Annotated in this window: 60 protein-coding genes and 2 pseudogenes (1 of these 62 only partly in view); 19 read left to right on the top strand and 43 right to left on the bottom strand. The window is 46.2% G+C overall.

What is annotated here, in order from left to right; all coding sequences use genetic code 11:
- Positions 1-59: 59 nt before the first annotated feature.
- From P404_RS0116175 to P404_RS0116155, 5 genes are all read right to left on the bottom strand, one after another.
- Positions 60-614 carry a nucleotidyltransferase family protein gene (locus tag P404_RS0116175; protein WP_026831350.1) on the bottom strand — a complete coding sequence of 185 codons (555 nt, stop codon included), beginning with the start codon at positions 612-614 and terminating at the stop codon, positions 60-62.
- 33 nt (positions 615-647) lie between these two features.
- Positions 648-1,124: a hypothetical protein gene (locus P404_RS0116170; RefSeq protein WP_026831349.1), complete on the bottom strand. Its 477-nt coding sequence runs from the start codon at positions 1,122-1,124 to the stop codon at positions 648-650.
- A 131-nt stretch (positions 1,125-1,255) separates the two neighbouring features.
- Entirely contained in the window at positions 1,256-2,218 is a 963-nt protein-coding gene (locus P404_RS0116165; protein ID WP_081809613.1) for a DMT family transporter, read from the bottom strand.
- A gap of 106 nt (positions 2,219-2,324) precedes the next feature.
- Positions 2,325-2,774: a hypothetical protein gene (locus P404_RS0116160; RefSeq protein ID WP_026831347.1), complete on the bottom strand. Its 450-nt coding sequence runs from the start codon at positions 2,772-2,774 to the stop codon at positions 2,325-2,327.
- A 61-nt stretch (positions 2,775-2,835) separates the two neighbouring features.
- Positions 2,836-3,138, bottom strand: a complete 303-nt coding sequence (locus P404_RS0116155) for a putative quinol monooxygenase (RefSeq protein ID WP_081809612.1) — start codon at positions 3,136-3,138, stop codon at positions 2,836-2,838.
- 119 nt (positions 3,139-3,257) lie between these two features.
- Here P404_RS0116155 and P404_RS0116150 point away from each other — a divergent pair, with 119 nt between their 5' ends.
- Positions 3,258-3,605 carry a hypothetical protein gene (locus P404_RS0116150; RefSeq protein WP_026831345.1) on the top strand — a complete coding sequence of 116 codons (348 nt, stop codon included), beginning with the start codon at positions 3,258-3,260 and terminating at the stop codon, positions 3,603-3,605.
- 10 nt (positions 3,606-3,615) lie between these two features.
- On the opposite strand, the gene P404_RS0116145 is transcribed toward P404_RS0116150, so the two are convergent.
- Positions 3,616-3,936 carry a hypothetical protein gene (locus P404_RS0116145; protein WP_026828365.1) on the bottom strand — a complete coding sequence of 107 codons (321 nt, stop codon included), beginning with the start codon at positions 3,934-3,936 and terminating at the stop codon, positions 3,616-3,618.
- 319 nt (positions 3,937-4,255) lie between these two features.
- On the opposite strand from P404_RS0116145, the gene P404_RS19155 reads away from it, so the two are divergent.
- Positions 4,256-4,765, top strand: coding sequence for a helix-turn-helix domain-containing protein (locus P404_RS19155; RefSeq protein ID WP_051590468.1), 510 nt, complete (start codon positions 4,256-4,258; stop codon positions 4,763-4,765).
- On the top strand, positions 4,708-5,604 hold the full coding sequence (locus P404_RS18325) for an IS3 family transposase (RefSeq protein WP_420864599.1): 897 nt from the start codon (positions 4,708-4,710) through the stop codon (positions 5,602-5,604). The genes P404_RS19155 and P404_RS18325 overlap by 58 nt, the downstream gene beginning before the upstream one ends.
- Before the next feature lie 67 nt (positions 5,605-5,671).
- On the opposite strand, the gene P404_RS0116130 is transcribed toward P404_RS18325, so the two are convergent.
- Both P404_RS0116130 and P404_RS0116125 read right to left on the bottom strand, forming a co-directional pair.
- Complete coding sequence (locus P404_RS0116130; protein ID WP_026831344.1) at positions 5,672-6,445, bottom strand: ABC transporter permease; 774 nt, start codon at positions 6,443-6,445, stop codon at positions 5,672-5,674.
- Positions 6,442-7,146, bottom strand: a complete 705-nt coding sequence (locus tag P404_RS0116125; RefSeq protein WP_026831343.1) for an ABC transporter ATP-binding protein — start codon at positions 7,144-7,146, stop codon at positions 6,442-6,444. The genes P404_RS0116130 and P404_RS0116125 overlap by 4 nt, the downstream gene beginning before the upstream one ends.
- Before the next feature lie 119 nt (positions 7,147-7,265).
- On the opposite strand from P404_RS0116125, the gene P404_RS0116120 reads away from it, so the two are divergent.
- Positions 7,266-8,699 (top strand): hypothetical protein, encoded by a 1,434-nt coding sequence (locus P404_RS0116120; RefSeq protein ID WP_026831342.1) that lies wholly within the window; start codon positions 7,266-7,268, stop codon positions 8,697-8,699.
- Between the two features lie 265 nt (positions 8,700-8,964).
- Here P404_RS0116120 and P404_RS0116115 read toward each other — a convergent pair whose 3' ends face one another.
- The 4 genes and pseudogenes from P404_RS0116115 to P404_RS0116100 all read right to left on the bottom strand — a co-directional run bounded on the left by P404_RS0116115 (position 8,965) and on the right by P404_RS0116100 (position 10,503).
- The gene (locus P404_RS0116115; RefSeq protein WP_026831341.1) at positions 8,965-9,339 is read right to left on the bottom strand and encodes a YciI family protein; all 375 of its coding nucleotides are present in this window, start codon (positions 9,337-9,339) and stop codon (positions 8,965-8,967) included.
- Between the two features lie 247 nt (positions 9,340-9,586).
- A pseudogene (locus P404_RS18875) lies at positions 9,587-9,742 on the bottom strand (N-acetyltransferase); the annotation flags it as partial.
- A gap of 15 nt (positions 9,743-9,757) precedes the next feature.
- Complete coding sequence (locus tag P404_RS18870) at positions 9,758-10,051, bottom strand: hypothetical protein (protein ID WP_236624440.1); 294 nt, start codon at positions 10,049-10,051, stop codon at positions 9,758-9,760.
- A 14-nt stretch (positions 10,052-10,065) separates the two neighbouring features.
- Entirely contained in the window at positions 10,066-10,503 is a 438-nt protein-coding gene (locus P404_RS0116100) for an NUDIX domain-containing protein (RefSeq protein ID WP_034774719.1), read from the bottom strand.
- 53 nt (positions 10,504-10,556) lie between these two features.
- Between P404_RS0116100 and P404_RS17830 the strand changes: the two genes are divergently transcribed.
- Together P404_RS17830 and P404_RS0116090 are read left to right on the top strand one after the other, a co-directional pair.
- On the top strand, positions 10,557-11,618 hold the full coding sequence (locus tag P404_RS17830; RefSeq protein WP_051590540.1) for an ISL3 family transposase: 1,062 nt from the start codon (positions 10,557-10,559) through the stop codon (positions 11,616-11,618).
- Positions 11,619-11,993: 375 nt separating this feature from the next.
- Positions 11,994-13,886 (top strand): DUF4084 domain-containing protein, encoded by a 1,893-nt coding sequence (locus P404_RS0116090; RefSeq protein WP_026831339.1) that lies wholly within the window; start codon positions 11,994-11,996, stop codon positions 13,884-13,886.
- 43 nt (positions 13,887-13,929) lie between these two features.
- Here the strand turns inward: P404_RS0116090 and P404_RS0116085 are convergent, their stop codons facing one another.
- Positions 13,930-14,616 (bottom strand): hypothetical protein, encoded by a 687-nt coding sequence (locus tag P404_RS0116085; RefSeq protein ID WP_026831338.1) that lies wholly within the window; start codon positions 14,614-14,616, stop codon positions 13,930-13,932.
- On the bottom strand, positions 14,597-15,007 hold the full coding sequence (locus tag P404_RS17825) for a MarR family winged helix-turn-helix transcriptional regulator (protein WP_034774717.1): 411 nt from the start codon (positions 15,005-15,007) through the stop codon (positions 14,597-14,599). Before P404_RS17825 ends, P404_RS0116085 begins: the two co-directional genes overlap by 20 nt.
- Before the next feature lie 86 nt (positions 15,008-15,093).
- On the opposite strand from P404_RS17825, the gene P404_RS0116075 reads away from it, so the two are divergent.
- Both P404_RS0116075 and P404_RS0116070 read left to right on the top strand, forming a co-directional pair.
- Positions 15,094-15,462 carry a hypothetical protein gene (locus P404_RS0116075; protein WP_026831337.1) on the top strand — a complete coding sequence of 123 codons (369 nt, stop codon included), beginning with the start codon at positions 15,094-15,096 and terminating at the stop codon, positions 15,460-15,462.
- Positions 15,463-15,591: 129 nt separating this feature from the next.
- Positions 15,592-16,239: a homing endonuclease associated repeat-containing protein gene (locus P404_RS0116070; RefSeq protein ID WP_026831336.1), complete on the top strand. Its 648-nt coding sequence runs from the start codon at positions 15,592-15,594 to the stop codon at positions 16,237-16,239.
- A 43-nt stretch (positions 16,240-16,282) separates the two neighbouring features.
- On the opposite strand, the gene P404_RS0116065 is transcribed toward P404_RS0116070, so the two are convergent.
- From P404_RS0116065 to P404_RS0116050, 4 genes are all read right to left on the bottom strand, one after another.
- The gene (locus tag P404_RS0116065; protein WP_026831335.1) at positions 16,283-16,720 is read right to left on the bottom strand and encodes a DUF4362 domain-containing protein; all 438 of its coding nucleotides are present in this window, start codon (positions 16,718-16,720) and stop codon (positions 16,283-16,285) included.
- A gap of 13 nt (positions 16,721-16,733) precedes the next feature.
- Positions 16,734-18,026, bottom strand: a complete 1,293-nt coding sequence (locus P404_RS0116060; protein ID WP_026831334.1) for a globin-coupled sensor protein — start codon at positions 18,024-18,026, stop codon at positions 16,734-16,736.
- A gap of 172 nt (positions 18,027-18,198) precedes the next feature.
- Positions 18,199-18,714, bottom strand: a complete 516-nt coding sequence (locus P404_RS0116055; RefSeq protein ID WP_034774715.1) for an SRPBCC domain-containing protein — start codon at positions 18,712-18,714, stop codon at positions 18,199-18,201.
- 6 nt (positions 18,715-18,720) lie between these two features.
- On the bottom strand, positions 18,721-19,059 hold the full coding sequence (locus P404_RS0116050; protein ID WP_026831332.1) for an ArsR/SmtB family transcription factor: 339 nt from the start codon (positions 19,057-19,059) through the stop codon (positions 18,721-18,723).
- 142 nt (positions 19,060-19,201) lie between these two features.
- Between P404_RS0116050 and P404_RS0116045 the strand changes: the two genes are divergently transcribed.
- Positions 19,202-20,068, top strand: coding sequence for a LysR family transcriptional regulator (locus P404_RS0116045; protein ID WP_026831331.1), 867 nt, complete (start codon positions 19,202-19,204; stop codon positions 20,066-20,068).
- Here P404_RS0116045 and P404_RS0116040 read toward each other — a convergent pair.
- Positions 20,050-20,682, bottom strand: coding sequence for a hypothetical protein (locus tag P404_RS0116040; RefSeq protein ID WP_026831330.1), 633 nt, complete (start codon positions 20,680-20,682; stop codon positions 20,050-20,052). The two genes, P404_RS0116045 and P404_RS0116040, sit on opposite strands and share 19 nt — an antisense overlap.
- Before the next feature lie 120 nt (positions 20,683-20,802).
- On the opposite strand from P404_RS0116040, the gene P404_RS0116035 reads away from it, so the two are divergent.
- Positions 20,803-21,570: an SDR family NAD(P)-dependent oxidoreductase gene (locus P404_RS0116035; protein WP_026831329.1), complete on the top strand. Its 768-nt coding sequence runs from the start codon at positions 20,803-20,805 to the stop codon at positions 21,568-21,570.
- Here P404_RS0116035 and P404_RS17820 read toward each other — a convergent pair.
- Both P404_RS17820 and P404_RS0116025 read right to left on the bottom strand, forming a co-directional pair.
- Complete coding sequence (locus P404_RS17820) at positions 21,557-22,585, bottom strand: hypothetical protein (protein WP_201770349.1); 1,029 nt, start codon at positions 22,583-22,585, stop codon at positions 21,557-21,559. The genes P404_RS0116035 and P404_RS17820 overlap by 14 nt on opposite strands.
- Positions 22,586-22,711: 126 nt before the next feature.
- On the bottom strand, positions 22,712-23,956 hold the full coding sequence (locus P404_RS0116025; RefSeq protein WP_026831328.1) for a polysaccharide deacetylase family protein: 1,245 nt from the start codon (positions 23,954-23,956) through the stop codon (positions 22,712-22,714).
- 194 nt (positions 23,957-24,150) lie between these two features.
- On the opposite strand from P404_RS0116025, the gene P404_RS0116020 reads away from it, so the two are divergent.
- Entirely contained in the window at positions 24,151-25,566 is a 1,416-nt protein-coding gene (locus tag P404_RS0116020; protein ID WP_026831327.1) for an NAD-dependent succinate-semialdehyde dehydrogenase, read from the top strand.
- Positions 25,567-25,872: 306 nt separating this feature from the next.
- Here the strand turns inward: P404_RS0116020 and P404_RS17815 are convergent, their stop codons facing one another.
- The 5 genes from P404_RS17815 to P404_RS0115990 form a co-directional block, all read right to left on the bottom strand.
- The gene (locus P404_RS17815) at positions 25,873-26,775 is read right to left on the bottom strand and encodes an ATP-binding protein (RefSeq protein WP_051590538.1); all 903 of its coding nucleotides are present in this window, start codon (positions 26,773-26,775) and stop codon (positions 25,873-25,875) included.
- A gap of 419 nt (positions 26,776-27,194) precedes the next feature.
- Positions 27,195-28,070 (bottom strand): PhzF family phenazine biosynthesis protein, encoded by an 876-nt coding sequence (locus P404_RS0116010; RefSeq protein WP_026831326.1) that lies wholly within the window; start codon positions 28,068-28,070, stop codon positions 27,195-27,197.
- Positions 28,071-29,344: 1,274 nt separating this feature from the next.
- The gene (locus P404_RS0116000; protein ID WP_026831324.1) at positions 29,345-30,619 is read right to left on the bottom strand and encodes an ATP-grasp domain-containing protein; all 1,275 of its coding nucleotides are present in this window, start codon (positions 30,617-30,619) and stop codon (positions 29,345-29,347) included.
- Between the two features lie 24 nt (positions 30,620-30,643).
- Positions 30,644-32,308, bottom strand: a complete 1,665-nt coding sequence (locus tag P404_RS0115995) for an FAD-binding protein (RefSeq protein WP_026831323.1) — start codon at positions 32,306-32,308, stop codon at positions 30,644-30,646.
- 105 nt (positions 32,309-32,413) lie between these two features.
- Positions 32,414-33,568, bottom strand: coding sequence for an ISL3 family transposase (locus P404_RS0115990; RefSeq protein WP_034774026.1), 1,155 nt, complete (start codon positions 33,566-33,568; stop codon positions 32,414-32,416).
- Between the two features lie 248 nt (positions 33,569-33,816).
- On the opposite strand from P404_RS0115990, the gene P404_RS0115985 reads away from it, so the two are divergent.
- Both P404_RS0115985 and P404_RS19150 read left to right on the top strand, forming a co-directional pair.
- Positions 33,817-35,028, top strand: a complete 1,212-nt coding sequence (locus P404_RS0115985; protein ID WP_081809611.1) for an MFS transporter — start codon at positions 33,817-33,819, stop codon at positions 35,026-35,028.
- A 1,167-nt stretch (positions 35,029-36,195) separates the two neighbouring features.
- Positions 36,196-36,567, top strand: a complete 372-nt coding sequence (locus P404_RS19150) for an MFS transporter (protein ID WP_420864601.1) — start codon at positions 36,196-36,198, stop codon at positions 36,565-36,567.
- Here P404_RS19150 and P404_RS0115980 read toward each other — a convergent pair.
- From P404_RS0115980 to P404_RS0115950, 6 genes and pseudogenes are all read right to left on the bottom strand, one after another.
- The gene (locus P404_RS0115980) at positions 36,471-37,409 is read right to left on the bottom strand and encodes an IS30 family transposase (protein WP_026830694.1); all 939 of its coding nucleotides are present in this window, start codon (positions 37,407-37,409) and stop codon (positions 36,471-36,473) included. The genes P404_RS19150 and P404_RS0115980 overlap by 97 nt on opposite strands.
- A gap of 244 nt (positions 37,410-37,653) precedes the next feature.
- A pseudogene (locus P404_RS0115975) lies at positions 37,654-38,175 on the bottom strand (ParA family protein); the annotation flags it as partial.
- 37 nt (positions 38,176-38,212) lie between these two features.
- Positions 38,213-38,905, bottom strand: a complete 693-nt coding sequence (locus tag P404_RS0115970; RefSeq protein ID WP_026831320.1) for a DUF3102 domain-containing protein — start codon at positions 38,903-38,905, stop codon at positions 38,213-38,215.
- 76 nt (positions 38,906-38,981) lie between these two features.
- Positions 38,982-39,389 carry a ParA family protein gene (locus P404_RS0115965; RefSeq protein WP_236624439.1) on the bottom strand — a complete coding sequence of 136 codons (408 nt, stop codon included), beginning with the start codon at positions 39,387-39,389 and terminating at the stop codon, positions 38,982-38,984.
- 226 nt (positions 39,390-39,615) lie between these two features.
- Positions 39,616-41,628, bottom strand: a complete 2,013-nt coding sequence (locus tag P404_RS0115955) for a Na+/H+ antiporter (RefSeq protein WP_026831318.1) — start codon at positions 41,626-41,628, stop codon at positions 39,616-39,618.
- Positions 41,629-41,709: 81 nt separating this feature from the next.
- Positions 41,710-42,597 (bottom strand): helix-turn-helix transcriptional regulator, encoded by an 888-nt coding sequence (locus P404_RS0115950; protein ID WP_026831317.1) that lies wholly within the window; start codon positions 42,595-42,597, stop codon positions 41,710-41,712.
- 83 nt (positions 42,598-42,680) lie between these two features.
- On the opposite strand from P404_RS0115950, the gene P404_RS0115945 reads away from it, so the two are divergent.
- Positions 42,681-43,202, top strand: a complete 522-nt coding sequence (locus tag P404_RS0115945) for a dihydrofolate reductase family protein (protein WP_026831316.1) — start codon at positions 42,681-42,683, stop codon at positions 43,200-43,202.
- Between the two features lie 92 nt (positions 43,203-43,294).
- Here P404_RS0115945 and P404_RS0115940 read toward each other — a convergent pair whose 3' ends face one another.
- From P404_RS0115940 to P404_RS0115925, 4 genes are all read right to left on the bottom strand, one after another.
- On the bottom strand, positions 43,295-44,218 hold the full coding sequence (locus P404_RS0115940; protein WP_026831315.1) for an NAD(P)-dependent alcohol dehydrogenase: 924 nt from the start codon (positions 44,216-44,218) through the stop codon (positions 43,295-43,297).
- Positions 44,219-44,331: 113 nt separating this feature from the next.
- The gene (locus tag P404_RS0115935) at positions 44,332-45,552 is read right to left on the bottom strand and encodes a cation:proton antiporter (protein WP_026831314.1); all 1,221 of its coding nucleotides are present in this window, start codon (positions 45,550-45,552) and stop codon (positions 44,332-44,334) included.
- A 3-nt stretch (positions 45,553-45,555) separates the two neighbouring features.
- Positions 45,556-46,056: a cation:proton antiporter regulatory subunit gene (locus P404_RS0115930; protein WP_026831313.1), complete on the bottom strand. Its 501-nt coding sequence runs from the start codon at positions 46,054-46,056 to the stop codon at positions 45,556-45,558.
- A 36-nt stretch (positions 46,057-46,092) separates the two neighbouring features.
- Entirely contained in the window at positions 46,093-46,311 is a 219-nt protein-coding gene (locus P404_RS0115925; protein ID WP_026831312.1) for an AbrB/MazE/SpoVT family DNA-binding domain-containing protein, read from the bottom strand.
- A 203-nt stretch (positions 46,312-46,514) separates the two neighbouring features.
- On the opposite strand from P404_RS0115925, the gene P404_RS0115920 reads away from it, so the two are divergent.
- The 3 genes from P404_RS0115920 to P404_RS0115910 all read left to right on the top strand — a co-directional run bounded on the left by P404_RS0115920 (position 46,515) and on the right by P404_RS0115910 (position 48,976).
- Positions 46,515-46,985 (top strand): DUF2975 domain-containing protein, encoded by a 471-nt coding sequence (locus tag P404_RS0115920; RefSeq protein WP_026831311.1) that lies wholly within the window; start codon positions 46,515-46,517, stop codon positions 46,983-46,985.
- Positions 46,986-47,069: 84 nt separating this feature from the next.
- Positions 47,070-48,281, top strand: coding sequence for an MFS transporter (locus P404_RS0115915; protein WP_236624438.1), 1,212 nt, complete (start codon positions 47,070-47,072; stop codon positions 48,279-48,281).
- 32 nt (positions 48,282-48,313) lie between these two features.
- Positions 48,314-48,976 carry a hypothetical protein gene (locus P404_RS0115910; RefSeq protein WP_026831309.1) on the top strand — a complete coding sequence of 221 codons (663 nt, stop codon included), beginning with the start codon at positions 48,314-48,316 and terminating at the stop codon, positions 48,974-48,976.
- A gap of 42 nt (positions 48,977-49,018) precedes the next feature.
- Here P404_RS0115910 and P404_RS0115905 read toward each other — a convergent pair whose 3' ends face one another.
- Complete coding sequence (locus P404_RS0115905) at positions 49,019-49,624, bottom strand: GNAT family N-acetyltransferase (RefSeq protein ID WP_026831308.1); 606 nt, start codon at positions 49,622-49,624, stop codon at positions 49,019-49,021.
- A gap of 52 nt (positions 49,625-49,676) precedes the next feature.
- Positions 49,677-50,831, bottom strand: a complete 1,155-nt coding sequence (locus P404_RS0115900; protein WP_034774026.1) for an ISL3 family transposase — start codon at positions 50,829-50,831, stop codon at positions 49,677-49,679.
- Between the two features lie 199 nt (positions 50,832-51,030).
- On the opposite strand from P404_RS0115900, the gene P404_RS0115895 reads away from it, so the two are divergent.
- Positions 51,031-51,501 (top strand): GNAT family N-acetyltransferase, encoded by a 471-nt coding sequence (locus P404_RS0115895; protein ID WP_026831307.1) that lies wholly within the window; start codon positions 51,031-51,033, stop codon positions 51,499-51,501.
- Positions 51,502-51,540: 39 nt separating this feature from the next.
- Here P404_RS0115895 and P404_RS0115890 read toward each other — a convergent pair whose 3' ends face one another.
- The 5 genes from P404_RS0115890 to P404_RS0115870 all read right to left on the bottom strand — a co-directional run bounded on the left by P404_RS0115890 (position 51,541) and on the right by P404_RS0115870 (position 56,838).
- On the bottom strand, positions 51,541-52,035 hold the full coding sequence (locus P404_RS0115890) for a hypothetical protein (RefSeq protein ID WP_209548486.1): 495 nt from the start codon (positions 52,033-52,035) through the stop codon (positions 51,541-51,543).
- Positions 52,036-52,086: 51 nt separating this feature from the next.
- Positions 52,087-52,797: a 5'-methylthioadenosine/S-adenosylhomocysteine nucleosidase family protein gene (locus P404_RS0115885; RefSeq protein ID WP_236624437.1), complete on the bottom strand. Its 711-nt coding sequence runs from the start codon at positions 52,795-52,797 to the stop codon at positions 52,087-52,089.
- A complete protein-coding gene (locus P404_RS0115880) occupies positions 52,788-53,285 on the bottom strand; it encodes a hypothetical protein (protein WP_026831304.1) in 498 nt (165 codons plus the stop codon). The genes P404_RS0115885 and P404_RS0115880 overlap by 10 nt, the downstream gene beginning before the upstream one ends.
- A 167-nt stretch (positions 53,286-53,452) precedes the next feature.
- Positions 53,453-54,913: a 6-phospho-beta-glucosidase BglA gene (bglA, locus tag P404_RS0115875; RefSeq protein ID WP_026831303.1), complete on the bottom strand. Its 1,461-nt coding sequence runs from the start codon at positions 54,911-54,913 to the stop codon at positions 53,453-53,455.
- Between the two features lie 26 nt (positions 54,914-54,939).
- Positions 54,940-56,838 (bottom strand): beta-glucoside-specific PTS transporter subunit IIABC, encoded by a 1,899-nt coding sequence (locus tag P404_RS0115870; protein WP_026831302.1) that lies wholly within the window; start codon positions 56,836-56,838, stop codon positions 54,940-54,942.
- A gap of 168 nt (positions 56,839-57,006) precedes the next feature.
- Between P404_RS0115870 and P404_RS0115865 the strand changes: the two genes are divergently transcribed.
- Positions 57,007-57,265: the 5' end (the start) of a GntR family transcriptional regulator gene (locus P404_RS0115865; RefSeq protein ID WP_026831301.1), read on the top strand. It continues 452 nt past the right edge of the window; 259 of the gene's 711 nt are visible here — the first part of the coding sequence; it begins with the start codon at positions 57,007-57,009; its stop codon lies off the right edge, out of view.

Genomic DNA, 57,265 nt, shown 5'->3' with positions numbered 1-57,265 from the left:
CTATCCTTTACCCGGACATACCGGCCATCCTGCTTCTGATAGACACTTTCTTGCAGTGCTCAGCTGTTCGTTTCGAACTGGTAGGCAATCCGTAAATCACGCCGCTTATCCCAATCTTTATCAATCACCCGTTTTTGAAAGATGGCATGTTTCGGTTTTCCTTTTGAAAACAGCGGTGTCGGGCGGATCGTCCGGGTATGTAAATCTTCTGCGCCGTATGCCAAATACAACTGAAACTGTCCGTCCGTTAACTTCGCCGCAATCGCCGTCACCGTTTCCGGGAAATGGGCGATGGCGTCACACGTCGACCGGTACGGCGGCAAGTTATTTTTATGATGCATCCGGGCCTGATTTTTGACCGACCATGGCAACGGTTGCCACGATTTCAACTTCTCCTCATACTGTTTTTCGGTTGCTTCGGATGTGTCCGTTGCATCGTAATACACGACATCAATGTCCTGTTTATCTGTCAATGCCAGTCCCCAAATCAACGACCGGATATAGCCGGCGCAAATCCAGGCGTCGGGTAATCCAAGCCGATCAAGGAGTGCGAGATGTTCCATCAACGTTTCGTTTTCTTGTAACAGCTGTTCGATTTCGATGGTTCTATGCATTCCTGCTCCCCCTTGTTCAACATGATGGTTTTTTTATGCTTTCAACTTTTTCCACGTCTTCGGATACGTCCGTAACTCTTTTTTCGTCGGATACTCGGGGTCGAGTTTCTTCCCCCGCCGTTCGAGGACTGAATCCGTCATCAATAATCCGACGGCGAGCACAAGATAAATGCTGATGCTCGTGAAAAATGGCAGACTCAGATTCAATACGACCGGCAGGAACAGACTGACCAAGACGATGAAACAATAATCAATCACGTACTGGACTTGAATGATCCGCTTCATTGTCGGGTTCGGCGTCAGTGCCATATCCCGGTTGACTTCTTGTGAGTGCACCCGGGCGATCAGCACCCGGGCAACGACTAAGACAGCAAATGGCCAATAGGCGCCTCGGTTGGCAACAATCAAGATAATGCTTGTCCCGTATAATAACGTGCTCACCATCCGTTGCTTCATCAATTGCCGTTTTGCTTCTTGGATGAACTGGGTGCGTTCTTGTTTATTTTTCACGTTCTCCGCTCTTCCCTCTTCCATTATACAATTTATAGGAGATAATGAATCGTTGTATGAAAAAAATGGGGTGCTTCAAACTGAAAACGTCTCCTTTTAGGATTGATTAAATCCAAAAAGAAGACGTTTCATTACAAGCGAATCAATACGATTCCAACAATCATCAGAGCAAGACTGACCAGTTGAACACCCGTGACCGGTGTCTTCGCCGCCCCAAACAATCCGAAGCGGTCAATCAACAGACTGCCGGTCAAAAGACCGATTGTCACGATGACGACAGCAACGCCTGTTCCAACAAGCGGCACGATGACGGCGTTACCAGCAATGAACAACGCCCCGATCAAACCGCCGATCCAGATCCACCATGGTGTTGGAAGCGACCGGTCGAACTGCCACTTCGTCCGGACGATCACGTTTACAAGCAACAAGGTCACCGTGCCGACGATAAAGGAAATCAATGCTGCTTTAATGGCGGAATCGAGCACCACACCAAGATGTCCGTTGATCGCGGCTTGGGCAGCACTCATCATCCCCATGACGACACCGAGAACCCGCCAGCCATAAATCGTTGTGTCGACCGGCTTGGCCTGTTCCGGATGGCGACGTTTTGCTAACCAATCGCCCAGGGCGACCGTTCCGATGACACCGAGCAGAACAAATCCCGCGCCGAGTAGACGCGTCGACGACAGCGGTGTGACAGCGTTTGAAAACCAACCGAAGTTGTCAATCAGCAACCCCATCAGCACCTGCCCGAAAATCGGCATAATAACCGTCTGGACACCGCCGATTCGCGGGAAGAGCAGAATGTTTCCAGTTAAAAAGATGACACCGAGCACGCCGCCGATCCAAATCCAGCCCGGTTCCGACCAGACGCCCGGATTCAGACTGAAATTGCGTTCGACGAAAAGTGTCAGCAAGATCAAAAAAACCGTCCCGATGCTGAACGACAGCAGAGAGGCAAGGAACGGCGAGCCGACAATGCCGCGTAAGCGTGTGTTGACACTCGTTTGAACGGGAACGAGGATCCCGATGATTAATCCGATGATAATGGCAAGAATAAGAAGCCCTCCTTTTATACGAGTCGTTCCTATCATATGCCAGAGGCGGACAGGAAAGCGATTTGCCTGCTTATACCGTCAGTTGAACACAAGAAAAAGCATCCGGATTTCGCGGATGCTTTTTTGCAACAGATGAATTTCATTACCGGTATTCATTGCTCATCGGCTGTTCCGGGTCGGCTTGTCTAACGCGGTGATCGAAGTTAGTTTCGACGACGACTGTCATTATGATTATTACCGAACTAGCCAAATACCAATAGAACATGTGCGAATCAGAAACATCAGCCACATGAGGGATCACGAAAAGAGTCATCGCTATACTTATAAGGACAAGACTAGCAACGTAACGCAGTTGAATCCACCGTTTGGCTTGTTTCATGTTTGTTATCCGACAGATTTCGAGACACTCTTTTCCTGAAGATATACCGAAAAGAATCAAAGCGAAAACGATCAGAAAAATCGACCATATAGGCTGATCGGTTAAAAATAGGATTAGGAATCCAATCGCCGCAAAACAGGCAGATACCATTCGTACTGGTTTTATCCGCTTGCGAATGGTCTGAATGATTTGGATCCGTTCTTGTTTGTTCATTTTCTCACCTCTTGACGTTAATACGTGCTCTGACTAGAGAGGTTCCCTCTTTTTGGAAAAATCATGTTAACCCTTTACCACCGCACGGCTGATCTTCAAGCACTCGTTCGACATGCAACAGAATCGGTCGTGCCTGTTCAATCAATTGCCGTGTCGCCGGCAGTTGTAAGGATGCTAGATGAGCCGCTTGATCTGTCCAAATCTCCCGGACCATTACGGTATCAGCTTCTTCGGTCGTGCTGACGATATACTGCTTACAATCCGAGACATCCTGTAAGGACGTTGCTGCTTCTAACAGTACCTGCACCAATCGTTGTCCCTCACCTGCTTGTGTTGTAAACTTTGTCCATAATCCGTAATGCATCTTCATTTCCCCTTTCATGACAGGATGCTTGCTTGTTTAAGTAAAGAATTCTGGGAACACTTGGGTAAAACGGACGTATATGAAGTAATAACTTACATAAGAATAAGGAGGATCCTCTCTTGAAAAAACGTCTGATTTTAACGACCGGTTTGTATCTCCTCGTCATGGTGATGACGATTTATGCCATCTTTTTCGAACAATCCGATTCGACTTTCCTGCTGATCATCCAACTTGGACTGTTGATCCACTTCTACTTCCAGTACCGGATGGCATACATGGTACCGGATCAGGATGTACCTGCTGCACGACTCGGCTCAAATCTGCTTCGGACTATGTTCATTTTGGCGGCTCTCGTGACGTTCTTCGCATGGAATACGGTCCCGATCCCGCTCGCAACGGCTGTCGCATTGGTACTCGCTGTCCCGACGCTTGTCTCCTACTTCCGTCTACGGACGCAGGAAAACTGACACGCACGACTTATTCACGTTCCGGCAACGAGCGGGTCCGCCCGATGAAGACGACCTGTTGTTTTGCCAGTCGAAAGACCTGATACTCGCCGCGCGGATCGGTTTTTAATTGAACGGCGACCTGATGCCTTGCCTCTTTCGAAGAAGCCGTCTTGTCATAAGCGGACCGGACCGCAATGATTGTCTCTTTGCCATATTGCTCGGCGACGTGTTTCGTCACCCGGGCCCGTACGATTTGTTCAAACGTTTCATCCTGTTCCTGCTCAAGAAAAAACCAACCGATGCCGCCGATCATTCCTAATAAGAGTAGTGCCAGTACCGTCTTTCGCATTTCGAACGCCCCGTTTCCGTTTTGTTCTCTGTAGACAGAATTCGCCGTTCATTAAAGATTTCCTGCTTTTTTGCATAAAGACCGAGATGGACAGGAATCCTTTTAAACAAGCCTTGCATCCATTCCCTTTTCGGAAATCGGATGCAAGGCTTGTTCGTTACTGCTTTAATTCTTCGGCTAAATTCTCCTGTTGGCGTCTTATCGCCAATCAGAAAAATCCGGTAATCCGGTATATACAAATCCAACAAAACAGCCCGCTGAACGTGAACTGCCCCATAAAAGTTGGACATAAAAATCCAACTTTTATGGGGTGTTTTTTATGGTCAAATATACGAAGGCGTTTAAGATCAAGGTTGCTGAACATTACCTGACGGGACGAGACGGATACCAGATTATGGCGGAGGAATTCGGGATAGCACGTGAACGAATCCGTGAGTGGTCGCGTCTCTATGAGCGATGGGGAGAGACGATCTTCGATCCTTCCTATACAACACACTCGCCGGCATTTAAACTGGAGGTATTAAACGACATGGCGACCAATGAGCTGTCCTACATAGAGGCGGCCATAAAATACAGAATCTCCTCCCCAGGGATGATCTCGAACTGGCGAGCGACGTATGAACGGAAAGGGACCGCAGGTCTGGTCGCCAGACCGAAAGGACGTGCCCCGATGGCGAGACGCAAGAAGAAGGATTTTGAAGAAATGACAGAAGTCGAGAAGCTCAAGGAGCGGGTCGAGTATCTCGAGATGGAGAACGCTGCGTTAAAAAAATTGAGAGCCTTGGTTCAAGAAGAGAATGCGCGACGAACCGGATCAAGGCGCAAGTAATCGACGAGTTGCGGGCGGTCTATCCCGTCCTAGGACTCCTCCGCGTGCTCGGTATGGCCCGGAGCGTCTACTACTATTGGCGGACGCGCCTGACGGGCGAAGACAAGTATGCGGAGGTGAAGGCTGCCATCCATACCCTCTTCCACGAACACGAGGGTCGATGTGGCTATCGTCGCATCCACGCACTTCTCGAACGCCAAGGCTTCCGGCACGATCCGAAGACCGTGCGCCGTCTCATGGACGAGCTCGGGCTCAAGTGTCTCGTTCGCATGAAGCGATATCGCTCTTACAAGGGACGGATCGGAGAAATCGCACCGAATCTTCTCCAACGTGACTTCAAGGCCTCCGGCCTGAACCAGAAATGGGTGACTGACGTCACTGAGTTTCACCTCTTCGGGGAGAAGCTCTACCTCTCGCCGATGATGGACTTGGGAAACCGTGAGATCATTGCCTATACGATGTCGGACCGCCCTACATACCGATTCGTCGGCGAAATGTTGGACCAGGCAATCGGGAAGCTCGACGGGAAGGAACGGCCAATCCTCCATTCCGATCAAGGTTGGCATTATCAGTACCGAGCGTTCATCGGTAAACTCCACGAGCACGGCATCACGCAAAGTATGTCCCGTAAGGGCAACTGTCTCGACAACGCAGCCATCGAAAGCTTCTTCGCCGTGCTCAAGTCAGAGCTCCTGTATCTCAAGGAGTTCGATGACATGGACCACTTCAAATGTGAGCTCAAGCGTTATATCGAGTACTATAACCATCGTCGTATCAAGAGACGCCTAAAAAACCTGAGCCCGGTCGAATACCGGACTCAGGTCCTCAAGGTCGCCTGACAAATTATTTATTGTCTAACTTTTTTGGTTCAGTTCAAACGTCTCAGGGGCTGTTTCAGGATTCAGATTAGTTCCGTTTGTCTTTCCGATACGTCAAACCGATGAACTGTGACTTTTGATTAAATAATTTCCGGTACGATAGGTAACCAACAAGGACAGCCGACGTCGCTGCCGTCGTCAGCAACAGGAACAGAATCAACAATTGATAGAGGACCGCTTCCATCGGATTGGCTCCGCCGATGATCAGCCCGCTCATCATGCCGGGCAGTTGAACCAAGCCCATTGTCTTCTGCGCTTCAATCGTCGGAATCATACTCGTCCGGATCGCACTTTTGAGACTGGTGTCAATCGCCGTTTTCGTATCCCCGCCGAGTGACAAAATCAATTCGATCACTTCGTCACTTCGTTCGACCTCGTCTTTAAACTTGTTCAAGAACAACAGCGACAGAATCATACAGTTTCCGATGACCATCCCGCTGATCGGAATGACTTGCTGGGCTTCAAACGGAATGATGTTCAGACCGAGCATCAGCCCCATCGTCAGGACTTCGACCGAGACCAACGTCGCAAGGACAATCCACTGGATCCCGGGAATCCCGTCGCCCTTGCGGATGACGTTGAGCGTCGCCGCGCCGATCATCAACAGAATCATCAGCAGGATATAAATCGGACTGTCGCTCTCAAAAACGAATGTCAGGATATACCCGATGATCAGCAACTGAATGATCGAACGAACAGTCGCGATCAAGATATCTTTTTCAAGACCAAGTTTCAGCGTAAAGGTAAGAATCAGCGGAATCGCGATGAAAATCAGCGACGTCGCCAGTTGTACGTAACTCATAACGATTCCCCCTTCAAGAACGCTTCGATGTCCGGGCGTGTTCCGTCCGGCTCAAGCAACGAGACGTCCCCGTGTTCGAGCAATTGTCCGTCTTTTAAGAACCAGACTTCTTCGCTGACGCGACGTGCCTGATCGAGATCATGCGTGATCCAGATGACGGTCACCCGGAGTTCGCGTTGCAGGCGCTGAATCAACTGTTCGATTTCCTTGACCATCCGAAAATCAAGACTGGCCGTGATTTCGTCGAGCAACAAAACATCCGGTCGATTAACGAGCGTCCGGGCAATCGCGAGACGGCTCCGTTCACCGCCTGACAGTTCTTTGACCGGCTGATTCAAATCGACATGAAGATCAACTTGTTCCAGCAGTCGTTTCGCTTCTTCCGGTGCCAAGGTCTCGTGGAAAATCGTTTTCGGCAAACTGAGATTATCCAGGACGGTCCCCGGCAGCATCGGCGCACTTTGAAACGCCATCCCGATCTGTTTTCGCAGTTCGACGAGGTTCATCTGTTCCAAGTCCTCACCGCGGTACCGAATCCGTCCGCTGTCCGGGGAAATCAGTCCGTTGATTTGTTTTGAGCACGTCGATTTGCCGGCACCGCTTGGTCCGACGAGCGTCGTGATTTTTCCTTCCGTAAACGCACCTGAGATGCCACGGAGTATGTGTTTGTACTGTACGTCTTCAAAGGTAATGATCGACACGTCTGCTTCACAGAATTTAAGGCCAGGAAGCCCACTGCTTCAGGGGTGGGAGGAATGGCTTGCTCTTTCTCGTAAAACGCGTTTCAATGGTCTTAGATCAAGCGAAAGGAGGAAGTCCATTGGCGCATTTCATCGTCCAATTCCCATTGAAGGCAGAAGTCTTCGAACAAGATGTATTGCATACGCGTTTCGAAGTCGGGCGAGGAGTCTTCAATAGCCTTGCCAATGTGACCCTCAAGCGATACAAGGAAATGATCAAGACGAAACGTTATCGGCAGGCCATCGTCCTGTACCGATCCAATAAAAAGGAAGCAGGCAAAATCCTCAAAGCATTATGCAAGGAATACCGTTTGTCGGAGTACGAATTTCATAAAGATGTGAAGCCGATGCAACACCACTTCAAACGACATATCGATTCCAACACTTCTCAAAAAATCGCCACCCAACTGTGGAAAGGATTCGACAAGTTGCTCTACGGCAACGGGAATCGAATCCACTTCAAGAAGTTCGGGGAGTTCAACTCATTTGAAGGCAAAACGAACCAGGCGGGAATCCGCTTCAAAGACGGTCGTTTGCTGTGGAATGGGTTATCCCTTCAGGTGTTGATCGACCCGAACAATGTTTATGAAGTGGAAGCCTTCACGAACGATATCGCGTATTGCCGGATCATCCGGAAGTGGGTGCGTCGGACCTACAAATTTTATGTCCAGATCGTATTCAAAGGATCACCGCCTTTAAAACGGAACAAGGAAACAGGTCAATTCAAACGAACCGCCGGTTGCGGTGATGTGGGTCTGGATATCGGTCCCAGCACGATTGCAATCGTCAGTGCTGAACTCGTAAAACTGGTAGTCTTGGCCGATCAGGTTCAGCGTATGGAAGAAGAGAAACGGCTATTACTCAGAAAGATGGACCGTTCCCGTCGGGCGATGAACCCGACCCACTTCCATGCGAACGGCACTCCCAATGCTGTTCCTCATAAAAAGTGGATCCACTCCAACCACTACGCGTCTTACCGAGGAAAGCTTCGGGAACTCCACCGCAAACAGGCTGCGGTGCGAAAGTACCAACACGAATGTCTGGCCAACGAAATCATGGCATTAGGCGACAACATCTATGTCGAGTCGATGCGTTTCTCCGGTCTGGCAAGGCGGGCAAAAGAAACAACCGTCAATGCGCGAACTGGAAGGTTCAACAAGAAGAAGCGGTTTGGTAAATCGATTGCCAACCGAGCCCCCGCCATGCTGCTGGACATCATCAATCGAAAATTAGCCTACAACGGAAACTCTTTGATCAAAATCAAGACCCATTTGGCGAAAGCTAGTCAGTATAACCATCTAGACAAGACCTTCAAAAAGAAGAAACTATCGGAACGTTGGAATGATCTCAACGGGATCAAAGTCCAGCGGGACTTATATTCTGCCTTCTTAATCATGAATATCAACGATGATTTAGAGACCTACGATGAAGAAAAATGTACCACCCGTTTTGACGCATTTCTAATAAAGCACCACATGGAAATCAACCGTTGCAAAAAACTCCGTTTGATATAGTGGAAGCGAAACAGGATGTTGACATGCGTCCTATGCCATCGCTAAACCCCACTGAGGGGTTTGATGGTGAAAGTCTAACGGAACAGGGTGAGTCTCCGTTGCTCTCGAGTAGCGTTGGAAGCCCTTGTACGCTAGAACCCGACTACTTTAGTGGTGGGAGTGTCAGCTGACTTTCTGGTTTCTTTTGATCAGCTATGAAACAGGTATACCCGAAAATCACAAAAACATACAACGCATCGATGCGCTGTATGTTCAAAAAAACCGTCTATTTTGCTTCTTTTGGATCAATCAACGGCCGTACTTCCATCCGCCAGCCGTACTGCTCAGCTTCCTCAATCTGAGTCGTCGGATGAAGCAACGCCAAGTCGACGGCCTGTTCCAAATCATCCGCTTCAAACACGATCAGACTGCCGATCTGTTCCGTTTTGTCCGGGTCCGGTCCGTCCTGATGCCGGATCTGACCGTCGAGGAGCCGTGCCCGTTTCGTTTCGGCTCCCGGATGCCATTCAGACAAAACGTTGAGCTTCGTAAAAAAGGTCGCGAGCGGTGGATTACATCGTTCCATGACGGCATCGAGCTCTTGTTGCGAGGACTGATTCATCTTTTCCGCGTCGTAATAACCGATGAATAAAAATAACATTTGATCCCTCCTGGTTTCAAGAATTTCCTGGCAAATCACTCTTATTTCATTACCCTGTTTTCAAGCGGGATAATACAAAACACCTTGTCTCCGTAGAGGAAACAAGGTGCCGCTTATTTATTGGCAATCTTGCGCAACAGATACAAGGCGTACACCATTGACGGAATCGCCATGACGAGCACTGCTATGCGCAGCAAACCAAAGATGAAATTCAAGTCTGTATAATCCATTCGTACTTCCCTCTTTCTTAATGTAACGATTTTGCGACGACTTGGCGCATCTTTTCAAAGCCAAGCCGTTCGTAGAAGACATCGACCCCGTCGTTGCTCATCCAGTAGTCGAGATCAATTTTATGTATGTCCTGTTCGAGTGCCCGGCGCTCGACTGCAAGCAACAACTGACGACCGAACCCTTGCTGCTATTTATCGTCGACGATACAGAGATGATGGACGCGGACTTTCGAATTGGCAAAATGAAAGGCACTTTCCGGACGCCGGAGATATTCGATCCAGACGTAGCCGATCGCTTCGCCGTCGAGTTCCGCCATCAAAAACTGATGGTTGCCGGTTCCGACGATTTCCGCAAAAAATGCCCGGACCGTCGCGAAGTCGTACGGTTTAAAGAAGTCCGGCTGTTGCGCGACGTGCGGCTCATGGACGTAGCGGTTCAGCCGGGCCAGTGTATCGAGATCCGTCGTTTCGATAATCTGCATGTGTATCCCTCCGCTCAGTGCGTAATTTGTCCGTTGAAGACGTACGGAACCGTCTGCTGCGTCGTGAGGATCTGTTCGTATTCTTTCGACAGATTCATGAACTGAACGGCATCGGCAATCGTGACCCACGAAATCTCCTCGATTTCATCCGGAAAAATCGTCCCAAGTTCGCCCTCGCGAATCTCCGACTGGAAAAAGAAGAACAGACAGTGTTCATCAACTTGCGGGAAAAAGGCTTCGCTGACGTGTAACAATTCCCCGACCGCAACGTCATAACCGGTCTCTTCCTTCGCTTCCCGGACAGCTGCTTCCGGTAACGTCTCCCCCGCTTCAACTGTTCCCCCAGGTAGCGTGTAGTACGAATAAGACGGTCCGATGTTTTTGACCATCAGGACCTGATCCCGTGTCTCGTTTAACAAGACGTTATAGACGATATTTTTTTGGCGTGTCATTCTCATTCCCCCTCAAATCAATAGATGGTATTTTTTAGGATCATCACCATAAGGTGTGGTTGACACATGAAATCCCTTGTCCGCTATGCGAAAAAAAGACCATCCTGCATTCAAAAAAGCGTCGTCGTTTTCGATACGGTCATGCGTGGGGAGTCGGTGCCTTGTGGATCGAACTGGATGTCCCACGTCAAAGACGCCTCTCTTGTGATTTGACGTTCGTATATGACTACGGTCTCGGACTCGTCCGTACTTCTACCGAAGTGTTCCGAAAAGGCATCACAGAACGGTGCCATGGCCGCACAATTTCAGATGTTGCGCATGAATATGAACTTCCGTATACGACTGTGGAACGGTGGTTTTATCAGTACGCTTCAGTGGATCCAGTGGGACATGCGACACACATCCTCGTCGATGAGTTCGCCACGAGAAAAGGACACCACTATGCGACGATCGTTCTTGATGCCAAGACTGGACGTCTTCTGTCTATCGTCCCGGGCCGGGACGTATCGGCGATTACGGCTGCTCTTCAAGGTGTACTGGGAGATGTTCGTTCTGTCGTCAGTGATTTTGCACCTGCGATGGCGAAGGCAACTACTCGTGTCTTCCCGAATGCAGCACATGTACTGGACCGTTTTCATCTCATCCAGTTCTTTACCGATGCTCTTCGCCGCCGGCGTCGTTTTTTGAACGAGGCAAGACGCCATCATCATGTTCGTGTGATCGATCGTGCTCTCGCTTGTCGAACGGAAGCATTGGCTCTTGAAGACCGAGAGGCCGCCCATTCTTGTATTCTAGAAGACTCGTTTACCCGGGATCTTTATCAAGGACTCCAACATATCCGATATGTGTTGAAAGCAACGTGCGACGGGCAGGCATGCCGAAGACTGAAAGACTGGCTGGAACGTTATCAGTTCCATCCGTGCGGACCTCTTGCGAAAATCGCGAAAGCGATTCGTGGCCGTGAAGAAACGATGCGTCACACCATTGTATCGACACTATCGAATGGGAAAATGGAAGGGACGAACAATAAGATTAAGCTCATTAAACGTCGTGGTTATGGCTATCGAAACCTCGAGCGATTCTTTTTGAGATTGCGCCTTGAGCTTGGTCGTTAAAATAGCAACCATGTGTTATGGTGATGAGCCTTATTATTATCTACTTCATCCCCTTTATCATCTGCAAAAAGAGTCTTTTTGGATGAATACAGTTACACTCTTATTTCAGTTCGCTGATTTAGGTATTTTTTTCTTTATGGATCTTCTTCCAGAACCTAAAATAGTTCCAGTATCTTAGGTCGTTATTAATTATCTTATTCTGAAAACGGACGAGCGAAATGGTCTCGTCCGTTTTATAAAGTCCAATATATATATTATGTTTTTGATTCTCGGCATGTTTTGCCTATCCATTTACCTAACAATAAAATCTTAATCAGAATTTCCCCTCAAGCCGTATATAATAGATGAATCATAAAAAAGGAGTTTAGAAGATGCATGATTAAACAAATCCGATTTCCCATTTTCATTTTATTTTTTTATCTTATATCCTATTATCTTTGGATTTTAGTATTTAAAGATATCCCATTTCTTCAAGCTCTTGGAGGGAATATTTTTTCAATGCTCGGAATCATCATTTCCTTGGCATGGTTATCTTCGACTGTCCAAAAATCTAATGGAACAGATAAAATATTCTGGCTGATTTTATGTTGTGCCACATTTTTTTATTTAATCGCAGAAATCATTTGGTTCGTTACGGAAAGTATTTTTATAAAAGAAGTACCTTATCCCGGATGGACAGATATTTTCTATCTCTTGCAAGTTATTTGTATTTTAAGCGCACTTATTTATAAAATCATTCACCAAACAAAGAAACAAGAACGTGTTCCCTTTCTTTTTGATATTTTAATCACCATAGTGGTCGCAACTACATTTTCTTGGCATTTTCTACTCGCACCAATTCTTTCATCAAATACTATTAGTATGATTGAGCTAATAGTTTCTCTAGCATACCCGATCGGCGATTTAGGTATGCTTTTAGCGACAGCCTTTCTTTTTTTCAGTGCAACAAAACAGAATCAAAATATTTCTATGCTGCTTGTATTTGTAGCATTTCTCACGCAAGCTGCAGCTGATTCACTCTACCTTTATTTACTGTCCATCAGCGCTTATTTTTCAGGTAGTTTGATTGATCCGTTGTTTATTGTTGTCATGATGCTACTTGGTTTGTCTGGATTTCTTCATACATCTTCCGAGCCATCACGAGAGTCTGAAACCATTGTCGCTCGTATGAATATTCTTCAATTGGTGACACCTTATGGAGGTGTACTGATTTTATTTTTCTTCATGGGCTTGCATTCAAATGAAACAGATTCCGTTACCATCGGTTCAGGACTATCGATTATGTTGGTGATCATTCGTCAAATACTTATGATTTTGGAAAATCAACGCTTGATCAAACAATATCATCGTAAAACCCAAGAACTAGAAATTAGTGAAGAACGGTATAAATCGTTATTTGAATATCACCCAGATCCAGTCTACTCAACTGATCTCACCGGACGGTTTGATAGTGCTAATAAATCCTGTAGCACCTTGCTCGGTGTAACGAATGCAAAATTGATTGGAAAAAACAGTTTGACGTATGTCGATCCACTTGATCGGGCACGCGTCACTTCTGAACTCCAACACGTGTTTGTTGGTCATCCTCGGAGTTACGAAACAGTAGTACACGGTCACCATGGAAAAAAATCATATATGTACATTACAAATATTCCTATTATCGTTCGGGACAAGCTAGTAGGTATATTCGGAATCGGTAAAGACATTACGCTAAACAAAGAAAATGAACAAAAAGTTAGTTACTTGGCCTATCATGATGCTTTAACGGGACTTTACAACCGGATTGCTTTCGAGGAAAAAATACATGATCTTATCAATAATCAAATCAATATCAGTTCGAGTCAAAATATCTCGCTATTTTTCATGGATTTAAATCAATTTAAACATGTGAACGATTCTTTAGGGCATGATGTAGGGGATCAACTTCTCATAGCTGTCGCTAGGCGTCTGCATAGCTTGTCAGAATCTTTTACGATGATTGCGAGACAAGGTGGAGATGAATTTACATTGATTGTGGAAAACATTGAATCTGAATCAAAATTACATGAGTTAGCGAACATGTTGGTGATTCGCCTTAGAGAGCCTTATACCATTTGCGGACAAGTCCTCCATTGTACTCCAAGCCTTGGTGTGTCATCTTTTCCGATGGATGCGAATTCATTTCGAGAATTGATGAAGCATGCAGACATTGCGATGTATGCTGCTAAGAAAAAATGTCCCAAAGGAGCTTATAGTCTATATACCTCTCTCCAGGAATTAGAGAAGTAAGTGATCTCCTAAAAACATCTTTCATGCATGTACACAAGCAAGCTTATTTAAAAAACAGATGAACGATTCCGCCAAATTCCAATCGCAGTTCGATGAGTTCATTTTCTCCTCCATTTGTTAGAACAAGGTATTCGTTACTCATATGTGGTAAAGCGAACGAAATCCGTTCGACATGCTTGATTAAGAAAAAAGGAAAACTGAGTTCGTTTTCAACCAAAAAATCGATTATTTGTTGATTAAGCGAATCTTGTGTGACTTCGAGCAATTCAAACGTCGTGTTGCTGCCTAAGCGTTTCAAGGGACGTAACACGTGGAAACGTGGAAACACCGGAACCAACAACACAAGTGTATACTGTTCGGCTAGCTTTTCTGGAATGATGGTGGATCTGTCAAAAGACACGATATTCAAGTCTTCAATGATTTGGTACGGTTGTTCGATTGTATGTAGATTTAATGAAAGTTCATATTCGTATCGGTCTTCGAAGGTATCGATGTCTGATTGTGTATAGATTCGCATGCGTGACTCTGTCTCCTGTTGTCTTTTATAGACGACTCGATAACAACGTAAGTTGCTGCTGGAGCATCCAAACAATCCACCAGCATGCTCCGGCACAGCATACGCTGAACAACAGTGATCCGCCCCACCATATGTCGGAGAGCGCCGGGCAATTTCCGTGACGAGACCGATGATGACGGCACTGGTCAGAATCTTAATCAGAAAAGCAGTCATCGGTCGCCTCCCGAAACAGCTGAAATGCCGTTTGAATCATGTGTTTTTCTGCAGGCGATAACTGCTCGAAGACACGTTTAATCCGACTGGCATCGAGTTCAGTATGCGTTTTGACAGCGGATAGCCCTTCTGCTGTCAAGAGGATCTGGACAACACGTTGATCCGTCCGCGAACGTTGTTTGACGATATACCCAAGCCCCTCTAATTTTTTCACGTGCTCTGATGCGGTATTCGGAGATAAATTAAATCGAATCGCAAGTTCTTTCACCGTCATAGAGCCGGTCATTTGAATCGTTTGCAAAATCCGGACACTTTGATGCGACAGATTTTCCGTCCATTTCGGGTGCAGATGATAGTACAACCGGGCAAAGTCTTCATGAATCGTCGACATTTTTTACAACCCCTTTTTATATCGTTAAAAACGATTATATCGTAAATTACGATATAAATAAACAGTCAGGAAAGCGAGGACAGACCATGAATAAACGAATCATTCTGATCGTCATGAGCAGTCTATTCTTTATGGCAGGATGTACCACTGAAACAACGACTTCGACGACGGATTCGATTGCGACGGAAGCTCGTCAAGATACATCGGCTGACTTGATTCGAGCAGACGACCGGGTGTATCGGCTCAACGGAAAAGACTCGTCGATCAAAAAAGAGGACGTGATTTCCTTTTCGACCGTCACGAAACAACTGACTTCGAAACAACCTTTGACGGACCGGACGGCGACACACTGGCAATCCGGCACGAAGTTATACCGGAATGAAGACGCGACCGGCGTACTGTATGTTTTCAAAGGAACGACCACTTACCGGTATACGGCCATTCCGGAAGGTTGATGGATGCAGGGTCCTTCTGTTCGAGAAGACTGTCCCTTTGAACCTTACGATTTTGTTAGTTAAATCTCTTGGAGGTTGATGGTACACTAATTTCATTACGTTCCAACGATTCACTAAGGGAGACTTCCTATGAAAGAGACCACGCACACACCCACTTCCACCTTGACGACGGATGAAAAAATCATCCGCTTGATTCAAGGTCTTCACCAGTTACATACAACACCGATGAAAGCAGCACATTATCAAAAACTAGCCATGCACCTGCCCTATCCCTCTTTACAGGAAATTGAACAACGGTTTGGCTCTTGGACCAAACTATTGGAACAAGCGGGCATCGTCAAACCGTTCGAATTGTCAATCGAGGACCATTTGATGCTGAACCGTGCAAAAACCGATACATCCAGCCAAAAACGCTGGAGTGTGAACGAAAGTATCGCTTTTTATATCAAGACGCGTGGCTCGCGCGTGACCATCCGTTCCTACTCGGGGTTACGGGAAAAACACCCGCAGATGGTGAGCGCGAACACAATCATCCGCCATTACGGGACATGGAAACAGGCACTGGCACATTTCCAGTTGTCATCAAACGGTTTTTATTCCGACGAAGATTGCCTGAACGCATTGCGCCAGGCATACAAAGAACTCGGTCCTGACTTAACGAGCCAAGAGTATGTCCGGTTTGCCCGTAAGCACCAAGCCCCTTCCTTGACCCTGTTGATCGAACGGTTCGCGAGTTGGCGGGAAGCCTTGCGGATTCTCGAAGAGACACTCGACTAAAAAACAGTTGATCCTCCGATTCACGCGAGGATCAACTGTTTTTTCATTTTTTAAGTTCATCAGGATTTGATTTGAAAATCTCATGATTCTGTCCTTCTTTGCAATCGGTCAGGGTGAAGCTATTCCCTTGATCAGTTGTTTGTTGCTCAAGGTTTTGACAGATTTCCTTGTCCCGGTCGTCTGTCTGCGAACCATATTCATCACGCGACGAATCGAGTGAATAAATAAACCGTTCCCCGTCATACGTCACATCTTCAAGAATGGCATCGCCTTCCGTCGTATACCCCGTAATCCGGATCGTATCCTGTTTCTGTTGCCCGACTCGCGTTAAAAACGTCTCGAACCGGTCGAGATTGTGCCGTTCCGGTGTCGTGACGATGTCACCGTTTTTGACGGCTTCCTCTGACGGGTAATCATGACTTGCACAACCGGCCAGCATCAGAATTCCAACTCCAAGCAACAGATGGATTCGTTTTCTCATCCCTATTCCCCTTTCAGAGTGTCGTCGCGACGGTCTGTAAATCGTCTGCCGTCTCCGCAATCGATTCCGCGATATGGCGCATCCCTTCAATCGTTCCGGCGACCTGTTCCGTATCCTGCGACAATGTAATGATTTGTTTCGAGACATCGACCGTTTGGCGGGAAATCGTCGTAAAGGCAGTGACGACACGGGTCAGTTCTTCCGTCGTTTGCACGACCGACTGTTCGGTCCCGCTCATCCGCTCCGAGACTTGTCCCATTTTCGAAGTGATTTCCTGGGCGATGCTTGATGCTTCTGACGCGGACCGTTTACTTTCTTCCGCCAGTTTCCGGATTTCCTGGGCGACGACGGTAAAGCCCCGTCCCATCTCCCCGGCCCGTGCGGCCTCGATCGAAGCATTGAGACTCAGCAGGTTCGTCTGATCGGAAATCGCCGTCACCATCCCGGCGATCCGTTCGATTTCGCGTGACAAAAAGGCGAGTTGCGTCATCTGTTCCGTCGTCAGCGTCATCTCTTCGACAACTTGCTCAAACCGTTTCGTTTCCGCCTCGACCAATTCGACACCGTCTGCCGCTTCTTTCGCGGCCTGGGTCAATTGTGTCGCAATCGCCCCGGTCGTCACGGACACCTGCTGGGCATGTCGCTCCATTTCCTGAAAACTGGCGGACGATTGTTGACTCATCGCGGCCAGTTCCTCTGTCGACTTTTGAACGGTCTGTCCGACACGCTGTTTCGCATCCGTGACTGTCTGCCGCTCGGCTTCGACCATCTCCTCATACATCGTCAGGACGATCTGTTGTTCGAGATTAAACAGTTTTCCGGCAGAACGGACAATCCGGACCTGTTCCGATTCAGGTAACGTACTGTCCTCGATTTGCCGGCTCAAGACGTTTAATACTTTTTGGAAAGCGGCGATGTACCACTTATTTTGCAGGCCGATCCGGACATGCCGATCGGCAATCCGTTTTCGGACGTTGATGTAGTCCGGTGTGACCTGTCCGTCAAACATCTGGAGGATATGCTGTGCAAGTGTTCCTTTTAAGCGTTCGAGTGTCGAGTGCCGTTCAATCAGTTGTTTCAGCTCCGGCACCCGGACCAGTTCCGCATAAAACGCATCGACCATCTGCGGCATCCACTCCGCTACATCATGACGGATCAAACGGACGATCTGTAAATCCTCGACCGTCAAATCAATCAACTGGAGTTGTTGCGCAAATGCCGCCCCCGCTTCCAGGCGAACGTGTTCGCGTTCTTGTTGCATCCGTTCTGAAAACGTCATCTCTTGTTGTTTCGTCCACCATTTCACACTATCGATCCCCTTTTTCAATCATCTCATCTTGTATAACGGCTTCATGCTGCTAAAGATGAAGCATTTTCCTTTGAATTCCCAAAATGAATGATCTTTTTTCCAAAAGAGTGACAGCTTTGCATGACTGCTCGAAAAAAACAACCCGTCAGTGACGGATTGTCAGAAACTTTTAGGATACAGTTCGTTGAAGAAGCCATTGATCGAGACGGTGCAATTGTGACGTAAACCCTTCTTTCATACCCATCTCAAGGACCTGTTTTACGGCTTCCTCGGTCTTAAAGTCCGACCGGAACAACACCCGGGTCCGATCACCGATGCTTTCGAACGTCGTCACGTTTTCACTACCGGGAAGTTCTTCCGAGATCGTACCGGACGCATCCGAAAAATAATCGGCATGGGCGTAACGGTGCGGAGCATCAATCTGTCGGAAGATGGCTTTTCCCCAGGATTCCATCCCGAAAAACTCGCCCTGATTTGGATCCTCACAGCGCATACAGTAATGCCAAATACCGCCTTCGACGAAATCAAAGGTCGTGATTTCCGTTTGCCAGCCTTCCGGTCCCCACCAGGCTTCGAGATGCTCTTTTTCCGTGAATGCGGCAAATACCATTTCGCGCGGGGCATCAAACGTCCATTCCATTTGTAAAACGGAACCTTCGACTTTCGTTTTTAGTTTTTCTTGCATCATCGTTCACTCCTTTGGGTTGACTGTGTCCTGCATCTGTTCCAAATAGCCTTCAAGTCGTGTCATCCGGCTGACCATCTGCTGTTCAAACGATTGGCTCCACGCAGTGAGACCTTGGAACGGCTCTGTCCGCAAATGATAGATTCTGCGGTTGGCGGCCGGTTCGATCCGGACGATATCCGCTTCGAGCAAAACTTTCAGGTGTTTCGATGTTTGCGGTTGGTTGAGACGTAACTGCGCCGCAATTTCACCGACCGGTAACGGACCCCTCTTCAACAGTTCGACGATTTTCAAGCGATTGGTATCGGATAAAGCAAATAACGTACGTGCAAGCCCATCTGACATGATTTCCACCTCTTCTGTTTATATATACCCCAAAAGGAATATTCCAAACAAAGAATATATAAAATTGAGCGAAATAGTTGTCAGACGAAACAAACGTACAGTATCGTCAAAGCACAAGAAGCGAGAGCGAGTGTGAAGTCTGATGAAAACCGAATGGCTCGAAGCCTTTCACGTCACGGCGGAAACATCCAGCCTGACGAAAGCGAGTGAACTTTTGCATATGACGCAACCGGCGCTCAGCAAACAAATCAAAAATCTCGAACAGGCGGTCGGCGCTCCCCTGTTCACACGGACGACGAGCGGCGTCTCGTTGACGCCGGCAGGAGAAATCGTCTTCAAAGACGGACAAAAAATTCTCGAACAGCTCGATGACATGCAACGAAAAATTGATCAGTTGCAGGGACAGACGTCGTTCACACTCGGTTCATGGCCGAGTGTCGCCATGTCTTATTTGCCGCAACACTTCGCCAACCATCCAACAGTGGATGGACCGGAACTGAAGATCAAGACGGCCCACACGTATATCGAATTGATGACCGGTCTTGAGCAGCACCAGTACGATGCCGTGTTGCTCGACGACCGGCAGATCGAGCATCCGTATCCGTCGACGCACCTCTATACGGAACCGTTTTTACTGTACTTCCATGAAGCTGACGAACGGTTTGAAGGTTGTGTCGATGTCCGTTTTGATCAGATTGAAGCTTCATCGTTTCTGTCGTTGCCGATCGACTGTGACTCGACGAACATCTTAAAGGCAGCTTTCACCGAGCGCGGCGCGACCTATACCGTCGCTTCGGAAATGGAGTTCGGTTCAAGTGTCCTCGGTTTCATCCGGGCAAAACTCGGGATTGCGATTTTACCGGCGATTTTCCAGGATGGTCTGCCAGCGGAAATCCGGACGTTACCAATTACCGGTTTTGACGTGACACGCGAACTGTCGCTTGTAACACGGGATACGGAACATCATCAGACGTTACTCCGACTGATCGGTCATCCGCGCAACCGTTGATCCAGCCGGCTCCGCAGAGCGTCAATCTCGGAACGGTCAAGCGTCCGATCGTCGACTTCCCCGTAACGAACCAAGTGATTGAGCATCGGATCAATCGTCAACTTTATCCGGTCGAGCCAGTCCTTGACCGTTTCTTCCGGCCGGCGTTTTGATCCGTCCGGTAGCTGCCGGTCAAAAGAAGCAATCAATTGACGGACTTCGGAAACGGAGTCCGTTTGTTGTCGTTGTCGCTCCGGATGCCCGTCAAGCGGTGCTATCTTCGGACGTAAGATTTGCGGATCCCCCTCTTCCGTCGGCTCAAGCAACTGTTTACGCCGGCGGTATCCGAGTAACCGGCGGAACACAAAAACAGATAAGAAGGCTGTGACCAGTGCTCCAATCGGCAACAGAATATCGGGCAAGAATAAGGATGCTCCTTTGATCATCGGACCACTCGGAAAATATTTGATTTTTATCGTCGCGGCCTTCAGCCCTTTCCGCGGTTTGATTTTGTAATGGAATGTGTAGTCCGCCGGTTTGTAAATGTAAGTCGTGTAGACATACCGTTCAAACGCGACGAGCGATGCAGCCAGTACTAAAACGGAGAGAATCATCAGTCCGAGCTTCCGTTCCATGTCGCCCCTCCTTTTTTTACCAAATAATAGCATATCGTCATCAATCCATCATCATTTTTCTTTCTTTTCAGTCAATTTCAGCGTACAGTGAAATTATATTGTCAGATAGGATGTGATCGTATGTACTTACCTTCGTTTCGATTGGATCAAAAAACCGTTCTCGTGACGGGTGCCGGACGCGGGATTGGACGTGCTCTCGCCATCGGGATGGCGGAAGCCGGTGCCGATCTACTACTTGTCGCCCGGACCGAGTCCGACTTACAGGAAACGGCAAAACAAATCGAACAGCTTGGACGGCGCGCCTTTGTCTTAACATGCGACGTGACGGACCGGACACAAGTCCAGGCGACAGTCGACCGTGCCTATACATATGTCGACCGGATTGATGTCCTTGTCAACAATGCCGGAATGAACATCCGCTCGAAAGCACTGGATGTCACCGAGGACGAGTGGGAAACAATCCAGCAGACGAACTTAAAGTCTGCCTTCCTGTTCTCACAGGAAATCGGGCGCCGGATGCAGGACACGGGCGGCAGTATCCTGAACATTGCTTCGGTCGCGGGGCACGTTGCCTTGCGGACCGGTGTCGTCTATGCGACGACGAAAGCAGCTTTGATTCAGATGACAAAAGTATTGGCGCTTGAATGGGGTCCGAAAAATATCCGCGTCAATGCGATCGGACCGTGGTATTTCAAGACACCGCTGACGGAACCGTTGCTCGCCAATCCGTCTTATTTACAGGACATCGTCGACGTGACACCGCTCGGCCGGGTCGGTGAACTGACAGAACTCGTCGGACCGGCTGTCTTTCTGGCATCAGACGCCGGAACATACGTTACCGGACAAACGCTGTTTGTTGACGGTGGGATGACGATTAAAGGATTTTAATTAGAACAAAGCAACAGGGACTTCCGATTTTTATCGAGAGTCCCTGTTTGTCCTTGAGTAGAACAACTGTCTTTTTCATCAAAATGATAAACTTATTGTTCAACGTCATAACCCGGTAGTCATCTGTTTTCGTTGTTAGTTCAAGGACATGATATGTTTTCGTCTTGGCGTCATACGCGTAGTCAATCAAATCATGATCATTGTCATATAGGAGACGGGCTTGTTTCGTCCAATGGTTGATTTCAAACAGACAGTCCATATTGAAAATCAGTTCGGTTTCCCGTGAGAGCATCTGTGTTTTCTCCACCCCGCCTTTTACATGTTGGTTCGTCGTCATCATTTTCGTGTTGCGCTGTTTCTTCGTGTCATAAGACAAGATAGTCAATTTATTATCATTTTCCAGAGAGGTACCATAAATCTTCAGCTGTGAGCCGTTCTGACGTATATGATCAGCATGAATTAACTGTTTGAAGGTCTCCTGGTGGAGAGACTTGAATGATTTTGTATCAAAGGTATGTAGTTTAATGGAGTAATCGATTCCTTTCATATGATCTGCCAGGACATATAATTTGTCACCAGTCACAATCAGGTCTCTACCGAATCCGGTATAGCGTTTCGTTGCACCGATTTTCTTGAAATCCAATGTATATTTCGAGAGTGAAAATTGATTAATCGCCGATAAACTCATTGCGTAGTAAGCATTTTTGTATTTCTTAATCCGGACTGGTCCCGGTTCGACCTGCTTGATTACTTTCTTGCTGTTCTTCAGATCGATGACACGGTCACCGTAAGAACTGTATAACAATCCGTCATGCAGACGATCGGTGCCCCCGAGTGTAAAGTATACCGTTTCAATCTTTTTATTTCCGACATATGTCTCGAACGTTGTTAACGGCTTTGTATAACTTGTCGATACGACTTGAAATGTATCGGTTTGGGCAGAGACCTGATGATTCAATCCAATTGGGCTACTGATAACAGTAGCTGCCAGGAACACCTTATAACCTGTCTGCATATCCTGAACCCCTTTTTATCAAAGCAGTATTGAGAAAAAAACTCTTCTATACAAATAATACCCATTTAATGTCACACGGACTGGTGTGAATCATTAAATGGGTCAATCTGTTTTTAAAACTTCGAATTATTTTTTAACGACCGGACGCATCGTATCAAAAACGGTTTTTGTATCGAAGAACGGATCCAAGACCTTTGTTTTTTTCGCCAAGGCCTGGCGGAGCCGGATCCCGTCGACATTAATCCGCGCCTGGCGGTAATAGTCTTTGCCCAACTGTTTCCAAGCATGTTGCGACGCATCGACGTTATAAAAATAATGAAAACCCTGTTGCGTCAAATAGCGGTATTTATCCCCCGTGTAACCATGCCAATTCTGAATATCACTGCCGAATGGATAGATCAACTGCCGTGTCGTTCCAATCAATGGAGCGACATCACGTTTGTAGCGCGCCGTATCCGCCTGAATCGTCGCCAGACTGACTTTCCCGATCGCGATGTGACCATACGTATGGCTGGCAAACTGCCACCCGTCTTTCTTCAGAGCGGTCGCCGTCGCTTTCGCCTGTTGACGCGCCTGTTCGACTTTAGCAGAGTTGCCATACTGGGCATACGACGACCGGTAACCGAGAACGCCGTTATAGCCCGTAATACCGAGTAATCCTTTTGCGCCGTGGTAAGAAAAATCCGGATGACGGTTAACGAACGCGTCCACGATTGGCACGAGATCGTACGCGCCGTCCGGTTTTCCGGTCATCGAATTCGTGATCCGTCCGTCTTTGACTTTTAACGTCGTCGCAAAACCGTCGCCGATCATGTATTCATAGTAATTAACGTCATCCTGCGACAGGACAAGCGGCTTTTTGCCTTTTGGAAAAGGAAGTCCCTTTTCCGTCATCCGTCCGTCTTGCCACGTCGCAAGATCCGTCGGTCGGACGAGGACATAGTTACGCTGATACAAGGCGGTCAAAATCCGTTCGAACTCACCTTGCGTCACCATATAATCATCGTAACCCTGCTGTTTCCGGTCCCCGTCAAAGGCGCGTTTCGGTTCCGCGATCAAAGAGTGGAAAAACAGGTGCGGGACGGACGTACCGGCTTTAACCGTGCCGAGATTCGCCTGCTTCGCCGCATATTCCTTCCGCTTTTGTTTTGCTTCCGTCGTCTTCAACCGGTCGACAATCCGGATGGCCCGCCCGTAATCATATTGTGCTGCAATGAACTCGGCGCGTTTTAACTCCTGTCTTATGTAGCTCGCGTCTGTCGCTTGACGCTGCACCTGCTTCGGTTTCGTTGCCGATTCGATTGACGGTTGTCCACATCCGCTGACGAACACAATCCCGGCAAGACTTGCTCCGATCCATTTCCTATTCATATGAAACCTCACCCTTTCTCCGACGAACGACGCTCCACTCTGCATACTATTCATATTCCCGATTATTCAGTCGATTAACGGTTTTTATCGGGTCATTCCAGTTCGTTATGCCCCCCATCCAAAGCGGAAGTACACAAACCGGTCGGATGGGTGTTTAATAAGGGACGTAATGAAAACACACGGAGGTGCAACACATGATAGAACAAAATGTAATCAATGGAGTATGGTATGACACAGAGGAAACGATTCCGGTCTTCAACCCGGCAATAAAAGAATTACTCGGACACGTCCCAAGCAGCACAGCAGACGATGCAGCGCGTGCCGTCGATGCGGCAAGTACAGCTTTCGTCGACTGGTCACAGCGGACAGCAGACGACCGCGCTGATAAAATCGATGCCTGGTACCGTCTGATTCAACAACACCGTGATGAACTGGCAGACATCATGACACGTGAACAAGGAAAACCGTTCATCGAAGCACGCGGGGAAATCGATTACGGGAATCAATACGTCCGTTGGTACGCAGAAGAAGCACGCCGGATTTATGGGGAAACAATTCCGGCATCCGTTCCCGGAAAACGGCTATTCGTCGAAAAAGAACCGGTTGGTGTCGTTGCGGCGATCACACCATGGAACTTCCCCGCGGCGATGATCACACGGAAACTTGCTCCGGCGCTTGCTGCCGGCTGTACGGTCGTCCTCAAACCATCGGAAGAAACACCGTATACAGCACTTCGTCTTGTTGAACTGGCGATTGAAGCCGGTATTCCGGCTGGTGCGATCAACGTCTTGACGGGGGACGCAGCAACAATCAGTGGTGTCTGGCAAGCCGATTCCCGCGTTCGGAAAATCACGTTCACGGGCTCGACAGCTGTTGGTAAATTAATCATGCGTCAAGCGGCTGATACAATGAAAAAATTATCACTTGAACTCGGTGGTCACGCTCCGTTCATCGTCACGGAAAATGCGGATCTCGACAAAGCCGTTCAAGGTGCCATCCGCTCGAAATTCCGCAACGGCGGTCAAGCTTGTGTCGCAACGAACCGCTTTTATGTCCAGGCATCGGTTCTCGACGCCTTCACTGAAAAATTCGTCGCCGAAGTCAAGCGGTTGAAAGTCGGTAACGGGCTCGATGCGGATTCGACGATCGGACCGTTGATCAATGCGAAGGCTGTCGCCAAAGTCAAAGCACATATTGACGACGCCGTCGCTAAAGGCGCAACGATTTTAACAGGCGGTACGATTGATGATTCAGTCGGTTACTTCGTCGAACCAACTGTCCTCGGTAATGTCACGGAAGACATGATCTGCATGCAGGAAGAAACGTTTGGTCCACTCGCTCCGATCTCCGTCTTCGAAACACTCGACGAAGTCATCAAGCGGGCGAACAACACACCGTACGGTCTTGCGGCATATGCGTTCTCGGAAAAAATCGACGAAGCGCTTCAACTCGGTAAAAAACTCGAGTACGGCATCGTCGGTCTGAACGACGGTGCACCATCCGCTGCCCAAGCACCATTCGGCGGTTATAAAGAAAGTGGACTTGGTCGTGAAGGCGGCGTCTACGGCATCGAGGATTACCTCGAAGTCAAATACCTGTCACTCGCTTAATCGTAAAATCGGGCCGACTCATAAGTCGCTTCAAAACTACTAAAATGGCCGATGATTCCTTCTTTCCACGGAATCATCGGCCATTTCTATTCAAATTAATGAATAACACACAAAATTATCCGCATTTAAACCCTCTATATTTATTATGAGAATGAGGAAATCCGCTTGTAACAAGATGCATTCATTTAAGGTAATCCAAGTCCTATCTATCAAATATAGATAGCGCAAATGGAGCTCAGATAGTTAATTTATAAGATGCATCAACATCTCATAAGAGTTATTCTTCGTATATTTCAAGAATATGGTCTACTTAAAAGAGTACATCATATTCGATTTATTTTGGGAGGGTGTCATGAACACGACATCCTCAAGCATGTTCAATAGCTTACAGGAATGGATAGCCACGTCCTTCCATGTGAGTTCAACTGGAAGCTCTCCTTCCGTGAACCGATTCAATGATTCTACTAGAAGACGGGTCGTACGAGGTTCCTTGTTATCAAGGAGTATCTGCTTCACACGAGACGAATAGGCGGTACGTCCGACGTTCGTACGTTCTCGATTCAACTCCTTCTTCATCCCCTTCGTCAATGAGGTGATGTTGTAAGAGAAGAGGAAGTCCTCCTCCGCTGCGACCTTCACGCCATTGATGTAGATATTCGCCGTATGACCATGCTTTTCTAAGATTTGACCGTATTGAACGGTGGAAAGTACCTGCTCATCACTGAAGAGTAGAAAGAGTCGCTTCGCTTTCTGGATATCCTCTTCGGATATATTCGAGAGGATGAATTCCGTTCCCTCGAACGCATCATCGAGAGATGGCTCGATATAGGCATGGAGCGTCATGACATCCTCGAACGCATGTTTATTGCTTTTTCCTAAGGTGAACCGCCCGTGTCTCGATAGAATCTCAACACCGACATCATGACGATCAAACGTCGCCATAGCATCCTTCAACCCGACACCAAAACGCCCGATTAGATTCGGATGGTTCAACTTCTCCTGGTTCTCATTTTGCGTGAAGTGCACGTACTGCAAGCCTCGGCCATAATCACGAATGCGCCAATTGCCATCCGAATCACATTCGATACGGATATCTTTTGATCGTGTAAGGACCTGTTCGTCTAATGCATTGGCGATAATTTCTCGAAGAGCATGATAGACTTCCCAGTTTTCGAGTACCTGCTCAATATTCAGGTCGAACTTTTTCAATGTGTTTCACCCTCCTTTGTTTTTTCTCAGATTTCGAAATATTTTCTCTTAAAGAACGATAAGTGTTAGAGAACGTGATTTCCTGAAACGACTGCGAACGGATGTTCAAAACACTAAGGTTTTCCGAATACAATAGAGCTACTTTTAAATGGATAAACATTCAAGTTTCTCAGCATTGATCTTATGACTATGTATAATAAGAAAATACTGCACCATTCTTTGGATTTACCAAACAAAGTGCTATGCTCTACATCTTTCAACTAGACGGTTCATCATTAGTTCAATATGGTGTGAATGATCGATATATGTCTGAAGATGTTTACCTAAAGACCATTCACAATACACTATCGACCATCTCTATCCTCTGCTTTCAATAAATCAGTGAAGATGACAATCGAAGTGATGAGCGGACCGTCTCTCTATATCGTAATAGATCGTGCCCCTACAAAAATACTCCCTCCTTCCATTTCGACCTGCCACTGTGAAGGGTCCGATTCTGTTCCGCTAACAAGAATGTCGACGGTGCCGGGGCGATTCATCTCGTGTCCTTGTTCAATTCTGATTGTCTCCGTAGACAGCGGATTAATAAACAGGCGATGATAGACCCCCATCACGCCACTTGATGTCCCAGTGACAGGGTCTTCAACCGTTCCAGCACCGGATGCGGAAAAGTGTCGACCATGCAGATGAACGGATTGATAGGTCTCGAGACAAATCGGATGTATGGATGCAGTAGGAAATGCCGTCAATACCTGCTGGAAACGTTCATTGTCTGGCCGCATCCTCTTGAAATCTATCAACCGGCGGATGGGTAAAATGAGTGTCCAGTTTCCTGTGCTGCCATAGACAATTGGTAGACGATCATCGAGATGCTTGATGTCTAACCCGATGGTTGCGAGTATGGGACGGACTGCTCCTTGGAACGGAACGATTTGTGGATTCCCTTGCCGCAACCGGAATCGGGTTTTTACAGCTGCCTGTTTTCCTTTTAGAATACCGGCTTGTGTGTCGATCGTGAATTTCTGCGGTAACTGACTAGCTTGTGCTAGTGCCGTCAATGCAGCAATCGTCCCGTGACCACAAAGATTCATCTCCTTGCCAGGCGCGAAATAACGCATATTCCACGTCGCATTGATCGAACGTTGTACAAATGTCGTCTCAGTGAATCCAGCAAAACGAGCAATCAATTGCATCTGTTGATGCGTCAGATGTTCTGCTTGTAGGACGACCCCGGCTGGGTTACCATGACCGGGCGTTTCCGTGAAGACATCATAATGGAGGACGGTTACGTTCATTAAACTACCTCCTCGTTCACTAAAATTCGTTCTCCAAACGGTAAAACCTCTTTAAAATGTTCGTCTTGTACCGAGACCGTCTCTGTATAACGATGGAATCTTTCTACACATTCAGGCTGCACGACGGATTTTATTACTTGAGATAGAATCAATCGACCAATCAGATTGACCATTGATGTTCTACCGTTGGACAAGTATCGAATCAAACCACAATCAAGCATAATGATTCGGTTGGCGTATAGGAAGTGCTCAATCTCCAACTTTTCATAAATCCATTTCCACGTCCCGAATCCAGTGACGTCAAACTTTTTTTCTCGCGAATTCACTATTAAAGAAAAATCTGATATGCCACTTTTTATAAAAGCAATTATCATAAGTCATCAACCCTTTCCATTTCTTAGTATGTTTCGAGTATACGAAATATTGACATCGGATGTAAAAAAAGCAAGGACAGAACGTCCTTGTCTCAGTTTGATTGCATTTTGTTCGTTTCTTCCTTCTCGTAAATTGATTCGTCGTAATCGATTGGAAATTTAAAAAGCGGAGTATTATACATATACGCATATCAACTTTTTAGATGAGATCGTTTTTTGGGAGCCATGTCCCATGTAATGAGATTGATGTTTAAAACATGAGCAGTACATCTGACAATACGGTTTGCCGCGAAAGTAGGAGTGAATAATTCTTTTAAAATGTCGCGGCTCTTCAATACTGCCGCCACAAAAAATTTTACCCTTAGTATATAGTTTTCTGCCGGCCCTGTATTATTTTAATAAATCAACGGCTGTCTTTTCCCATCGGAAAAATTAAACCGAACCGTTCACTTTCATTAGCCAATTCCCTTGATCATCTTGATCACTTTCGATTGCGCTCGATTCTGAACAGGACATTTCATTGACCCAATAGACTTATAAATCTAGATACGAGATGTGGAGATAGAAATGTTCATTCCATGATCAGTAATCAAATGAAATATTCCATCAACGCTTTACTTCAACATTGTTCAGACCTGTTCTTAGATGTAGTTTTTTGCTTAGATCAATATATCGATGATGCATTTAACTTCCTACATGCATTTCCTCACCTCATGTATTCTCGATAGCCGACTTACGATCCTTTTCATTATCTTCAATTTAAAAAAAGCGGATCACATCGAAGTGATCCGCTTTAGAACGTAAACCGTTTTATTATCAAACTGTTCGCTTCGTCAGAAAAATACTAGACTAAATTAAACAGTAAGAAATTTTTATAAAAAGAAAATATATATCTGAAATTTAATATTTACTTACTGCCACATTGCATAAATGGTTTACAACATATTTTTCAATATCATCAAGCATGTCCATCAATTCAGAATAACTTGTAGCTTTAGCATATACGTGGCCCAAAAAATGAGAATTATCCTGGATATTGTTAGTAATTTTATCGCCTGATTTTACATTGAAAAATAAATCAATAATCTTTGTATTGTATTTTTCTTTAATATAGGTATTCAAATTTTCAAAGTTAGTTTCTGGGATTATCATTTCCTTATCTGCTCTGAACCATCTGAATCCAACAACATTCTCATTTAGAAGGTTTGTAGAACCATTTTCTTTACTAGTATTATCCTCAACTTTAGAAAGGCTTCTCATCCACTCTTCATATGAGCTTTCTAAAGAATCGTACAATTGTTCGCCAAATAAGAACACTTTAGCTCCGGCAGGTCTACGGTTAGGTTCTACACAAGAAATCGTATAGTCTTTATTAATGAAAAATTCATGATGATTAGCCCCATTTACTGATCCGATCATATTCTTTACTGCTCTACCTGCTTCAATAAGTCTATTGTACATTTCTTTTGACAATGGAGCAGGTGAAATGTGATTATATTCTCCTTTAAAGCGCCCATCTGTTGTCTTTTTTTCTGTTATCCACTCATAACTTCCTACAGCGTCATAACTATATTCGTGCAGACCATCGATTAATTCTTCACACAGAACTCCATGAGGGACATATTCATGGAAAACATCTAACCAATAGGTTAAATCTTCGATACTGCTAATCATCATACAACCTCTACTATTTCCTTCAGAGTTAGGTTTGATAAAAAACACCTTATGTTTTTCATAAAAAGATTCAATACCTTCTCTAGTTGTCGTATATAGATAATCAACTTTTTTATACCAATTTGGCAATTCAGTTTGACTTTCAATATTTCTAAATTTTGATTTTTTTATGCAGGCTTCTGCCATTTCCCCACCTTGGTCCCCTGGTAATGAGAAATGTTGAGCTAATAATGAACCTAAAGGAACTCCTCGGTCAGAAAACGGAAGTACACCAATAAGTTCAAAATCATTTTTTTTAAGGTAACTCGTAATAGGACCGATAGAATTTCCTAGTAAATCAACTTCAATAGTGTTTGAAATCAAATTTTTATCTTCTTCAGTAATAATATCTTTACATAAAATAATGTCCGCATCATACACACTACATGCGATATTTTTTATTGTGTTTACATCGTTTATTCTTGTATTATTATATCCCATTACAGCAAAAGCTTTTTTCACATTTAACACTCCCTATTGATAATATTAATTAAGTTGTAGTTTTGGTGTATCAATTACAGAGGTACACACTTGATTCTTTTCTTTTTTTAAGATGTAATTTTTATTTACATCCAATTTATCTAGATAGTCTTCTCTATAATGAGATCCTCTAGATTCATTTCTTAAAAGTGCTGCTGTAACAATCAATTCAGAGGTAAATAACAAATTTTTATAGTCTAAATATATTTGATATGAATTCTTAGTAGGAAGACTAGTTAAGTCATAGCTATGTGCTTTCAATGATTTTAAGTATGCTAAACTATCTTCTAAGCCTTTTTTAGTCCTAACTGGCCCAACATTTTTATACATAACTTCTTTTAATTGTTTAAAATCAGAATATAGATCGCCTTTTACCAGACCGTTAATTTTATAGTTAACCGTTCTTTTTGATAACATAATTTCTTCCATATCTGTATTGCTAATCAAACTTAAAGTATAATTAAGGGCTTCTGTCCCAGCTATTTTACCAAACACTAATGCTTCAGTGAGTCCGTTACCACCTAATCTATTTGCACCATGAACACCACCTGCACTTTCACCAGCGAAATAAATACCAGAAATATTTGTTTCACATTTCGAATTGATTTTTACACCACCCATCATAAAGTGAGCAGTTGGCTTTATGAAAATACTTCTGTTTTCTTCGATATCATATCCCGCCTGAACTAATCGCTCTTTTAGAGCAGGATATGAATCGATTATTTCTTCATAGCAATCAGACAAATCTAATTCTACTGATCCATTTTCGAATCCATTGCCCTTCATAATTTCCATGTATATACCTCTGGATACTTTATCACGTGTCGCACATTCTCCTAAAGGATTATAAGAAAACATAAAACGCTCTCCATTTTTATTCTTTAACTTTGCACCTGAAAATCGTAAAGATTCTTCAAATAATGAACCATTGTATATCGGATTGTCTGATACTAATCCCGTTGGATGAAACTGTACAAATTCCATGTCAATTAAATCAAGTCCCATCTCGTAAGCAAGATTTAGGCCATCACAAGTTTTATCTTCTGAAGATGCTGTCGGTGCATACATACTTGCTCCACCACCATCAGCAAAAATGATTGTATGCGTTTTGATTTCAAGTAGCTCATTAGTACTCACATTGATAAAAGTCAATAAATGCTTGTTTTCTTCATCAATATTTGTCTCAACTTCTACTACTCGTAAACCTTCTAAAATTGTCAGTTGTCCAGTAGTTATCAGATTGTTCATTTGATTATTTAATGCTTTTACAATGTAATATCCTAATCTGTCTTCTACAAAAACAGCTCTTGAGATCCCGTTTCCTCCAAATGGTTTTTTTTGTATGGTTCCATCTTCGTTTCTATCTAAATTCACACCAATTTCTTCTAAAAAATCAACGATAAGCGGAGCTTCACTGCAAAGTACTTCTACTAATTCTTCATTAGCTAGATAATCAGAACCAATCATAGTGTCAACTATATGATCTTCTACTCTATCTTCTCCTAAAGCAACATTAAACGCATGAGTTTTCCAGCTACATCCTCCGTTACTCTTCCAACTGTATTCATTATTTGAATAATAATTTTTTGTAACTAAACTAACCTTTTTATTTTCCTTACATGCATAATAAGCAGCCACTAAACCTGTAATACCAGAACCAATAATAACCATTAATTAACTCTTCCTCTCTATTTTTAAATACTTTTTGAATATACATCCAATAAAAGTAAAAATAAATACCTTTCAGGCTCATCACCATAACACGTGGTTGCTATTTTAACGACCAAGCTCAAGGCGCAATCTCAAAAAGAATCGTTCGAGGTTTCGGTAGCCATAACCACGACGTTTAATGAGCTTAATCTTATTGTTCGTCCCTTCCATTTTCCCATTCGATAGTGTCGATACAATGGTTTGACGCATCGCTTCTTCACGGCCACGAATCGCTTTCGCGATTTTCGCAAGAGGTCCGCATGGATGAAATTGATAACGTTCCAGCCAGTCTTTCAGTCTTCGGCATGCCTGCCCGTCGCACGTTGCTTTCAACACATATCGAATATGTTGGAGTCCTTGATAAAGATCCCGGGTAAACGAGTCTTCTAGAATACAAGAATGGGCGACCTCTCGATCTTCAAGAGCCAATGCTTCCGGACGACAAGCGAGAGCACGATCAATCACACGAACATGATGATGGCGTCTTGCCTCGTTCAAAAAACGACGCCGGCGGCGAAGAGCATCCGTAAAGAACTGGATGAGATGAAAACGATCCAGCACATGCGCTGCATTCGGGAAGACACGAGTAGTTGCCTTCGCCATCGCAGGTGCAAAATCACTGACGACAGAACGAACATCTCCCAGTACACCTTGAAGCGCAGCCGTAATCGCCGATACGTCCCGGCCCGGGACGATAGACAGAAGACGTCCAGTCTTGGCATCAAGAACGATCGTCGCATAGTGGTGTCCTTTTCTCGTGGCGAACTCATCGACGAGGATGTGTGTCGCCTGTCCCACTGTATCCACTGAAGCGTACTGATAAAACCACCGTTCCACAGTCGTATAAGGAAGTTCATATTCATGCGCAACATCTGAAATTGTCCGGCCATGGCACCGTTCTGTGATGCCTTTTCGGAACACTTCGGTAGAAGTACGGACGAGTCCGAGACCGTAGTCATATACGAACGTCAAATCACAAGAGAGGCATCTTTGACGTGGGACATCCAGTTCGATCCACAAGGCACCGACTCCCCACGCATGACCGTGTCGAAAACGACGACGCTTTTTCGAATGCAGGATGGTCTTTTTTTCGCATAGCGGACAAGGGATTTCATGTGTATCAGGAATGACAGGAAATACGTGCGGTTCTTCATCGGACGACATCTGGATTTGAAAAAGGGCTGGAAGCGGAAGAATTAATTTGATAAACTGTTGGGACAAGGCGAAAACTCCAATCGTGGTTTGTCTAGACAACAATTACGATACCGGGGTTTTCGCTTTTTTTCTATGTTCGATTTAAAATCCGATGGATTTTATGTGTCAACCACACCTTATGGTGATGAGCCACCTTTCAACCATTTTAAACATTTAAGATCAATTTATAAAAAATAAAAATAGTAATAAATACCCATTACTTTTATTCCTTATTATGTTAAATTTATTTTTTGGAATACTAAAATTGAAAGGTGATGTCTATGCTTGATTTTAATTTCAAAAAGACTGATGATAGCCTTTTAATCGCATGGCTAGTAATTATAGGTACAGTGTTGGTAAGGGCAATTACATTCATGTCTCTTCCTTTTCTTACCTTATATCTTGCATCAAGTGCTGGTTTGAGTTCAGTTCAAATAGGATTTGTTTTAGGGTCGGGATGGTTTCTGGGTATATTCGGAGGATTTATAGGAAGTTACTTGTCAGATAAACTCGGGAGAAAATCCGTTACAATTATTACCTTGGTACTATGGAGTATTGTTTTTTTTACTTTTTACTTGACATTAAATTTGTACATTATAATTCTCTTAAATATGCTCAATGGCCTCTTCCGCTCTTTATATGAACCTTTGAGTCAGGCTATACTTTCTGACAATCTACCCAATGAAAAAAAATTAAAATTTTATAAATATCGGTACACTGCCGCTAATATAGGAGCAGCAATAGGTCCTTTGATCGGAGCGGTTTTAAGTACAAAAAATATGTCAAATTCATTTCTTATAGCAAGTATCGCTTTACTTATTTACGCTTGTTTATTTGCTATTATTCTTCCTGCTCAAAGTAAAAGTTTATCCGTGAGTAATTTATCTTTACCTCAGACACTGTATCTTTTAAAAAAAGACACTTCTTTGATATTTTTAATAATCGCTGGTTCGTTAGTAGCCATCGGCGTCTCTCAACTAGATATACTCCCGTTGTTACTCACGTCTTCTGATGGAAAAGCAGTTTTTGCAACACTATTAAGTGTAAATGCTATTTCAGTAATCGTTTTACAACCTTTTATTAATTTATTTATAAAAGAAAAGTCTGAACTGAAAATTATGTTGAATGGTGTATTACTTTTCACAATAGGAATAATAGGTTTTGGCAGTTCTCAAAACTTATTAGTTTTGATAGCTTTTATGATAATTTTCACTATGGGTGAAATAATGATACTCCCTTTAGGTAGTATGTTGGTAGATAAAATTGCTCCCGCACATTTAAAAGGTGCATATTTTGGTGCTAACAACTTTAGAACTAGCGGGAACATGATTGGGCCCATCTTAACAGGTACATTTTTAAATATCTTTTTTAATCAGCTGAGTATGTTTTTCATAGCTGTTATTACTTTTTCAAGTTTATTTTTCTATTATAAAAGTATAGATTTATTTTCCAAAAAAGTTGAAAATTCAACTAAAAATGTATCATGAATTTTTGATTACATTATGTTATGTCTAATTTCGAATAGTTTAGTTAATTATCCTTCTAAGCCTGAGTCCCGTATTCATTCGAGACCAGGTTTTTTTTGCTACTTCTTCATACAAAAATGATTATACTACTCAATAAAATGATTGAGTTACAAATACAGTTTACTTTAGGAAACGAACTTTCAATGATGACTTTTACCCATTTTTGATTCAGGTGTTTGGACCAAAAATCACGTTCAGTCAATTTCGGTGCGGTCTTTATAACATTTCTATACAAAAATTTGGAACGAAACGCTCCTCATAGAAACTTCCCCCAAAAACCGTACAATATGTCCAAAGTCTCTCGCAGCAGATGCATGAGATAGTATTGCACCCTGATTTTCATGCAGTAGGATTGAAGCGAAAATCAGTAAAGGATATAACACGTAACTTAAGCAAGTAAGTATTGGACCTCCACAAAGACATAGCTGAGTACCTTTCTTGATCTACATGATCGATCAGTTTATTAGTTTGTAATCGGTCGTTCAAAAAAATCACCTTGCTTTCAAGAAGCTCTATCTCGTCATGAGGAGCACCACTAAATTCCGCTTCCTCTTCTATAACGACTAAGGATTTTAATACACATAGCATGATTTCTGTCGGATGGGCCAAGAGGTAGGAGTCACGAAAAGTATGTATTACTTTAATAAATCTATCGACAATAGCCAGGTTAAACCTTTATAGCGTGCGCTGAAAGTTGAAATAAGAAACCTACTACCTTCACATCATATTTGAACAGCTTGATAAACTTCATCATGCGATTCATCGTTACACTCACTTGTACGGAGAATGATATCAAAAAAGATTAAACAGCTTGAATCGGCTGGAATTCAAGACTCACGCCGTTTAAAGAGTCTTAATAGTTGCCCTCTCTCTACTTTTTGAGAGGAATGTCCCGAACATCAAGATTTGGGTGCATTTTCCTTTCATTACATTCATGTTGAGATGTTTCCATGAGTGAAACATCAGACGAGTTATTCTAAACAGTCGTTTCATTGATTTTAACTTCTGTATACCTCCTCTCTTTTTACATGGTGTAACTACCGTTAACGTCGTTCTATTTAACAATTGGCCATCAATCGGTTCTATAGTTAGTAGTGAAAATACCTACTGATTATGGAGGGATAGCGGATGCGGATTAGAGAATTACATATTAATATCAAAATCAGGATTCTAATTAATTTTCTTCAAAAGGTTACCCTGATTGCCATCTTTCCCTTCATGGCTATCTATTTCTCGAATCATTTTGGATTACAGGCTTCAGGAATTTTAATGATTATCGTTATAGTCGCGTCACTCATCGCAAGCTTTCATGGTGGATATCTATCCGATGTCAAAGGACGAAAGGTCGCATTGTTCCGAGGTGAACTGTTGCGCTTCTTATCTGTTATTATGATGACGGTTTGTCAAATTAAGTGCAACACTTCTTCCGTGAAGACCTCGTATGCAGTTTTCCAGTTGAGACATTTTCGCGGTCTCCCATTGATCCAGGCGAGCGCTTGAGCGAGTTCAGAACGACTGACCTTTCCGAAATCTGTCCCCTTCGGGAAAAATTCACGGAGAAGACCATTGGCGTTCTCGTTACTCCCACGCTGCCAAGAAGAATACGGATCCGCAAAATACATCGGTACGCCTAACGTGTCACGAATTCGTTCATGACAGCTAAACTCTTTTCCACGATCTGTCGTCGCAGTTTGGAACGTTCCCAACGGGAAGTAAAGATGCAATGCTTGAATCGCAGACTCCATCGATTGAGCGGACCGATCTTCCATCGGTACAGCGAGATAAAAACGGCTCTTTCGCTCGACGAACGTTGCGACACAGGCTTTGGATTTCCCTCTACACGAGACAACAGTATCAAGCTCCCAATGTCCGAACGTTTGGCGCCCTTTGACGTCAGACGGACGTTTACTGATTGGCAGTCCGACGTTAAAGCGTCCACGCGTCTCACGTGGTTTCTGACGCTTTCCCTTTTGTCGAAGGAGTCCAGAATCGGCCTCGACGAGGCCCATATAAATCCAACGATAAATTGTCTTGAACGAAAGTCCTTCTTCTTGGAATAATCGTCCGGCAATCTGTTCAGGGGACCACGTCTCCCGTAACTTTTCGAGGATGCGGACTCCTTTTTCGAGCGTAAACTTCGTCCGTGCACCGCACTTCTTTTTTCGCTCCACATAACGCTGGTCGGCATGGGAAGAATCATAGTGAGGATTTCGTTTCAATTCTCGTGAAATCGTAGAAGGTTGACGCCCCAGGCGTCCAGCAATCTTTCGGACAGAGAAACCTAGCTCGAGATACGTCTCTATTTTGACTCTTTCTGATGTGGTAAGATGAACATAGCTCATAACGAATCCTCCGTTGAATTTTGTGTGGTAACTCTATTCTACACGAGGTCGTTATGGGTTTTTTTGTGTTTTCAGCTAGGTGTTGCACTTAATATTACAATTCGTCACATTAAAATCTGGCTTTTTTCCAATTTTTAAAGGTTGTAATATAGGTTCGTTCCAAATTGTACGTACTAATTTGTCATAACTTTCTTCAAATGAACTTAGATCTGAAATTTCTATTCCTAATGTACCATTTAAATAATCAAAAGGCGGCAATATGGATATCTGCTTTGTAACGTTTCATTTCCTCTATTTCCTCAGGAGCGGTATAAACAGCATCCATCGAAAATTTTTGCATTTGAACCGGCATGATGATTCGATCCTGTGCGACAAGTGCGCAACGCGCATATGGATTTAACGCAGAAGTGGATCCTGGACAATCGATCAAACAGATAACAAAGAACTCTTCTAGACGAGCTAATTCTTCGCTTAAACGATACTCATATCCTAATTGACTCGTCAGTCCTGTTGGGGATGCTGATCGACGTGTAGGTACTAAATGAATCGTGCCGTTCTCATATTCACACGTGACAATGACGTGTTCAATCGGCACATAAAATGGATCATGTTCTTCCATTAAACAATCAAGAAGTACTTTTCCGTCGTAATCATCTGTCAAGCCAAGATCGTTTGTGGTTGAAGCCTGATCATCGGCATCGATGACGAGGACACGTAGTCCTTGTCGTGCGTATACATGGGCAAGGTTAATCGTCGTCGTCGATTTTCCGACGCCCCCTTACGATTGTATAATGCGATTTTCTTCACTGTTCTTCCTCCCCTTCTAGCTGATCGGTATTCTGATCATTCTCCACAATGTCACGGCTGATCGTGTCTTCTATTATGTTTGAGAGGTACTCACTAATGCTGAGTCCTTTCGCACTCGCCATCATCCGAATACGTTCAGATGTTTCTGTTGGCACTCGCGCCGAGACAACCGTCGATGCCACCTCTTTCTGGCGAAAAGCACGTACTTTTACACCAGACGTACTAGATCGATTGGCACGAATCTCTCGAACGGTTGCTTGCTCAATTGGCTTGCGTCCCTCTTCTACAGGAAGACCATGTAGCACAACATCTTCCGGATCCTCGACATACATCAATTCAAAGATTTTTGAAGCCGGTAAGGTACCCAGTGACTCTTCAAATGGTTGTAAGGTGTCATAGGCCTTAACGTAGCGTGAGGCAAGCGAATTTGAGAAGCTGACGACATCTAAAAAATTTCGCCATTCTTGCTTATCATGCATTTCCAATCGAGCGATTGAAAGACGTTTCCCAATTTCAAAGACTGAGATGGTTTGAACCTTGGCTAGCTCTTTTATCTCAACCGCAAGATTTTCAAGATCACGCGAGACCGGTAACTTTTGCACAACAGATCCGATATCGGTTAAACCACTCCGGTAAGGATGTTGCTCTTGCGGCTTTACTTTATGAATCTGTTTATTCCGTGCCTTCATGTTGATTGCCTCCGGTCATGTGACGTGCAAGTTCTCGAAACGGTAGCGCCAGTTCTAGTCCTTCCTTTGACTTGTATTAAAGAACACTTTTCCCATTGTCTGCTGCTTTCTCAATAAAGGCAGCTCGACGAACGGCCGGAAGAACGGCAAGATTCTCCGCATGTGCTAACTGCTTCATCGCCTCTACATATTCCCGATCTCCTTTTAAACCTAAATCGATGGCAACTGGCATAATACCTGTTACGTCGAGAGTAGCATTATAGAACTTTTTCACCTGACGAATGGTGCGAATGGTACTACCTAATTGATCGAATACGAGTTTCTTTGGCATAAAGGGTACGACTACATGATCCGCACATGACAGGACCACTTTTGACAGTTCATTAATAGAAGGAACTGAGTCCAAGATAATCCAGTCAAACTCCTTTGCAAGCGGAGCAAGCATGTCTTTCAACAAGAAACTCTTGTTTTGTTTCGAAATCAAATTGATGAGTCGTACATTCCTTTCATTTGAAGGGGGGAAGACTGATATTATATTTTCACATCAAATAAGACTTCTTCAATTGCGAGACGTTTCGCCTGTGCGTCATACAGTGTCACAACAAAAGGAAAAGGGAGGAAGATCCCCGGATTCACCCTGGAAATTTCCCTCCCTTTGTTCAGTTTAATCAAGAGACATCTTCACTTATGAGTCAGCCCCATTTTTTAGCTCACTCGACGTACTCATAGAGAACGACACTTTCAATATAGTGGATGAACCGACGTAACTCTTTTTCTTCTTCGCCGGACAAATCGCCTTCTTTTGACATCGAAGCGATTTCCTGGCGCTGGACTTCGATTGCCCGCAGACAAAGTTCTTCTTTTTGTTGATCGACATCGGCTTTTCCACCGACCGGTGACGACCAGCGCGTATGCTTAAACCGTAACCGTTTGTAGAATTCAAGCACACTTTGAACGACATCGGGCGGATAATCGCCGCGGCATCCTTCGAGCCGGGTGATGACTCCTGTCATGACCTGTTCGTACAGCTCATGCTCGACCTGTGTCAAGTGAATCAATTGATCGGATGACATGTTCGACCGTTTCCGTTTCCATAAAATTTTCCGGATCGGTTGCAACAGACGGAAACGGGCTTCCTTATCAATGGCTTCGCGCCGGTTATCGATTGACCGGAAGACTTCTTTTTTCAACTGGTCCGGTGTTTTGTGCTCCTGCAGGAACTGCTTCGTAAAGTTGCGTTCCCACTGGACGGCCTCAAGCCGCAGTTTTTTCAGCTGTTGGTTGAAATGGGTTAATTCTTCCTCACTTTTCTCCTGTGCCCGTAGCAGACGCAGCATGACATGATATTCATTTAATAAATCAAAGGCGACGGTCGAGTTTTCTTCCTGCACGACCTGTTTGATTTCCGTGATCGCCCGTTTGACCATCCGCTGTTTATACGAATTCAAATCGAGTTCCGGCTGGGCATCGGCCTCACCGCGGTTGAGCAACGGTAAAAGGATTGTCGCGAGAACGAGTGTGAAGATGATGACACCGGCCGCGAGGAAAATGATCAGCGACCGTTCCGGGAACCCTTCTCCTGATTCGGTTACGAACGGTAATGACAAGACCCCGACCATCGTAATCGTTCCGCGGACGCCGACGAGTGTCGTGATGACATCCTGCTTAAACGACGGTTTGCGGTGATCCGCTTTTTTCAGGAAGCGATGGTCGAACCAATTGAAGAACATCGTCCAAATCAGACGAATCAACAGAATGACCGTTCCAATTTCAATAACGAACGACATCAGACGCCAATTGTTGATCGCATCATCGGCAAAGATTTCGCGTGTCGCTTCCGGTAACGTCAGACCGAGTAACAGGAAGATGATCCCGTTCAGGATATAGGCAATCATCGTCCAGATGTTGTCGGTCAACGTCTGTTCCTGGGCAAAAAACGTTTCCGTCCGCTCTTTAATCAAGGCATGGAGAATACCGCCGGTCACGACTGCGATAACGCCGGACGCATGCAAGATTTCTTCTGCCACAAAAAAGATGATGAACGGTGTCAGGATTTGCAACAACGCATAAAAAACGACATCTTCAATTCCTGTCCGCCGTAATTTCATCTTCAACCAGTTCATCGCGACACTGATGGCGAGACCAACGACTGCTCCGACAGCGAACATGTAGACGAATTCCGTCGTCGCCTGTTGAATTGAAAAGTAACCGGTGACGACGGCTGCGACTGCGTAACTGAAGGCAACAAGTCCTGACGCGTCATTGATCAACGACTCTCCCCGGACGAGATTTAAAATCTGTTCCGGAATCTGAACCCGTTTCGCGATCCCGTTGACGGCAATCGGATCGGTCGGCGACAGGATTGCAGCGAGCGCAAAGGCCGCCGCAACCGGAATGACCGGTACGAGCCAGTTGATGAAGTATCCACCGATGACCGTCGTCAATAAGACGAGGACGATGGCATTACCGAAAATGGCAGCGCGCATCTTCCACAGTTCATCGCGCGGAAAATGTGAACTGTCGTTATAGAGCAATGGAGCGATGAATAATAACAGGAACCATTCCGATTCGACTTCAATCTTCAGTCCACTGATTAACAGCGCGGCAATCGTTCCGACGACAATTTGTATCAATGCCGTCGGAATGAAGCGGATGTAGTGACCGAGGACTTGCGTCAAGATGATTAAGGCAAGCATTAACAAAATGAGTGATAACGTTTCCATAGAAAACCCCTTCCATATTCAACTGTTTCTCTAGCTTTATCGTAACATAGTTTCTCACTGACTTAGGGGAATCCTCCCTTTTCAGTCTCTATAGAATGCGAGTAATTCCCTGGCCTGCTTTTTAATATCCTCCCGGAGTGCCAACGGTTCAAGCACCTTGACCTCCCGACCGAGTCCAAACAATTGCCGGCCGAGAAACGGTAATTCCGCAACAGGGACGGACCATGTCCGTTGTTCGTTGAGCGGTAAGATTCCTTCGAGCAACCGTTCCCCGAGTAATGTCAACTTCAAGCGGACCGTCACCTGTTCCCCCGCCTGCCCTTGTTGATCTGCCTCCTCGAATGTCATCCGTTCCGATGGGATAGCCGTCTCGGTCACCTGTTCCATCCGGTCAACGCGATATTGGCGCAATCCCCGGTCCGTTTGCGCAAGCAGATACCAACGGTTGCGCTCAAATGTCAGACCAATCGGATCAATGAGGATCGTCCGTCGACCGCTTGTCGTCTGGTAGACCATCTCCCCTTTGACTTCCGCTTCCATCAAACGCAATAAGTCACGTGTCAAGGGAGACGGTGGTGTATCCGGTCGTGCAAAACGGACCCGTCCTTTGAGACGGTCCAACTTGGCTTCGAGATCGGACGGCAGTTCGTGCAGATACCACTCGGCAAGATTGCCCCGCAACGCACCAAACGGCAAATCGGGAATCTGTCCGACCCAGTCGAGCATCAAAAACAGGGTGATGGCTTCCTGTTCCCGCAAGGCAAGCGGTGGCAACAAACGATTTGGTAAGACCCGGTAGCCACCAGCCGGTCCGCGTTCACTGTAGATTGGATACCCGTTCGCTTCGAGCTCAAGTAAATCCCGCTGAATCGTCCGTAAGGAAACCTCACAGGATTCCGCCAGTTCCCGTGCCGTCAGAAGTTGTTGCCGGTTCAGCAGACGCATGACTTTTAAATGACGACTTTTCATAAAAATCCCCTCTTTAATTACGACATCTTTTGTCATGATTATACCGTAGACTAAGTGTAGAACAAACAACAGGAGGAGTTACGATGACAAAAACCGTTTTATATATCGCCTGCAGTTTAGATGGGAAAATCGCCCGTTCGAACGATTCGCTCGATTGGTTGTTTGCTGTCGAAGGCGACGGTGACAATGGGTACGCGACGTTCATGGAAGACGTCGGTGCCGTCATCATGGGCCGAAAGACGTTTGACGAAGTCTTGGTGCTGAGCGAAGAGTATCCGTACCCGACCATCGACAACTACGTCTTGACCCGGCAACCGGGCAAACAGTCGGAACACGCAATCTACACGAATGAACCGCTCGATGCCTTAATCAACCGGATCGGTCCGACGATTGACGGTAAGATTTGGCTCGTCGGCGGCGGTGAATTGATTCAAGAAGCGTTACGGTTGCAACTGATTGATCAGCTCGAACTGGCGATCGCCCCGGTCGTCCTCGGCAGTGGAATCCCGCTGTTTCCGGAAGGGACGCTTGAAACCCGGTTCAACCTGACCGGTTGCCGTCCGTCCAGACAATTCATCATGGCAACGTATGACGTCTTAAGATGACCTGCTACGCAGAAAAACCTTTGAAACGATGCATTTAATCCATGCATGTGTTCAAAGGTTTTTTCTTGATGACGGCATTTCATTTTATCCGTTCAATCATGATCGTCGGCAACCGACACAATCACATTGCCGTGCTTCTGTCCGGAATCGACGTAACGGTGAGCGGCGACGATATCCTCAAGCGGATACACCGTATCGATGACCGCTTGGATCTTCCCTGCTTCAAACCACTCATTCAGCTGGGTTAAATCGTCCTTCAGTGCCCGGGCGACGCCTTGTCCGGCGACTGAACGAAACGCTCCGCCCGCCTTGACATGCTGGCGTGCCGTCCGTTTCTCCACCTTTCCGGACGCATCAAACACCGCGTCATACATCGTCAGCGCAGCATCGTAGTCCGGTTTTGTATAATCGACGACGATGTCCGCGCCAAGACGTTTGATCATCTCAGCATTCCGCCCGCTACAGACGCCCGTCACATGAAGACCATATTCTTTCGCAATCTGGACAGCGATCGAACCGACGGCTCCGGACGCCCCGTAAATCAGGATGGTCTTTGCCTGCTCGAGGTTCAGTTTCCGGAAAAAATGCAGAACGGTCGTTCCGCCAAACGGAAGACTGGCTGCTTCTGCAAAGCTTGCGTTGCGCGGCATCTGCTGGACACACTTGTTTTCCTTGATACAGGCATATTCGGCATACCCGCCAAAACGCATTCCGGTCAGGGCGTAGACACGATCGCCGACCTTGAAGTTTTTTACACGGTTACCCGTCGCGACGACTTCACCCGCTAAGACGACTCCTAAAATCGGCTGTCTCGGTGCTTTCCATCCGACGACGAGACGCATCGGGAGCTTTCCGGCTGCCGGGACGTCGAGCGCCCGCAGACGACGGTCCCCGGAGTGCACGGCGGAAGCATGTACCTGAATCAGCAGATCAGATTCTTTCGGGACAGGCTGTTCGACCTCTTGTAACTTCAATACATCCGGCGGACCATAAGCAGTACAAATGACGGCTTTCATTGTATCCCTCCTCAAGCAGATTTGTTACTAATAGGAATACGACAGTGAAGTCATGAAAGCCTGCTTGTTTTGATCAATAGGTGAATCCATCAGCGTTCTATTTTCTCAAGCAATCAAGATTTAATTTTCGTTTTTTTCGGTTTCGGTTCCGTCCATTTAAAGATACCGTTCATGAAATTAAAGATTCGTTTCGATTCTTTTGTCATAAGTGGTCCGAGGATGGCCAGAATCAACACGTACAGGGCCGAGAACGGCGACAGGATATCCATCAGTCCGCCGGCGATCCCGAGATTCGCAACGATGATTGAAAACTCACCACGGGAGACGATTGTCAGACCAATGTTCGATGACGCTTTGTGCGACAGTCCGGCTCTGCGTCCGGCAATCATGCCGGCGACGTAGTTCCCGACAATCGTGATGACGACGGCACCAAGTGCGAGCCAAACGGCATCGAGCAGCATCGTCGGATCAATGCTCAGTCCGAAACTGAAGAAGAAAATGGCACCGAAGAAATCACGGAACGGAACGACGAGGTGTTCAATCCGCTCCCCTTGATCCGTCTCCGAAAAGACGAGTCCGAGCAGTAAGGCTCCGATGGCTTCCGCGACATGAATCGTTTCTGAGAAACCGGCGACGAAAAACAATGACGCAAAGACAACGATGATGAAAACTTCATCGGACGCAATCTTTAGCATCCGGTTGAGGAGTGGTGTTGCTTTCCTTGCGATGATGAAAAACAGCAACATGTAACCGAGGGCAATCAAAATTGAGGTTAACGAACCGAGTAAAGTGGTCCCGCCACCAAGCAGGAGTCCGGACAAGACGGACAGGTAGACGGCGAGGAAGATATCTTCGAACATGATGATGCCGAGAATGAGTTCCGTTTCCGTATTCCCGGTCCGGCGCAAGTCGACCAAGACTTTCGCGACGATTGCACTGGATGAGATCGTGATGATTCCGGCGATGATCAGTACTTCATATAACGGGAAGCCGGCGATGAACCCGTACAGCAAACCACCGGTAAAATTGATCGAGAGATAAATCGTTCCACTCGTGACGATTGATTTTCCCGACCGGATCAACTTACCAATCGAAAACTCCAGTCCGAGATAAAATAACAGGAACAGGACACCGATGCGTCCGAGGAAACTGATGAACTCTGCACTTTCAATGAACTTGAAGTCTAGTATCCCGATTGTCGGAGCGTGCGGCCCAACGATTATTCCTAAGATAATTAAAAACGGAATAATCGAAAAATTTAATTTATTCGCAAGCAATGCTGCGATCGCCACTAAGATAAGCGCGGTACCGACTTCAAATATTAAATGATCCATATATTATCCGCCTCCTTCGATGGAGAATAGGGCTTTCGTGATATGGCGGATATATTGACGTTCACCGGACAAGACGATCGTATCGCCTGCTTCAAGACGTGTATCCGGTCCCGGATTCAATGATTTTGATTTATCGTGTTTCAAAACAGCGATGATCGAGATGTCATACTGATTACGAACATCAAGTTCACCGATCGTCCGATTGTTGACGGTTGAATCCTCACCGATCTTAAACCATTCGATGACAAGATCGTCAAACGCCAGTTCAATTTTTTCGAGATCTTTCGGTTTGTACGCAAGGCCCCCTAAAATACCAGCCATCTGCCGTGCTTCCGCATCGTTGAATGTCACGCTCGAGATGCTCTCATCAAAATCGTCGTCGTCATAATGGTGCATTTCCCGGCGACCGTCGTCATGGACGATGACGACCACCTTGTCTCCTCGAGTTGTGATGCCTTCGAACTTCCGTCCGATTCCCGGTAAATCCACTTCGCGCATATCCATGTGTAGTTCCTCCTTTGAATTGGTCAATCGATTGGTTTACAAATGATGATTGGCTTTCTGGATGAGTGCCTTGAATTTTTCGTCACTCAATATATCTTGAAGGTCATGCAGCTGTTTTAAATCCGCTTTCGCCATGATGACAAACCCGTCTTCCTCGATGAATGCAACGCGATCTCCTTCCTCCACCTGTAACGCTTGTCTGATTTTTTTCGGGATCGTAATCTGTCCCTTGGACGTCAACTTGGATAGCTCCATTCCGAACTTCCTTCTTTCTTTTTCTGATTTTCCTTACTTCCTTACTTTTCTTATTTCTAGCATAACATACTTCAAGTTTAATTCCGAGTACTTTGCTTTGAATTAATAAAAAAGAATCGATTCCCTCGCTTAAATCCGCCTTCAGACGGGCAATCTTTCATGTCGGTTGTTCTATACTGACAGAAAGAAAGGAGGGATTGATCATGAAAAAATGGCGTCTCATTTATTTGCAACTGGTTTTCACTGGAATGCTGATTGGTTTGTTCGGATTAGCAGGAGTCGCGATTTCCCTGTTTATTAAAAGAGCACAAAAAGGATTCTCACTGGATATTTTACTGGATAAACCGGGTTATTTTATTTTGATGGCGGGACTATTAGCATTCATCCCTTGTCTGATTGCCTTCATCCATATCTTGAAAATTCTTCGTTCCCTCAAATCGAACGCAACCGTTACACCGATTGCCGCTTCATTCGGGATCATCACAACGTGTTTTTATATCATCAGTGCCGTCGCACTCTGTTTATTTCCTGTCATGTTCATCGTCGCCGACCGTGATGATGCGCCCGGTCTCATTCTTTTTGCTTTCCTGCTGATTTTGATCCCCTTTACATTCAGCGTAATCAGTTCGCTTCTACAGTCACTTCTACAGAAACCGGATTCACGTCCTGAATAAGTAATTGAATTCTCGTATAGCACATCATCCACACTTCCTGTATACTTTTGGTAAAATATGTATGACTAAAGTAGGTGGACTATCGTGTCTCGCACTTCAACGCTACTTCTCTCATTCGGTATCTCCCAGTTCGGAGATTTTGTGTATTTAGTCGCCATCAATGTCTACCTCTATCAGCTGACCGGATCAGCCGCTGCCGTCGCCGGTCTTTGGATCATTGGTCCACTTGCCTCCCTGTTCATGAAATTTTGGGCCGGCAGCGTGATTGACCGGGTCGATGTCCGGCGATGGTTGATTGGAACAGATGCGATCCGTGCACTGCTCGTTGCCTTAATTCCCCTGATTTCGACGTTACCGTTGATTTACCTGACGTTGTTCGGACTGGCGCTCGTCAAAGCGTTTTTTGAACCAGCCGCAATCAGTTATCTGACGCAAATCGTCCCGGAAAACAGCCGCAAATCGTTTAATGCGTACCGGAGTCTGATTACATCAAGTGCTTTTTTGATTGGTCCGGCCATCGCCGGATTATTGTTGCTTATCGCAACACCGGGAGTGGCTATCTGGATCAACGCGGTGTCGTTCCTCGTATCCGGTCTGTTACTGCTTACTTTGCCGTCTATTCCGCGCGCAGCATCTACTCCAAAACTACAGGTCGGGGATCTCGCAACAGATTGGCGGACTGTGAGCCGCTTCAGCCGTACCAATCGTTTCGTTTGTCTGATTTACATACTCGGGATTCTGTCCATGAGTCTCGCTCTCGCGATGGATGCCCAGGAAGTCGTGTTTCTACAGACAGTCGTCGGTCTGACCACAACCGATTACGGACTTCTGATCAGCATCACGGGAATTGGTTCCGTCCTCGGTGGTCTGACCGTGGCACGTTTTGCGAACCGGCTGTCGCTCAAGGCATTACTCGTCAGCGGTTATCTGTTTGTTGCGCTCGGTTACTTACTTTATGCGACTGCCGACTCATTCCTGATGGTGACGGTCGGATTTTTGTTACTCGGCTTTTTTAATACGTTTTCCGGAACCGGTTTCCTGACGTTTTACAAAAACAATGTCCCGCACGATTTGATCGGGCGCTTCACGAGCCTGTATGGTCTTGGTCAAAGCCTGGTTCAAATCCTGTTCATTTTAGTGATTGGTTTTACCGGTGATGTGCTCCCGCTTCGGTTCAGCATCATCGTTGCCGCCGTCCTGCTTGCGGGACTGAGTGTCGTGCTGATTGTTAGTGTTCTGCGATCAAACAAGGAAGCATTTTTCCGCGAAGATCAGACAACAAAACAAATTTCTTAATTCCTACACTACTTATAAGGATGTGCTCCACTATGAAAATTTTAATCGGCCAACCCAAACAGGAAACCCAACTCGAACAATTACGACGTGAGATTGCCGCCTATCCGGACATCAATCTCCTTCTCTATCCGGAAGGGTATTGCCGCGAGACAGATGTCGCGACGTTGCGCCAGTTAGCAAAACAGTATGCGACGATCATCGTGACCGGTTACCGCGACGCAAACCGTTTGGACCGGGCACTGATTATCAATGCAGAAGGAGAGCTCCTGCTCGACCGGGCGAAGACACCGGAAGCGGGTCCGCTCTATACGCCGTCGACCGCCATCGTTGCCGGGCAAGCAGCCGGATATCTGCTTTGCCGCGAGATTTTTCTCGGATTGGATGGTCTGAAGCACGATACAGTGGATATCATCTTTAATCCAATCGGTGTCGGAATGTTTAGTGAGGAACAATACACGGACTGGTCCGGTGAAGCACAAAAAATCAGCCGCCAGCAATCAGCACTATTCATCGGAACGAGTCACGCCGACGGGTCTTACCGGAATTGCGGCTTCTCGATTCCGACGGCGTTTGCGTTTAACGCGAGCGGCGAAGCCATCTTCCTCTCAAAAGATGATCCGCGGACGCGAATTCTCGATACGGTGACGCATACGGTCGAATTCGTGGATGCTTCATCCGTTGAACAGACGATCTAATCAAAAACCCCCAAACCGGCGAACCGGATTGGGGGTTTTGACTCATTGATGTTGTTCCGTCTGTTGTGTCGACTCTTGACGCAATACGGTGTACTCCTCACGTAACATCGAATACATCTTGACGTCGTGAAACGCTTCTTTGATGAAGATCAATCGGCGCAACGTTCCCTCGTACGTCATGCCGACTTTTTCCATCACCCGGGCGGAACCGATGTTGCCCTCCATGCACCGGGCCTGGATACGCTCGAGTCTGAGTTCTTCAAATCCGAATACCATGACACGTGCGACGGCTTCCGTGACGATGCCTTTGCCCCAGAACTGACGCGATATCGCATAACCGAGTTCCGCTTGTTTAGTGTCATCGAGCAACAAATGGATGAAGTCAATCGTTCCAATCATCTTACCGGTTTCCTTCCAAACGATCGCCCATGGTGCTTCTTTCCCCTGTTCGTAGTTCGACAGGACGTAGTTCAGAAACTGTTCTGCCTGCTCAATCGTCTGATTGGCATTCCACGTCACGTATCGAGCGGTTTCCTCGTCTTGTGTATATTCGAATAAGTCATCGCGATCGCTTGCTTGAAGCGGCCGCAGGATCAATCGTTTGGTCTCAAGGACCGGTAAGTATTGGTAAAATTCCGTTATCGTCATGTCAGTTCCCTCGTTTCTTTTTGGCTCATCACCATAACACGTGGTTGCTATTTTAACGACCAAGCTCAAGGCGCAATCTCAAAAAGAATCGTTCGAGGTTTCGGTAGCCATAACCACGACGTTTAATGAGCTTAATCTTATTGTTCGTCCCTTCCATTTTCCCATTCGATAGTGTCGATACAATGGTTTGACGCATCGCTTCTTCACGGCCACGAATCGCTTTCGCGATTTTCGCAAGAGGTCCGCATGGATGAAATTGATAACGTTCCAGCCAGTCTTTCAGTCTTCGGCATGCCTGCCCGTCGCACGTTGCTTTCAACACATATCGAATATGTTGGAGTCCTTGATAAAGATCCCGGGTAAACGAGTCTTCTAGAATACAAGAATGGGCGACCTCTCGATCTTCAAGAGCCAATGCTTCCGGACGACAAGCGAGAGCACGATCAATCACACGAACATGATGATGGCGTCTTGCCTCGTTCAAAAAACGACGCCGGCGGCGAAGAGCATCCGTAAAGAACTGGATGAGATGAAAACGATCCAGCACATGCGCTGCATTCGGGAAGACACGAGTAGTTGCCTTCGCCATCGCAGGTGCAAAATCACTGACGACAGAACGAACATCTCCCAGTACACCTTGAAGCGCAGCCGTAATCGCCGATACGTCCCGGCCCGGGACGATAGACAGAAGACGTCCAGTCTTGGCATCAAGAACGATCGTCGCATAGTGGTGTCCTTTTCTCGTGGCGAACTCATCGACGAGGATGTGTGTCGCCTGTCCCACTGTATCCACTGAAGCGTACTGATAAAACCACCGTTCCACAGTCGTATAAGGAAGTTCATATTCATGCGCAACATCTGAAATTGTCCGGCCATGGCACCGTTCTGTGATGCCTTTTCGGAACACTTCGGTAGAAGTACGGACGAGTCCGAGACCGTAGTCATATACGAACGTCAAATCACAAGAGAGGCATCTTTGACGTGGGACATCCAGTTCGATCCACAAGGCACCGACTCCCCACGCATGACCGTGTCGAAAACGACGACGCTTTTTCGAATGCAGGATGGTCTTTTTTTCGCATAGCGGACAAGGGATTTCATGTGTATCAGGAATGACAGGAAATACGTGCGGTTCTTCATCGGACGACATCTGGATTTGAAAAAGGGCTGGAAGCGGAAGAATTAATTTGATAAACTGTTGGGACAAGGCGAAAACTCCAATCGTGGTTTGTCTAGACAACAATTACGATACCGGGGTTTTCGCTTTTTTTCTATGTTCGATTTAAAATCCGATGGATTTTATGTGTCAACCACACCTTATGGTGATGAGCCTTCTTTTTACCATTATATAGAAAAAATAACAGGAATGCGATACAGTGAAAAAAATATATCCGGAGGTATGCATTATGATATTTCAAGCTGTCCCAATGACAGTTGATCAGGCAACTGCCATTCTGAAGTGGACCTATCCGCCGCCGTACGATTTTTACAATATGGAAACGTCGGAGGAGGCATATGCTGAACTGCTTGACGGTTCCTACCAGGCCGTCATCGCTCAAAAACAACTCGCCGGCTTCTTCTGTGCCGGCCGGTCCGCGCAAGTACCACCCGGTCGTTCACTCCATTTGTATCCAGATGACCACTTGGATATCGGGCTTGGCCGTCAACCTGAACTGACCGGACAAGGAACAGGATTTACGTTTTGTTCATTTGTCCTCGATACCGTCAAATCCCAGACTTCCTTCCCCTTCCGTTTGACCGTTGCGACATTTAACGAACGGGCGATTCACCTGTATGAACAGCTTGGATTTCGACGGCAAACGACTTTTTCGACTGCTCATGCCACGTTTCTCATCATGACACAATCTCATACGTAAAACGCCATTCCAATTTTATACCGGAATGGCGTTTTCCTGTTACTGCTGCCGTTTGTTCTTGACCGTTTCCACCGTTTGAAAGACATTCGAATACATGGCGGTAATATGTCCCTTCGTTTTAACATCGTTGTATAACCCGTATGTCCAAAACAAGGTCGTTTTCCCGTTCAAGTAACCGGCTGCATAATCCGTCGTTTCACCTGCTGCTTCCTTATAAGAAATCCAGTCCGCGATGAACGGCACGTGGCCCTTGTTCGATCCGATGAAAAATGTTGGAATTCTCATCTTCAGATAGATGTCAGCATACTCCCCTTGATCCGCTTCCAGTAACTTGTTCGGCATGATCAGTACAGCGTCGAACGTTGAAGCGATCTGCTTGCGATTCTTTAATTCACCGAACGAAATCTTCTTTAGACGGACGTTATCTTCCCGGACTTCCGGTGTTTTTCCGATATAGGCAATGTTCAACGGTTCACCCGTATACTGAGGAAAGTTTGGCTCGTTTGGCTGTCCGATCCCACATCCACCGAGCATGAGGGTCAGCGGAATCAAACAAAGAAGTCGTTTTTTTATATTGCCACTCCTTTAAATAAATAACGGAAGATACTCGTCAAAAATCCGCGTCATGACTTTTGGTGTGTTTTCGATGTAGACGTTGATCTGTTCCTGGTTCGACTGAAGCGGATCAAGATCCGTCTCATCCGTCGGAACATCCGAAATCCCTTTAATGATGATGCATTCGACATCATTTTTAAGACAGATGTAGGCAATTGCCCCGGCTTCCGTATCGGCAATCGTGATGCCGTTCTCCTGCAGTTCCAGATAATCTTTCCACATGACGACGGCGCGGTCCGCCGTTCCGATCGTCCCGGTCTGATAATCGTTCCCGTATTTCGCGACATCCATTTCAACGATGAACGACGGTTTAAGTAACGGCTCGACTTCCTTCACCGTACAGTCATATTGGACGGCACGATTCGGAATAATGATGTCGAGGACGTCAAACCGTTCGTCGATTCCGGCACACGTCCCGATGACAAGCACTTTTTGAAGCGGAAAATGCGCCAGCATGTACTGGTTTCCACCGACACCATTCACTTTCCGGACACCGGTACTGTAAAAGACGACCGGCGTCCCGTTGATTGTCCGACAAAAGTATTCCCCATACGGGTACGTGATCCGTTCCGTTTCTTGTACATGAAAGTAATCCAGCGTCGCCTCAAATTCCCATACCGTCGCGATGCTGACACCCACCATGAAGCGATTCTTACCAACCGTCTCCGAACTCAATCCCATTTTTCCTCTTCATCCATCCAAATACGCCGCTTCAAGTCAAACGTTTCTCCTTCGTCGTGGACATTAAAATAGGCTGGCAGTTGAACCCGCTCTCCGCCGGCTTGTTGCCAACACATGCCGAACCAATCCGCAAAGAGTTGTCGTTCCTGCTCGATCAAGATTTCTTCATTTTCTTCATGGAATACATCAAAGTCATCCGATAACTTCGGTGTGACGTGATAATACACCGCCTCGTCAAGCATCGATTTACTGCCGGCAAACCCCGGTGTCCCATCTTCTTCAAACACTTCATTGGCTTCTCGGTCCATCGAAAAGAACATGATTGATAGATCATGCCGCGATGGTTCGATAAACGCAGAAAAATCTAGCAGTTCGACATCCGGTGCAAAGGTTGCCCCCGCGATTGCCTTCAAATTGTTGACCAGCACGTCTGTGTGCTGCGCAAGATTCGTTTGGATTGAAGCTAAATACTCATCAACTGTAAACATAGGTATTACCTCCATTACTGTTCTGAACATCCTGTACTTGGGATGATATCTGGTTATCCATACAAATACTGGATACCACCTTCTTTATCATACGTCTTTTCGTTGTTCAGGCAAACTTTTTTTAGACACAAACAACCTCCACCCGCTTCGGATGGAGGTCTGTTTGATTAACGTTGTGCTGCTTTGTCATACGCCAAGTCTTGTCCGTTTGTCGCAATGACCTGTTTGTACCAGTCGAACGAATCTTTTTTCATCCGCTCCATTGAACCGTTGCCTTCATTGTCGCGGTCAACGTAAATCATGCCGTAGCGTTTTTTCATCTCACCTGTCGTAAACGACACGATGTCGATGATTCCCCATGGCGTGTAGCCCATCAATTCGACGCCGTCTTCCGTGACCGCTTCCGTCAACGCCTCGATATGCGTCTTCAGATAGTCAATCCGCGCTGCGTCATGAATCTTACCGTCTTCAATCGTATCGACGGCTCCAAAACCGTTTTCGACGATGAAGAGCGGGAGTTGGTACCGGTCATACAGACGGTTCAGGACGTAACGGAGTCCAACCGGATCAATCGCCCAGCCCCAGTCGCTCGACTGGATGTATGGATTCTCGACACCGTTCGCCAGTCCTCCATTGACGATGTTGCCTGTATTATTAACGGTCGCATCGTGCTTGACCGTCGTCGACATGTAGTAACTGAAGCCGATGTAGTCGACCGTTCCGTTTTTCAGGATTTCGTCGTCGCCGGCGAGAATCGGAATCTGATACCCTTCGCGTTCGAACTCTTTTAAGGCATAGTTCGGATAATAACCGCGTGCCTGAACGTCCGGGAAGAAATAGCGCTGACGCATCGATTTTTCCGCCAGCATGACGTCTTCCGGATGCGACGAGTACGGATAGATTGGGACGTGTGAAATCATCGCCCCGATTTGGAAGTCGGGATTGATTGCTTTTCCTTTCGCGACGGCAAGGGCACTGGCAATCAGTTCGTGGTGACCGGTCTGATACATGACTTCCATCGCGTTTTCACCCGGCTCGACTTTGACACCGGAGTTCGTCCAAAGGAACAACGGGTTTTCGACATCCATCTTGTTGTTAATTTCGTTGAACGTCATCCAGTATGTCACTTTGTCTTTGTAACGCGTGAAGCAGACTTCAGCGAATCGCTCGAAGAACTCGGCGACTTTCCGGTTGCGGAACCCGCCGTATTCACGGGCCAGATGCAACGGCATCTCGAAGTGCGACAACGTGATGATCGGTTCGATGCCGTGTTTTAACAATTCGTCAAAGACATCATCATAAAACTTCAATCCGGCTTCGTTTGGTTCCATTTCGTCGCCGTTCGGGAAAATCCGGCTCCAGCCGATCGACGTCCGGAGACATTTCAGGCCCATCTCGGCAAACAAGGCAATGTCTTCTTTATAGCGGTGATAAAAATCAATCGCCTCATGGTTCGGATAAAACGTGCCGTCTTCAATCGTATCAGTGATCCGGCGGGCCACCCCGTGTTCACCTGCCGTCATGACGTCGACGACGCTTGGTCCTTTACCGCCGGCGTTCCAGCCGCCTTCAAATTGATGGGCAGCCAGTGCCCCGCCCCATAAAAAGTCGTTTGGTAATGTCTTCATCTTCATTTCCTCCTTGTATCTTTCTGTTATTTGACGATCGTTAAAATCGCCGTATTGGCTTCGACCGTTTCGTGTTGTCCGACGATCACTTCCGCGTAACTCGACGCGTTCGTGACGATGACCGGTGTAATCGTCTGTAAGCCGTGCTGTTCAATCGCAGACGCGTCAAACGTCAACAAGGTTTGTCCGGCTTCGACACTGGCACCATCTTCGACATGTAACGTAAACGGCGTTCCGTTCAAGGCGACCGTCTCAAGACCGACATGAATCAAAACTTCAACGCCGCTCGTCGACCGTAGACCGATCGCATGTTTCGTCGGCGCAATCATGACGACACTACCGGAGAATGGTGCGACGACCGTGTTTGAAGTCGGTCGAATCGCGACACCTTGCCCCATTGCTCCCGATGCAAAAACTTCGTCCGGTACATCTGACAGTGGCACGACTTGTCCCGCGAGTGGTGCTTGAATCGTTTCTTCGTTCGTCAATGTCGCGCTGACTTCTTGCGCCGGCACCGGTGTGGCAGGTGTCGTTGTCACCGTGACGACTTTTTCTTCACCAAAACCAAGAATTTGAATCAAGACGATTGGTAAAATCAAGGCAATCGCCGTTCCGATCAATAACCCGATGATTGAAGACGGATAATCGGAACTGATTCCGTTGACGAGTGTCAATGGTCCTGGCAAACCGGCATAGGCGAAGTAATACGGTTTAAAGAAACTGGCGACGACGGCTCCGACCGCGCCTGAGATACACCCATAGATGAACGGTTTCTTAAAGCGTAACGTCACGCCGTAGATCGCCGGTTCCGTGATCCCGAAAATCCCGGTCAGACCGGCAGACACTCCGACTTTTTTTGTTTCTTTGTTGCGTGTCTTGAGGATGACTCCGATGACGGCACCGACTTGAGCGATGACGGCAATCGTTTGGTAGGCCTGGAACGAATCACGGCCGTACTGTTCGAAGTTCGCCAGCACCATCGGCGTGACACCCCAGTGGACACCGAAGATGACGATGACCTGCCAAAAACCACCGATGATCAATCCGGCAAGCGCGGGTGCATTTTCGGCTAGATAATTGTATCCGTTTGCAATTCCTTCCGCCCCGAGTGTCGTGATCGGACCGATGACGAGAATCGTCAGCGGCACCATGATGACCATGCTGAAGAACGGAACGAACAACGGTTTGATGACGTCATTGATCGTCCGGTTCAAGAACCGTTCGAGATACGACAGCAACCAGACGAGGAATAAGGGCGGTAAGACCGATGATGTATAGGTTGTACCCGATAAAGCGATGCCTATGAATGAAATCGATTCACCGGACGTGATCCGCCCTGCCATCTCGGCCCACGTCGGACTGACGAGCGCCGCACTACAGGCGACGGCGATGAATTGATTCACTTTAAAATGATTGGCTGCCGTGATCGCGATGAAGATCGGCAGGAACGTAAACGGTGCCCATGAAATGAAACTGAATACTTCATATGTTCCCGTCGCGGCAAAGTCTTTAAACACAAGCGAGGTCAGGATGAGTACCCCTTGCAGGATTCCGGCTGCTGCCAAGATATAGACGAACGGAGCAAAGACGGCCGACATCGTCGCGATGATCCGGTTTAAGATCGTCCCTTTTGGTGCGTTGTTCGGTTGTCCCGTTTCTTCGTCCTCTAGTGAAACAAGTGGACGAAACGCTTCATAGACTTCCCCGACATGTTGCCCAATGACGACCTGGAACTGTCCACCTGACTCGACGACCGTGATGACGCCCGGCAAGGCTGCGACTTGCTCCTTCGCCTTCGCATCTGATCGTTTCAATACTAAGCGAAGTCGTGTCGCACACCGTGCCACACTGATGATGTTGTCTTCGCCACCGACGGCTTCTAAAATCGAATGCGCCAGCTGCTGATAATCCCGTACTTTACTCATTCCTCAACCTCCTTTGTTTTTTTCAATCCGAATAGTACATTCTCATTATAATTGTACATGCACAATTTATCAATCCATATTTAATTTAATTATTCATATTATTTAGTTCAAAATCGTCTTATGCTATAGTAAAAAAGTAGAACAATTACTGGAAAATGAGGGTGAGCCATGCTGAAATACCAACAGACGGCAACGGAAATCGAAGCCTATATCGAACAACATACGTTACAACAAGGAGATAAATTACCGGTTCTCGAACAATTGATCCGACAATTTGCAGTCAGTAAAACGACGATGACAAAATCGCTCGAACTGCTCGAACGGAAAGGAATCATCTTTCAAGTTCGCGGCAGCGGGATTTTTGTCCGGAAGACGAACCGAAAAGGTTATATCAAATTGTTTTCTACCCAAGGTTTTAAACAAAACC

Source organism: Exiguobacterium antarcticum DSM 14480, assembly GCF_000685865.1.
GTDB classification, from domain to species: domain Bacteria; phylum Bacillota; class Bacilli; order Exiguobacteriales; family Exiguobacteriaceae; genus Exiguobacterium_A; species Exiguobacterium_A antarcticum.
The sequence above is the reverse complement of the archived record's forward strand: the minus strand, read 5'-3'. Positions and strand labels throughout refer to the sequence as shown.

What these genes read in the sequence shown, in the direction of transcription:
- P404_RS0116175 (WP_026831350.1), bottom strand. Translation starts at nt 614, where the DNA reads ATGCATAGAACCATCGAAATCGAACAGCTGTTACAAGAAAACGAAACG.
- P404_RS0116165 (WP_081809613.1), bottom strand. Translation starts at nt 2,218, where the DNA reads ATGATAGGAACGACTCGTATAAAAGGAGGGCTTCTTATTCTTGCCATT.
- P404_RS0116160 (WP_026831347.1), bottom strand. Translation starts at nt 2,774, where the DNA reads ATGAACAAACAAGAACGGATCCAAATCATTCAGACCATTCGCAAGCGG.
- P404_RS0116155 (WP_081809612.1), bottom strand. Translation starts at nt 3,138, where the DNA reads ATGCATTACGGATTATGGACAAAGTTTACAACACAAGCAGGTGAGGGA.
- P404_RS0116145 (WP_026828365.1), bottom strand. Translation starts at nt 3,936, where the DNA reads ATGCGAAAGACGGTACTGGCACTACTCTTATTAGGAATGATCGGCGGC.
- P404_RS19155 (WP_051590468.1), top strand. Translation starts at nt 4,256, where the DNA reads ATGGTCAAATATACGAAGGCGTTTAAGATCAAGGTTGCTGAACATTAC.
- P404_RS0116130 (WP_026831344.1), bottom strand. Translation starts at nt 6,445, where the DNA reads ATGAGTTACGTACAACTGGCGACGTCGCTGATTTTCATCGCGATTCCG.
- P404_RS0116115 (WP_026831341.1), bottom strand. Translation starts at nt 9,339, where the DNA reads ATGTTATTTTTATTCATCGGTTATTACGACGCGGAAAAGATGAATCAG.
- P404_RS18870 (WP_236624440.1), bottom strand. Translation starts at nt 10,051, where the DNA reads ATGCAGATTATCGAAACGACGGATCTCGATACACTGGCCCGGCTGAAC.
- P404_RS0116100 (WP_034774719.1), bottom strand. Translation starts at nt 10,503, where the DNA reads ATGACACGCCAAAAAAATATCGTCTATAACGTCTTGTTAAACGAGACA.
- P404_RS0116090 (WP_026831339.1), top strand. Translation starts at nt 11,994, where the DNA reads ATGATTAAACAAATCCGATTTCCCATTTTCATTTTATTTTTTTATCTT.
- P404_RS0116085 (WP_026831338.1), bottom strand. Translation starts at nt 14,616, where the DNA reads ATGACTGCTTTTCTGATTAAGATTCTGACCAGTGCCGTCATCATCGGT.
- P404_RS17825 (WP_034774717.1), bottom strand. Translation starts at nt 15,007, where the DNA reads ATGTCGACGATTCATGAAGACTTTGCCCGGTTGTACTATCATCTGCAC.
- P404_RS0116075 (WP_026831337.1), top strand. Translation starts at nt 15,094, where the DNA reads ATGAATAAACGAATCATTCTGATCGTCATGAGCAGTCTATTCTTTATG.
- P404_RS0116070 (WP_026831336.1), top strand. Translation starts at nt 15,592, where the DNA reads ATGAAAGAGACCACGCACACACCCACTTCCACCTTGACGACGGATGAA.
- P404_RS0116065 (WP_026831335.1), bottom strand. Translation starts at nt 16,720, where the DNA reads ATGAGAAAACGAATCCATCTGTTGCTTGGAGTTGGAATTCTGATGCTG.
- P404_RS0116055 (WP_034774715.1), bottom strand. Translation starts at nt 18,714, where the DNA reads ATGCAAGAAAAACTAAAAACGAAAGTCGAAGGTTCCGTTTTACAAATG.
- P404_RS0116050 (WP_026831332.1), bottom strand. Translation starts at nt 19,059, where the DNA reads ATGTCAGATGGGCTTGCACGTACGTTATTTGCTTTATCCGATACCAAT.
- P404_RS0116045 (WP_026831331.1), top strand. Translation starts at nt 19,202, where the DNA reads ATGAAAACCGAATGGCTCGAAGCCTTTCACGTCACGGCGGAAACATCC.
- P404_RS0116040 (WP_026831330.1), bottom strand. Translation starts at nt 20,682, where the DNA reads ATGGAACGGAAGCTCGGACTGATGATTCTCTCCGTTTTAGTACTGGCT.
- P404_RS0116035 (WP_026831329.1), top strand. Translation starts at nt 20,803, where the DNA reads ATGTACTTACCTTCGTTTCGATTGGATCAAAAAACCGTTCTCGTGACG.
- P404_RS17820 (WP_201770349.1), bottom strand. Translation starts at nt 22,585, where the DNA reads ATGCAGACAGGTTATAAGGTGTTCCTGGCAGCTACTGTTATCAGTAGC.
- P404_RS0116025 (WP_026831328.1), bottom strand. Translation starts at nt 23,956, where the DNA reads ATGAATAGGAAATGGATCGGAGCAAGTCTTGCCGGGATTGTGTTCGTC.
- P404_RS0116020 (WP_026831327.1), top strand. Translation starts at nt 24,151, where the DNA reads ATGATAGAACAAAATGTAATCAATGGAGTATGGTATGACACAGAGGAA.
- P404_RS0116010 (WP_026831326.1), bottom strand. Translation starts at nt 28,070, where the DNA reads ATGAACGTAACCGTCCTCCATTATGATGTCTTCACGGAAACGCCCGGT.
- P404_RS0115995 (WP_026831323.1), bottom strand. Translation starts at nt 32,308, where the DNA reads ATGGTTATTATTGGTTCTGGTATTACAGGTTTAGTGGCTGCTTATTAT.
- P404_RS0115985 (WP_081809611.1), top strand. Translation starts at nt 33,817, where the DNA reads ATGTCTATGCTTGATTTTAATTTCAAAAAGACTGATGATAGCCTTTTA.
- P404_RS19150 (WP_420864601.1), top strand. Translation starts at nt 36,196, where the DNA reads ATGCGGATTAGAGAATTACATATTAATATCAAAATCAGGATTCTAATT.
- P404_RS0115980 (WP_026830694.1), bottom strand. Translation starts at nt 37,409, where the DNA reads ATGAGCTATGTTCATCTTACCACATCAGAAAGAGTCAAAATAGAGACG.
- P404_RS0115970 (WP_026831320.1), bottom strand. Translation starts at nt 38,905, where the DNA reads ATGAAGGCACGGAATAAACAGATTCATAAAGTAAAGCCGCAAGAGCAA.
- P404_RS0115955 (WP_026831318.1), bottom strand. Translation starts at nt 41,628, where the DNA reads ATGGAAACGTTATCACTCATTTTGTTAATGCTTGCCTTAATCATCTTG.
- P404_RS0115950 (WP_026831317.1), bottom strand. Translation starts at nt 42,597, where the DNA reads ATGAAAAGTCGTCATTTAAAAGTCATGCGTCTGCTGAACCGGCAACAA.
- P404_RS0115945 (WP_026831316.1), top strand. Translation starts at nt 42,681, where the DNA reads ATGACAAAAACCGTTTTATATATCGCCTGCAGTTTAGATGGGAAAATC.
- P404_RS0115940 (WP_026831315.1), bottom strand. Translation starts at nt 44,218, where the DNA reads ATGAAAGCCGTCATTTGTACTGCTTATGGTCCGCCGGATGTATTGAAG.
- P404_RS0115935 (WP_026831314.1), bottom strand. Translation starts at nt 45,552, where the DNA reads ATGGATCATTTAATATTTGAAGTCGGTACCGCGCTTATCTTAGTGGCG.
- P404_RS0115930 (WP_026831313.1), bottom strand. Translation starts at nt 46,056, where the DNA reads ATGGATATGCGCGAAGTGGATTTACCGGGAATCGGACGGAAGTTCGAA.
- P404_RS0115925 (WP_026831312.1), bottom strand. Translation starts at nt 46,311, where the DNA reads ATGGAGCTATCCAAGTTGACGTCCAAGGGACAGATTACGATCCCGAAA.
- P404_RS0115920 (WP_026831311.1), top strand. Translation starts at nt 46,515, where the DNA reads ATGAAAAAATGGCGTCTCATTTATTTGCAACTGGTTTTCACTGGAATG.
- P404_RS0115910 (WP_026831309.1), top strand. Translation starts at nt 48,314, where the DNA reads ATGAAAATTTTAATCGGCCAACCCAAACAGGAAACCCAACTCGAACAA.
- P404_RS0115905 (WP_026831308.1), bottom strand. Translation starts at nt 49,624, where the DNA reads ATGACGATAACGGAATTTTACCAATACTTACCGGTCCTTGAGACCAAA.
- P404_RS0115895 (WP_026831307.1), top strand. Translation starts at nt 51,031, where the DNA reads ATGATATTTCAAGCTGTCCCAATGACAGTTGATCAGGCAACTGCCATT.
- P404_RS0115890 (WP_209548486.1), bottom strand. Translation starts at nt 52,035, where the DNA reads ATGCTCGGTGGATGTGGGATCGGACAGCCAAACGAGCCAAACTTTCCT.
- P404_RS0115885 (WP_236624437.1), bottom strand. Translation starts at nt 52,797, where the DNA reads ATGGGATTGAGTTCGGAGACGGTTGGTAAGAATCGCTTCATGGTGGGT.
- P404_RS0115880 (WP_026831304.1), bottom strand. Translation starts at nt 53,285, where the DNA reads ATGTTTACAGTTGATGAGTATTTAGCTTCAATCCAAACGAATCTTGCG.
- bglA (WP_026831303.1), bottom strand. Translation starts at nt 54,913, where the DNA reads ATGAAGACATTACCAAACGACTTTTTATGGGGCGGGGCACTGGCTGCC.
- P404_RS0115870 (WP_026831302.1), bottom strand. Translation starts at nt 56,838, where the DNA reads ATGAGTAAAGTACGGGATTATCAGCAGCTGGCGCATTCGATTTTAGAA.